Origin of the sequence: Kribbella sp. NBC_01484 (assembly GCF_036227145.1) — a bacterium.
In the GTDB taxonomy this organism is placed as follows: Bacteria; Actinomycetota; Actinomycetes; order Propionibacteriales; family Kribbellaceae; genus Kribbella.
The window spans coordinates 5,652,922-5,710,592 of record NZ_CP109437.1 but is presented as its reverse complement, the minus strand read 5'-3'; the positions used below and the strand labels follow the sequence as shown (position 1 = coordinate 5,710,592).

Below are 57,671 nucleotides of genomic sequence, written 5' to 3'. Positions count from 1 at the left end.
CCAGGTCGCCCGAGTGCCGCCAGTCCGAGGCCGATGCTTGCCATGCATCTGATCCTAGGTGTCTGCGGCAACTAGTGTGAGACGCGCCGCATCGGACGGCGCGGAACCGCCTGTGTCGTCTAGCGTTTTGTTGTGTGAGCGAATCCCGATTGCCACCGCCCGGCACCGTCGTACGGCGTACGACGGCGCGCGTGCTGCCCGTCCGGCCGGACGGCAAGGTGTTGCTGCTGCACGGCTGGGATCCGCTGAAGCCACAGACGCCGTACTGGTTCACCATCGGTGGTGGCGTGGAGGCCGGCGAGACGATCGCGCAGGCGGCCAGCCGGGAGCTGCTCGAAGAGGTCGGCATCCGGATGCCGGTCGACGCGCTCGGCGCGCCGGTGGCGACGAACACGATCGAGTTCGAGTGGGGCGGGTGCCCGATCATCCAGCACCAGACGTTCTTCGCGGTCGCGGTGGACGGCGTCGACGTGACGTTCGCCAACCAGGAGGAGCTCGAGCTGCAGACGATCAGCGCACACGGCTGGTGGTACGGCGACGACCTCGAGGCGACCGGCCAGGCCGCGCACGTCACCATCCCCGGTCTGCTCCGTCAGGCCGCCGACGCGATCACCCTGCGCCGCGCGTCCTGAGTCACCCCTCTCCCGATCAACGCTGCCGGGCTTGTTTGAGCACTTGTCCGTGCAGCACTTCTTCTTCGCGGTCATCGATGGCACGCAGCGACTGTAGGTGAGGCATACCTAACGGTCTAGCTGAGACGGCAGCGATCGTCACCGCAGCTGGGCGCTGAGCAGCGACCGCGCCTCGACCAGCGACGGTCCGTACCAGGTGAGATGGCGCCCGGACACACACTTCGCCGGCCGGGTGAATGCTTCTGGCCCATCGGTCGGTGAAAAGGCATAAGGCTCATCCGGCAACACCACGATGTCGTAGTCGGGTAACACGTCCGGGTCGATCCGCGGATAACGTTCACCGGCATCACTCAGCACGTTGTCGACGCCGATCCGGGACAACAGATCACCCGCGAACGTGTCCCGTCCCAACGCCATCCACGGCCGCCGCCAGATCGGTATCACGGCCCTTCGGCGCATTCCGGCGTACGGCGAACTCCACACCGTCCGCGCATCACGTAACCAGGCCGGCACGTCGCCGATGATCGCGGACAGCATGCGGTCGAGTGAGTCGAGTGATTCGGCGACCGTCGTCGGTGCGGTCACCCAGACCGCGATTCCACTCGCGCGCAACGCGTCGAGATCGACGGCGCGATTCTCTTCGGCGTTCGCGAGTACGACGTCGGGTGCGAGCTCGCGGATGCGTTCGAGATCGGGATTCTTGGTGCCGCGAACACGCGCTACGTCGAGGTCCGCGGGATGTGTGCAGTAGTCGGTCGCACCAACGATCAGCGACGCGTGTGTGACCGCGATCGACTCGGTCAACGACGGCACGATACTCACCACGCGCGTCACGTCGACGGGCAGTGTGACGGTGTCTTCGAGGTCGTCTCGAGCACTCCGCATCGGTCTGTACCACCTCACGTTCGCAGGACGTTGCCGACGACAACACTCGCCGATTGCACCGTTCGGCACGCAGTTTGTGCGCGTGTCGCCAAGAAATTCTTGAGCACCTCAGGCATGCTCGGACCGCGACGGAATCCCTTCTGCACAAGGATTTTCGGCATTTGCCCACCGCTTTGCGGCTCACACGCCTTAACCTGCGAACGTTTCGGGTGCTTTACGTAGGCACCAAGTGTTGTCATCATCATGACGACGAGGAATCCACCGTGGTTTTCCTCAGCCGCACCAAGGAGGCAGAGTGCCAGCCAAGAAGGCAGCCGCAGGGAAGGCGACAGCCAAAAAGGCTTCTCCCGCCAAGAAGACTGTCGCGAAGAAGACCACTGCAGCGAGGACGACGTCCACGCGCAAGGTCAGCGCAGCGAAGAAGACAGTGACGAAGAAGGTGAGTGCGGCAAAGACGACCGCCGCCAGGAAGACGGTGGCGAAGAAGGCCCCGGCCAAGAAGGCCACCGCGAAGAAGACTGTCGCGAAGAAGGCCCCGGCCAAGAAGGCTCCGGCCCGCAAGACCGTCGCGAAGAAGGCGCCGGCGAAGAAGACCACCGCCAAGAAGACGACCACGACGGCGAAGCGGACGGTGGCCAAGAAGGCGCCCGCGAAGAAGACGGTCGCGAAGAAGGCCCCGGTCAAGAAGGCTCCGGTCAAGAAGACCGCCGCCACGAAGGCGCCCGCGCGCAAGGTCGCGGCGAAGAAGGCCCCGGTCAGGAAGACCGCCGCCACGAAGGCGCCCGCGCGCAAGGTCGCGGCGAAGAAGGCGCCGGTGCGGAAGGCCGCCGCGAAGAAGGCGCCGGCCCGCAAGGCCCCGGCCCAGCGGGTCACCCGCTGAAGCGGACGTCCGCGCGACGTCGACTGACACCAAACACCAAGGGGCACCACCGGCCATCGGTGGTGCCCCTTGCTGCACAACCAACCACAACCATCGCGCGCAGCGGGGTGTGGTGTGTTGCTTTGTCAGTCGTCGTTCCACTTGGGGTCGTTGTCCCAGGCCTCGTTGCGTTCTTCGACCTTCTCCAGCGCCCGCGCGGCTTCTTCCGGGGAGCTGTACGGGCCGAGCCGGTCGCCCGACTTCGCCCCCGAGTACGGCTCGACCTTGCCGGTCTTGGTGTTGTAGTACCACTCGTTGCTGTGATCGTCGCTCATCTGGATGACCACCTCCTGGGAGTCTTGTCGCAGCTCACTAGAATGATCTCACCATGTCGACTCTCACTCCCGGCATCATCTCGCCGCGCCGCGAAGTACCCGCCTCCATCCCGCGCCCCGAATACGTCGGCAAGCCGGCCCCGACGCCGTACGACGGTTCGTACGTGACGGCGCCCGAAGTGGTGGACAGGATGCGGGTCGCGAGCAAGCTGGCCGCGCAGGCGCTGCAGGCGGTCGGTGCGGCGGCGAAGCCGGGAGTCACGACCGACGAGCTCGACAGGGTCGGCCACGAGTACCTGATCGAGCGCGGCGCGTACCCGTCGACCCTCGGCTACCGCGGCTACCCGAAATCGCTGTGCACCTCGGTGAACGAGGTGATCTGCCACGGCATCCCCGACGACCGCCAGCTCGAGGACGGCGACATCGTCAACGTCGACATCACGGCGTTCCTGGACGGCGTGCACGGCGACACCAACGCGACGTTCCTGGTCGGCGATGTGGACGAGGAGAGCCGGCTGCTGGTCGAGCGCACGCAGGAGGCGCTGAACCGCGGCATCAAGGCGGTCAAGCCCGGACGCCAGGTCAGCATCATCGGGCGCGTGATCGAGTCCTACGCCAAGCGCTTCGGGTACGGCGTGGTCCGCGACTTCACCGGCCACGGCATCGCGACCTCGTTCCACTCCGGCCTGATCATCCCGCATTACGACGACGAGCGCTTCGACGACGTGATCGAGCCCGGCATGACGTTCACCATCGAGCCGATGCTCACCCTGGGCACGTACGACTACGACCTGTGGGACGACGGCTGGACCGCCACCACCAAGGACAAGTCCCGCACGGCCCAGTTCGAACACACCCTGGTAGTCACCGACACCGGCGCCGAGGTCCTCACGCTGCCCTGAACATCACGCCGCCACTGAGCACGCTCATCTGGCGGGCATCGTGGCACCGTGCGAGGCCGAGAAGTGGCCGAGCGTCGGCGCCGACCGTGCCCACTGGTGAGGTGTACCCACCTCGAGCGGCATGGTCACCGGTTGGACGCCGAGTTGACGAAGGCGGCAAGGTCCTCGGACTGTTGCAGCCGGGATTCGTCGTGGACGTACATCATGTGGCCGGCCGCGTAGTACTTCGTTTCGATGTTCGCGACCAGTTCGGCGGGGAGCTGCAGGCGGGCCAGGGTGTTCTCGGTGGCGAAGTACGGCGTGGCGCCGTCGTAGTGACCCGATGCGACGTGGAGCTTCAGATGCGGGTTGGCGCGCATCGCTTCCGCGAGCTTCTCGGCGACGGTGATCTGCTGGCCCTCGAACTCCTTGAACGACCAGTTCTTCGCGGCCTCGAAGTTGAGGATCTCGTAGGGCAGGTCGTTCTGGTAGCCGAGCTCCATCCGCACGTAGTGGTTCAGCGCCGCCGTGTACGGCCCGATGATCGCCGCGAACGACGGGTCGTTGCCCTGCTTCTCACCACCGGAGTCCGCGTCCCAGCCGACGAAGCGGCCGTCCAGCCGGCCGACCACCTGCCGACGTGACCGCAACAGTTCGGCGAAGAAGCGCATGTGCTCGATCCGCAGGTTGACCCGGTCGATGTAGTCCTCGCTCAGCCCGGTCAGCGCGGCCAGCCTGGTGACCACCTCGGCCCGGTAGTCGGCCGGGATCCGGTTGCCCTGGGCAAGCGCATTCGGATACCGCCCGGCCGCGAACCGCTCGGCGTCCGCGAGCACTTCATCGAGAGAACGGTCCGGGACGAGACCGTGATAGTGCGCGATCGCGGCGTACGACGGCAGGAACAGCGTGTACGGCAGATCGTTGCCCGGCGTGAAGTCGAGGGTGCCGAACTCGAGCACCGCGGAGATCAGCATCACCCCGTTCAGGTACATGCCGTACCGCTGCTGCAGGTGCGACGCCAGCCCGGCGGCGCGCGTCGTCCCGTACGACTCGCCGGCCAGGAACTTCGGCGACATCCACCGCCCGTTGCGCGAGGTCCACAGGCGGATCACCTCGCCGACCGACTCCAGGTCGCGGGTGAACCCGTGGTACTCCCCCGGCTTCTCCCCTTCGACCGCCCGCGAGTATCCGGTCGACACCGGGTCGATGAAGACCAGGTCGCTGTGCCGCAGCAGCGTCTCGGCGTTGTCGACCAGCCCGTACGGCGGGGGCGCGAGCTGACCCGCATCACCCGACACGACGCGGCGCGGACCGAGCAACCCGAGGTGCAACCAGATGCTCGACGAGCCCGGCCCACCGTTGAACGCGAACGTCACCGGCCGGTCGGCAGCGTCCGCGTCGTCCAGCGTGTAGGCGGTCAGGAACACCTCGGCCTTCGGCTGATGCCCGTCGAACTTGCCGTCGGTGAGCACCTCCTGCCGCAGCACGATCCGGCCGGTACTCGCGGTGTACTTCAGTTCGCGGCCCTCGATCGTCAGTGAGTGCTGCGTCGTCACCAGGTCGTCCACCGGCTTCTTCGGTTCTGCCGTACTGGACGGGGACTCGGTGCTCTCATCCTTGGCCATGTCGAGCACCCTAATCCAAGCGTTCAACCATTAGCGTGGGGACTATGGCGACGATTCTGCATATCGCGTTCGTGGAGCAGTGGGAGGCGGCTCGGGAGGCCGGTTGTTATCGGTGGTCGACGCGCGGGACAAGCCTCGACGACGGCGCGACGTTCATCCATGCGTCCCGCCCGGAGCAGGTGGCCGTGGTGGCGAACTTCGTGTACGCCGACGTGACTGAGCCGCTGTGCTTGCTCGTGATCGACACCGAGCGCTTGGTGTCCGCCCTGTGTGAAGAGCCGGTGGGCGACCAGATGTTCCCGCACATCTACGGACCGCTCAACCTCGACGCGGTGGTCGACGTACGGCGCTATGAGCAGGGCGCCGACGGGCGCTGGCCGGCCGTGACCGCGCAGGCCGTATCCTGAGAGCAGGAACGGGTCGGTCGGGCGATCGCGTCGCCCGCGACAGCGGGCGCCGAGGAAAGTCCGGACTCCACAGGGCAGCGTGGTGGGTAACACCCACCCGGGGCAACCCGCGGGACAGTGCCACAGAGAACAGACCGCCAGCGGCTCCGATGAACCCCGTGGTTCATGGGAGTGCGGGTGAGGGTGAAACGGTGGTGTAAGAGACCACCAGCTCCGCAGGTGACTGCGGAGGCTCGGTAAACCCCACGTGGAGCAAGGCCAAGAAGGACGGTGGGCAACCACCGCCCGCGCGAGCGTTCGAGGGCTGCCCGCCCGAGCTCGCGGGTAGGCCGCTGGAGGTGCCCGGCAACGGCCACCGTAGATGGATGATCGCCACCACAGAATCCGGCTTACAGACCGACCCGTTCCTCCGTCCGAGGCGCTCCCCGGACAGCCGACTCTCGGGGGCTGGGACACCTCCTGGGGCGTTGAGACAAGGAATAACCTGTCTCAGCCCACCAGGACCTGTCCCAGCCCCTCAGAGAGCGGGACGACAAGCCTCCGCGGGCGCGCGCTAGAACCAGTCCGCCTAGTGGCAGTGGTCGTCGTGGGTTGGTTCGGGGATTCGGCCGGCTGGCTTCTCCCAGGGTTCTTGGCGGCCGAGGGCGGTGAGGTCGAGGGCGGTGGGGGTGAAGGTCATGGCGTCGGGGCCGCGGCCGTACGTGGAGTAGGTGTGGTGGATGGCTTCGCCGACGCGGAGGAAGCAGCTGAGGCCGTGGAGGTCGAAGGGCTGTTGCGTCTGGGTGTGACCGTTGTCGGGGTGGACGTCCCACTCGGCCTTGGTTCGGTAGTTGTACTCGAACGGCAGGACCGACTCGTCCAGCGTGACGTGGTAGTCGTAGTTGAAGTCGCTGCCGGACGACGAGTACCACGGGAAGTTCCAGCCGCGCTTGGCCCGGTAGGCGGCCAGTTTCTCGTACGGCGCCCGAGACACCAGGGCGAACGTGGTGGTGGTGCTGTGGAGGTACTCCAGCGACCCGATCTCGTCCACGAAGCCGGTGCAGTTCGGGCAGCCGGCGTCCCACTCGGGCTGGAACATGAAGTGGTAGACGACCAACTGCATCCGGCCTTCGAACAGGTCCGCCAGGCCCACCGAGCCGTCCGGTCCGGTGAAGACGTACGGCTTGTCCACCAGGACCATCGGCAGTTCGCGACGCCGCGTGTTCAACGCGTCCCGCCGCTTGGTGAACTCCTTCTCCTCGGCGAGCAGCGCCTTACGCGCGACCAGCCACTCGTCCCGGGACACGACATCCGGAAGGTTCATCCCAACTCCTCCATCGATCAGCACTGATACCGGGGACGTCGGAGCCCATCTCCCGCTTTCGACACAAGGTCGTGTCGGGACCACCAGACATGACCTCCGTGGTGGCACGCTTGGACTATGGCGCGCAGAGGACTCCGCCGGATGCGCACGGGGATCGTGATCCTGGTGCTCGTCGCGCTGCTCGCGGGCGCCGGGTACGCCGGCTGGATCATGGTGAAACGGTCTGAGCCGGTATCGCTCCCCGAGCCGACGGGGAACTTCCAGGTCGGGCGGCGTGGGTTCGAGTGGACCGACACACCGCGCCGCGATCCGTTCGCCGACGGTCCGCGGAAGCTCTCGGTCTGGCTCTGGTACCCGGTCGCCAAGGGCACGACCGGACGCAAGGTCGAGTACGCCCCGGACCTCTGGAGCGGGCTACACCTGAAAGCGCCGCTGTCGTTGTTCCAAGGACCGTTCGACACGCTGGAGGATCGCGCGCTGGATCGCGTCGCCATCGCGCCCGGGCGCTTCCCCGTCGTCGTGCTGATGCCCGGGATGGGACTGTCCGCGCCGATGTACGCGAGCCTCGCCGAGGATCTCGCCAGTCACGGCTACCTGGTCGCCGGCGTGACACCGACGTACAGCGCGAACCTCACCGTGCTCGGCGGGCAGCCGATCGGGAGCAAGGAGGCGGCCAACCCGCCGAACCTCGGCGACAGCAGCGAGCAGGCGCAGAACGTCGGCGATCATCTCGTCGGCACCTGGGCCGCCGACGCGCGTTTCGCGGCCGGCATGCTGGCCAAGCAGTTGCCGGCCAGCGTCGAGACCGGGCTCGGCACGTCGTACGTCGGCCACTCGTTCGGCGGCGCGGCGTCACTGGAGGCGTGCCGGCTCGACCCGCGCTGTGCGGCGGCGGTCGATCTGGACGGCAGCCAGTTCGGTGACGTGGTGACCAAGGGCGTGCGGGCGCCGATCATGCTGCTCGGCGCGGACGACTCGTGCATCACCAGCGTGTGCGGCCCGGACGCCAAGAACGACGCGGACCGCAACCGCGCCCTCTCGTTGCTCAAGGCAAGCACTGGTACGTCGTGGTGCGCGACCGTCCCCGGCAGCCGGCACTTCAACTTCACCGATTACGGCGCCTACTACCTGGCGTACCCGCTGCGGAAGTTCCTGCCGCTGGGCAGCGTCGGCCCCCGCCACGCCCTCACCGTGCAGAACGGCTACATCACCACCTTCCTGTCCCACGCCCTCTACAACACTCCGGCTCCCGGCGCCCCCGCCTGCGCGACCTAACTTTCCGGCCATCGCTGACCACGGACACGCTGCCGCTGAACGGCGAGTAGCTCACAGGTCGAGCTCGTACGTCTGCCCGACCAGGCTCTGGCCCCACATTTCGTGGGGTTCGGAGCCGGTCAGTCGGAACCCGCGGGACAGGTAGATATGCCGAGCCGCGACCAACGGCTCGTTGGTCCACAGGACCATCCGTTTGTAGCCGGCCGCGCGGGCGAACGCGAGACAGATGTCGACCAGCTCCGCTCCGAGGCCGAGACCGCGCGCGGCCGGCGTCACGAGGAGCAGCCGCAACTGGGCCGTCGTCTCATCCGGACCCCGCACGCAGAAGATGCTGCCGGCCCGCTCCCCGTCCACCTCGGCGATCCAGGCGGCCTCACGCTCGTCGTCATGCTCGGACGCGTACGCCGAGACGATCTGCGCGATCAGCACCTCGTACGACGGACCCCACCCGTACTCGGCTCCGTAGATCTCGGCATGCGACTGCACCACCCACCCGAGGTCTCCGGGCGTCCCCAGCTTCCTGATCAGTTTCGTCATCACCCTGCCCGTTCTACTGACACGACTGTTTCAGTGAGCGATACTAGCCCCGTGCCGACCACGAAGCCAGCTCCTTCCGCGCGCCAGCTGGAACTGCTGGAGCGCGCGTACGCCTACTCGCTCACGCACGGGCTGGCCGACCTGTCGCTGCGTCCGCTCGCCACCGCGATCGGCTCGAGCCCGCGGGTGCTGCTGTTCCTGTTCGACAGCAAGGACGGCCTGATCCGCGCCCTGCTCGCCCGCGCCCGCGTCGACGAGCTCGAACTGCTCCGCCAGCTCGACGAGCGGTACGACGAACCGCCCGGGCTGACCGTGGTCGCGCGGGAGCTGTGGACCTGGCTGGCCGCGCCGGAGCGCCGGCCGCTGATGACGTTCTGGGTCGAGGCGTACGGGCGGTCACTGGTCGCACCGGACGGCCCGTGGGTGGATTTCGGCCGCTCGACCGTCGACGACTGGCTGGAGCTACTCAAGGCCAGTCAGCCGGATCCAGGATCCGCCGCGGCCGAGGCACGGCGTACCGGCGTGCTCGCGATGCTGCGGGGTGCGCTGATCGACCTGCTCGCGACCGGCGACCTCAACCGCACAACCGCGGCCGTCGACGACTACCTGGCCAGAACCTAACGTCCGAAGATCTGAGGGCTATGACCCACAGATCTTCGGACGCAACGGGCTAGGCGAGTTCGAAGGCGATCGTGCGCTTGGCGATGTCGGCCTCGACGAGTTTGACGCGAACCGCCTGACCGAGCGGCAACGGCGCCGTACCGGTGATGCGGCCTTCGACGGCGAGCGTGGTCAGCGCGACGATGCCACGCGTGTTCTCGCGGTCGTCGACGTCGGTGATGACACCGTCGAACTCGGACCCGATCTTGTCGGCCACCAAGCCGGCCTCGACCATGCTGACGATCGAGCGGTCGTACGCGTGCGCCCGCCGGTCTGCCTCGTCCATCACCTTCGGGATCTCGTCCATCGACTCGCGCACCCAGGCCGGCACCTCAGCCCCGGCGGACAGCGCGAGGCAGATCTCACTGGTCCACCGATCCACCAGTCGCCGCAGCGGCGCGGTGACATGCGCGTACTCCGCCTTCATCGCGGCGTGCTCGGGTTTCGCCGGCACACTCCCCGAGAACGCCGTGTACCCGGCGCCGCGGAACAGCACCGTGCACGCCGCCAGCATCGCCGCGTGGGCCGGCACCTTCGGATCCAGTGCGTGGATGAATGCGGCGTACGACGTCTCGTCCGGCCAGGCGAGCCCGAGAGCCTTGGCGGTGTTCCCCAGCTTGCGCCGCAGGTCGTCGTGCGACTCGGGCAGCGTGCGCAGGATGCCGATCCTGCCCTTCATCATCAGCTCCGCGGCGGCCATCCCGGTGAGCAACGAGATCTGCGCGTTCCAGCCCTCGACCGGCAGCGGCGCGCGGAACTCCAGACCCCAGCCGTGGTTGGAGGTGACGACCTCCTGGTCCGGGATGGGCAGATTGACGCCGCCGCGGTCGAGCTCACGCTGCTCGCGGAGCTTGCCGACCTCGCGGAGCAACTGCAGGGACTCCGGCGCGTTGCCGGCGTCGAGGTCCTTCTGCACGCCCGCGTAGTTCAGCTTGGCCCGCGACTTCACCAGCGCTCGCTCGCACACCACGCCAGTGCCATCGCCGGACGCGTCGACCGTGATCGTCCACAGCACCGCGGGACGCACCTGGTCGGGCAACAGCGACGCCGCGCCCTCGGACAGCTCCGGCGGGTGCAGCGGGGTCCGCTTGTCCGGTGCGTAGAGCGTCTCGCCGCGGCGGCGCGCCTCGGCGTCGATCGGGTCACCGGGCTGGACGAAGGCGGCGACGTCGGCGATCGCGTAGTACACGGTGTAGCCATCGCCGGTCCGCTCGATGTGCAGCGCCTGGTCGAGGTCCATCGAGTCCGGAGGATCGATGGTCACGAACTCGATGTCGGTCCGGTCGAGCTCCGGCAGCCGCGGACTCTTCACCGCCTGCAGCGCCGCCGCGACCACCTCGGCCGGGAACTCCGCCGGCACCTCGAGCTCACGCCGGATGTCCTGCAACGACGCCCGGAACACCTCGGGAACGTCCTCGGCGAAATGCACCCTTTGCAGCGGCACGTGAGCTCTCCGTCCTTCTCAGCGTTGTGCTGAGGTCAGACTAGCGAGGGTTGCACGTTGAACGAACGCAATGACGCGAGGTCGTCGGCGTACCAGTGGATCTCGGTCAGCGTTGCCGGGCGCAACTCCATCCGGAACAGCGACGACATCGGGGCCTGCAGCACCGACCGGACCATCAGCTTGATCGGCGTGACATGGGTGACCACGACCACGGTCTTACCCGGATACCTGGCCAGGATCGCGTCCCGCGCGGACCGGGCCCGCCGCGCGCAGGTGTCGAACGACTCGCCGCCGGGCGGCGCGACCGCGGTCGACTCCAGCCACGCGTTCATCGCGTCCGGCCACTTCTGCTGGATCTCGGCGAACGTGTGCCCGTCCCAGTCGCCGAACGCGACCTCACGCCAGCCGTCGTCCACGACCGCGTCGAGCCCGAGCCGCTCGGCGACCACGGCCGCCGTCTCCCGCGTACGCCGCATCGGCGACACCACGAGCGCGTCGACGCCACCGATCCGGGACAGATACTCCGCGGCCGCCTGGGCCTGCAGCCGACCGGTCTCACTCAGCCCGGGGTCGTCACCGCCGGAACCCGAGAACCGCTTCTCCGCGGTGTGCGGGGTCTCGCCGTGCCGCAGGAAGATCAGTTGCGTCGGCGGTTCGGCCTGCGCACCCCAGCCCTGCAACGCCTTCTGCAGGTCCGACGGCTCCTGGGTCACCGCCGGTCCCGGTCCGGGAGCCTCCGGCTTCAGCGGGATCGGCACGCCGTCGAGCGCCATGTTCGCGAGTGCGTCGGCCGCGGCGTTCTGTGCCCGCGGCACCCAGGTCCACTCGGTCCCGAACGGCGCCAGGCCCTGCGCCTTGATCGCCAGCGGCTGCAGGTCCGGGTGCTTGATCTTCCATCGGCCGGCCATCTGCTCGATGACCAGCTTGGAGTCCATCCGCACCTCGATCGAGGCGTTCGGCGAATACTCCGCGGCCAGTTCGAGTCCCGCAATCAGACCGGAGTACTCGGCGACGTTGTTGGTCGCGATCCCGAGCGTCTTCCCGTCCTGCGCGATCACCTCACCGGTCGCGGGGTCGCGAACGAGAGCGCCGTACGCCGCCGGTCCCGGGTTCCCGCGCGAGCCACCGTCGGCCTCGACGATGACATGGCTTAGACCACTCATGCCGCGCTCTCCGACGTGCGCACGAGGATCCGTCCGCACTCCTCACAGCGCAGTACGGCGTCCGGCGCGGCCGCCTTGATCCGGTTCAGGTCGGACGGCGCGAGCTCCATCCGGCAGCCCATGCAGCGCTTGCCGACCAGCGGCGCGGCGCCGATGCCACCGTTGTGCTCACGCAGCCTCTGGTACTGCGTGACGAGGGCGTCCGGCAGCTCGGCGGCGATCGTGGCGCGCTTGTCGCCGAGCTCGGCCCGCTGCTCGTCCAGCTCCTTCAGCGCGGCGCTGCGGGTGGTCTCCAGCTCGGTCTGCCGGCCGGCGAACGCCTCGGCGCGGGTGCGCAGGTCAGCCTGGACCGCCTCGGCGGCCTCCAGCTTCTCCATCACCTCGAGCTCGGCGTCCTCCAGGTCGGAGATCCGCCGGTCCAGCGACCCGATCTCGTGCTGCAGGTTCTCCAGATCCTTCGGCGAGCTGATCTGACCGGAGTCGATCCGCTGCTGGTTGCGCACCTTCCGCTGCCGAACCTGCTCGACGTCGGTGTCGGCCTTCTTCTGCTCCCGCTGCAGGTCGCTGACCTCGGTGTCGGCGGTGACCAGGTCGTGATCGACGACGGTCTTCTCCGCGACCAGTTCGGTCAGGGCCTGGTGCTCGGGCAGCGATTTGCGCTTGTGCGCGACCTGATCCAGCTGCAGGTCGACATCCTGCAGGTCCAGCAACCGGCGTTGGACGGCGGGCTCGGCGTTCAGGATCGGCTCCTTAGCTCGTTCAGTTGTGTTCATGCCGCGGAATCAGAGCCGCAGGTTCCACGCATCCGTGCGGAGCGTCGAGATGTGAGTGTCCACGGTACTGCCTTGCGCTGCCAAGCTTTCGACCAGGAGGCGCTCCGCGTCCCGCAGCCACGGCCACTCGCTGGCCCAGTGTGCGACATCGATCAGCGCCGGACCCTCGTCGTACGCCCGGGCCTCGGTCGCGGGGTGATGCCGGAGATCGGCAGTGAGATAGGCGTCGACGCCGGCGGCACGGACTCGCTCGAACTCCGAGTCACCCGCTCCCCCGACCACGGCGACGGTCTCGATCGTCCGCTCCAGATCCCCGGACACCCGTACGCCGTGCTCCGTCTGCGGAAGGCTCTCCGCAACCAACCGGGCGAAGTCCGCGAGCGGCAGCGGCTCCGGGAGTACGCCGACGCGCCCGCCACCGCGCTCACTCGGCAACTGCGCCAGCTCGTAGAGGTCGAAGGCCGGCTCTTCGTAGGAATGCGCGGTGACCAGCGCCTCGACGACACCTCGGCGCTTGCGGCGCGGCAGGATCATCTCTAGGCGCTTCTCCGGTACGACCTCGATGTCCCCGACCTGACCGATCGCCGGGTTCGCACCCTCGAGCGGCCGGAAGGTTCCTTCGCCGACTCCGCTCCAGGCGGCCCGGTCGTAGTCACCGATCTGTCCGGCGCCGGCCTTCGCCAGCGCATCGATCATTGCCTGCGTCTCGTCGACCGGCACGAACACCACGAGCTTGTCCATCGGCTCGGACGGCAACGCCTTCAGCGGCCGGGTGTCCCGCAGGCCGAGGGCCGCTGCGAGCGCGTCGCTCACGCCGGGGTTCGCGTTGTCGGCGTTCGTATGGCAGACGTGCAGTGCGGTGTTGCTCCGGATCAGGTCGTGCACGATCCGGCCCTTCGGCGTGGTCGCGGCCACGCTGTTGACCCCGCGCAGCAGGAGCGGGTGGTGGGTGACGAGGAGATCGAAGTCGCCCTCGATCGCCTCGTCCACCACGGTCCGCATCGGGTCGACGGCGAACAGGATCCGTCGTACCTGCTGCTCCGGATCGCCGGTGACCAGCCCGACCGCGTCCCAGGACTCCGCCCAGGCAGGGTTGTAGAGCCGGTCGAGGACGGCGATCACATCAGCAAGCGTGGGGGTCACGACCCCCATCCTGCCGCATCAGATCAGCCAGGCAGTGGTGTCACTCGGGAGCTTGTCGCCCTCCAGCGGACCGCTCGACAGGACCACCGCGGCGTCGGGCAGCTCGACCGGCGCAGCACCGAAGTTCGTGACGGACTGCCAGCCGCCGGGCCGGGTGAAGTGCAGGACCCAGTCGGTGCCCTCGACCCAGCTCAGTGAGTTGCTGGCCTGAAGACCCCGGCGTACGGCGAGGGCCTTGCGGTACAGGCTGAGCGTCGAGTCCGGATCGCCCACCTGCGCCTCCACCGAGTACGCACCGAACCACTTCGGCTGCACCAGATGCGAGCCACCGGAGCCGAAGCCGAAGGACAGTCCGCCGACGGTCCACGGGATCGGCACCCGGCACCCGTCGCGACCCTTCTCGGCACCCTTGGACCGGAAGTACGCCGGGTCCTGCAGGTTCGCCGCCGGCAGTTCGCCGACCTCCTGCAGACCGAGCTCCTCACCCTGGTACAGGTACGCCGATCCCGGCAGCGCCAGCATCAGCAGGACCGCGGCCCGGGCGCGGCGCGATCCGAGTGCGACGTCGTTCGTCGGGTCGGTTCCGTCGCTCAGCAGCCAGTCCTTGCCGTCCTGCCAGCCGCCCTTCGGGTTCTTCGGCAGGCCGTACCGGGTCGCGTGCCGGACCACGTCGTGGTTCGAGAACACCCAGGTCGAGGACGATCCGTTCTGCTCGGCCAGCGCGAGGTTCTCCTCGATCACCCGACGGAACTTCTCGTACTCCCAGTCGGCCTGCAGCAGGTCGAAGTTGAAGGCCTGCCCAAGCCCGTCCGCACTGGCGTACCTGGCCCGCCGCGCCGCCGGTACGAACGCCTCGGCGACGGCCGACCGGGGCGGGTCGTACTCGTTCAGCAGGTTCCGCCAGTCCCGGTAGATCTCGTGGACGCCGTCCTGATCCCACAACGGGTGCTCGCCGTTCGACTCGGACTGCCGGGGCAGCGTCGTCTTCGACGGGAAGGGCTCGGACAGGTCCTTCACCAGCGCGCTCGCGACGTCGACACGGAAGCCGTCGACCCCTCGATCCGACCAGAACCGCAGTGTCTGCAGGAAGTCCGCGCGGACCTCCGGGTGCTCCCAGTTCAGGTCGGGCTGCTCGGCCGCGAACATGTGCAGGTACCACTGCCCGTCGTCGGTCCGCGCCCAGGCGGATCCACCGAACACCGACTCCCAGTCCGACGGCGGCTGGTCGCCCTCGCCGTCGCGGAAGATGTACCGGTCCCGGGCGGGCGTGCCCTTGGCGGCCGCGAGCGCCTCGGTGAACCACTCGTGCCGGTCGGAGGTGTGGTTCGGGACGATGTCTACGATCAGCTTGATGTTCGCGGCATGCAGCGCCTCGACCAAGTGGTCGAAGTCCGCCAGGGTGCCGAGCCGCGGATCCACGTTGCGGTAGTCGTCGACGTCGTACCCGCCGTCCGCCAGGGCGGACGGGTAGAAGGGGCTCAGCCAGACGGCGTCGATGCCGAGCTCGACCAGGTACGGCACGCGGCTGATGATGCCCGGCAGGTCACCGACGCCGTCGCCGTTGGAGTCGGCGAAGCTGCGCGGGTAGATCTGGTAGACGACGGCCTGCCGCCACCAGTCGGGGTCGGTCGTCTGCGGACTGGTCACGTTCGCCTCACTCGAGTGTCAGTCTTGCGCGGTTGTTTATATAGGCTCTAAATTTAGATTCTGCAGTATTCTGCGCGCGGATTCACGATCAGGTCAAGGGGCTTCTTTTTCATGGCGAAACCACCGGCTGCACCGCCCACGGCCACGCCGCCGATGCTGCGCCGGGTGAACGCGGGGAAGGTGCTCGGCGTGCTCACCCGCGCCCGGGTGATGACCGGGACCGGCCTGATCGAGGCGACCGGTCTGACCCGGGCGACCGTGCACGCGGTCTGCAACGACCTGATCTCGATGGGCTGGGTGGTCGAGCACGATCCGGGCCGCAACGACGCCTCCGTGGGCCGGCCGTCGCGGCGGTTCGAGTTCAACAGCCGCGCGGGCTACGTGCTCGGCATCGACATCGGCGCGGCCAGGACCACGGTCCTGGTCAGCGATCTGCGTGGCGAGACGATCGCCAAGGCCGGGCAGTCGGTCGCCGGAGCGCAGAGTCCCGGTGAGCGGACCGAGATCGTGCACGAGACGATCGTCGAGGCGCTGGCCGCCGCGGAGATCGCCAACGACCAGGTGCTCGCGGCCGGTGTCGGGGTCGCGGCGCCGGTCGACCGGGACGGGAACATCCTGGTCGACGACGAGTTCTGGCGGCGCTTCGACGCAGGATTGGCCACGCGGCTGACCGACCTGCACGGCTGGCCGGTCCTGCTGGAGAACGACGCGAACCTGGCGGCGCTCGGCGAGCACTGGCTCGGCGTCGGGCGGAATGTCGCCGATCTCGCCGTACTGCTGGCCGGTGAGCGGTTCGGTTCCGGGCTGATGGACTCCGGCCGCCTGCTTCACGGCAGCCGCGGCGGTGCCGGCGAGATGGTCTACCTCAAGCTGGTCGAAGGTGTCGGCGACACCCACGGCATCGCCCGGATGGCCCGCGAACAGGGCGCCGCGGCGGTCGCCGACCCGGCCGTCGGGACCGCTCTGCGCGAGCTCGCCGGTGACCGGCCGGTCACCGCGGAGCTGGTGTTCGCCGCCGCCGAGGCCGGCGATGCGGTTGCCCTAAGCATCCTTCAGCACGTGGCCGGGCGGACTGCCCGGGTGGTGGCGACGCTCGGCATCCTGTTCAATCCCGAGCTGGTCGTCCTCGGCGGTGCGGTCGCCGAGGCGGCCCAGGCGCTCCTCCCGGACATCGAGAAGCACCTGGCCGGTTTCACCAGTACGCCGCCGCGCGTCGCCGTCTCGTCTCTCGGCGAGGCGATCGTCTCGGTCGGCGCGGTCCGCCACGCCCTCAACTACGTCGAGCACCAGGCGCTGGACCTGCAGCTCAGCTGCCGTCCCGAGTGAGCGCCCGCCGACCCGGCCATGAGCCGGGCGGGGGTTGCCGGGTCGCCTTGTGCATGGGTCAGCCATGCCGGTGGGGACACGTGCTCGTGGGTGGAGACAGGAAATAGCGGGTCTCCTGCTCATTGTGTGGGTGGTGGCCGGCCTGCCGCGTCCTGGTCAGAGGCCGGACCCGGATCCGGTGAGACAGCTGGCGGTGGGCCGAGACACGCAATACCAGGGCCCCGGCCACCACGTCCTGTCCCAGACCCCGGCCACCACGTCCTGTCCCAGACCCCGGCCACCACGTCCTGTCCCAGGCCCTCCCACCATGCCTGTCCCAGGCCCTCCCACCATGCCTGTCCCAGGCCCTCCCACCATGTCCTGTCCCAGGCCTCCCACCATGCCTGTCCCAGGCCCTCCCACCATGTCCTGTCCCAGGCCCTCCCACCATGTCCTGTCCCAGGCCCTCCCACCATGTCCTGTCTCGGGCCTCGGCCACCACGTCCTGTCTCGGGGCCCCGGCCGACCGCGGGATCCGCCGCGACCTCGCGCAGGTACCGGGGACCGCGGACAAGGCACAACCTGTCCGAGGACCCCAGAGGGTGTCCCAGGTCCCGCAGTTCGGCACTGATCCCACCGCCACCCGCACGAACCCCGCCCCGTTGCAGCAACCGCCGGTGTGGCCCACCACGGTGGCGGCCGATGCGCGCGGGATCGGCTGGACGGAGGCTGATCGGATGCCGTTGGAGGCTGGGACGTGCAGCTCGACAGGAAGTGTCGGCCCCGACCCCGGCCCCTGCCCCGGCCGGGCGGCCGGTTTCAGGCGTGAATGCCTGACCCGGCCAACCCCCCGGCACCGACACGTCCTGTCGAGCTGCACATCCCAACCGACCCCCACTCACACCACCCCACACATCCAGCAAGACAGCCGAAATGGCCTGCACCAACCCACCACGACCCGTCCCAGGTCCCGTGATGCTGTCTAGCGGGCTCCGGTCAGCGCCCTCGCTACCGCCTCGAGCACGATCACGTTGCGACCCGACGTCGTGGCAGTTGGAACACCGGCCGGAACCAGTGCCCGGTCCTCGGGAATCCCAGTGCAGAGCACGAAGGTGTCGCCATCGTGGCCCTGCAACAAATGCGTGAGTGCCTCGCGCATCCACGGCGTACGCACGGCGTCCTGCACCGCGATCACCAACGGCCGGCCGGCGGCTGCCTTCGCCGCCTCCGCGATCGCGTTGCCGGCCGGTGAGTGGGTATCCGTCAGGCGGTGCTCGCCACGCAGGACCACACCGTCCGAGCCGGGCGTGACCCGGGCGAAAATCTCCGGAAGCCCACTGAAATAAGGGTTCCAGGCCGGGTGCAGACCCTGGGTCAGATCGATGACGTACGTCGACGCGCCAAGGGCGGGGAACGTCTGGCCGGCCACGACGCGGGCGGCGACCTCGCGGATCGGTGCACCGTCGAGACCGGGTTGACGGGTGCGCCGGGCGAGCGTGGCGGCGAGTGCGCGGACCCGCGTGGCGGCGTCGGCGACCCGCTCGGCGGCGAGCGTACCGTTGCCGACGGCATTGACCACGCGGGCGATCAGCGCCTGCGGATCAGCGGATCCGACCGCGATCATGGCGAGGTCGGCCCCGGCCCCGATCGAGGCGACCGCGGCGTCCTCGATCGAACGGGTCCTGGTGATCGCCTGCATCTCCAGGGCGTCCGTGGTGATCACGCCGGTGAAGCCGAGTTCTTCGCGCAGCAGCCCGGTCAGCAGGCGATGCGAGAGGGTGGCCGGCTGGTCGTCGTACGCCGAGAACACGATGTGAGCGCTCATCACCACGTCGGCACCGGCGGCGATCGTCGCCCGGAACGGTGCGAGCTCGACCGCCGAGACCTCCTCGATCGAGCGGTCGACCCGGGGCAGGCCGACGTGCGAGTCGACGGCGACGTCGCCGTGGCCGGGGAAGTGCTTCGGGCAGGCGGCGATGCCGGCCTCGTGCACGCCCTCGACGAATGCGACGCCGTGGCGAGAGACGAGTTCGGCGGTAGCGCCGAACGAGCGGGTCGAGATCACCGGGTTCGCCGGGTTGCTGTTCACGTCGACCGACGGCGCGAGCATCAGGTCGATGCCGAGACTCGCGAGCGTCGCGGCGGCGTCCCGGGCGGACGCCCGGGTCAGGTCGACGTCGTCCAGATCGCCGAGCAGCCGCGGCGAGGCCAGCGGCCACCGGTTCGCCGGGGCGAGGTGGCTGAACTCGCCACCCTCGTGGTCGATCGCGATGATCAGATCGGGTCGCTCGGCCCGCAGCGACGCGGTCAGCGCGGTGACCTGGTCGGCGTCGACGACGTTGCGGGTGAACAGGATGACCCCGCCAAGTCCGCCGGCGACGGCGCGGCGCAGCTCGTCGGTCGCGGTCGTCCCGGGCAGACCGACGATCAGGGCGCCGGCGGCATCACGATCCAGCGACTGGGGCGACGGGGCGGGGAAGGTCTTGGGCTGTTCACTCATCCCCCTACCCTCTCCCGGCGCGCGGTCCGGGCGCCACCCCATCACCCAGAGCTAATGACCAGCAGCTGACAACGGGAGTCAGGGCGATCGTTGTCAGGCGTTGTCAAGGCGTTCCCCGAGCGTATTCCTGCGGGTTTGCGGGGATTCCTGAGATTGACCCCTCGCTGTCCGGGCCGACTACGGATAACGTTGTCTCTCGACCTTGACCGCTCTCGACGGAGCCCGACACCGTGACCGTACTGATCACCCACGTCTCCTCGCCCGAGTTGTTCGCCGGCAGCGACGACGATCCGCGCCAGTTGCTGCGGGTCGAGCTGACGCGTGCCCGCGGCGACGGCGCCCTGTCGGTGCGGGTGAGCGGCGACGGCCTGTCCGGTACGGCGGACCTGCCGCCGGGCGACGGGCCGGCCCGGGTCGAGGTGCCGCTCGACATCGCGGGGCCGCTGCGCTCGTCGTACGGCGCGAGTGTCCCGGCGACCGTGATCGTGTCGGCCGAGGGCCGTGACGTCGCCTCGGACAGCGGCACGGTGGTGATCGCCGAGCCGGGCTGGACCATGGTGATGGTCTCGCACTTCCACTACGACCCGGTCTGGTGGAACACGCAGGCGGCCTACACGACCAGCTGGGACCTGCAGGGCCCCGACGGCACCACGCGACCGGTCTACACGCACAACGCGTTCAGCCTGGTCGACGCGCATCTCAAGCTGGCGCTGCGCGATCCGGCGTACTGCTTCGTGCTGGCCGAGCTCGACTACCTCAAGCCGTACTTCGACACCTTCCCGGAGAACCGCGCGGTCCTGCGCCGGCTGATCGCGGAGGGCCGGGTCGAGATCATCGGCGGCACCTACAACGAGCCGAACACGAACCTGACCGGCGCCGAGACCACCATTCGCAACATCGTGTACGGCGTCGGCTACCAGCGCGACATCCTCGGCGGCGACCCGCAGAACGCCTGGCAGCTGGACGTGTTCGGGCACGACCCGCAGTTCCCCGGCTACCTCGCCAAGGCTGGGCTGACCGGCTCGGCGTGGGCTCGCGGACCGTTCCATCAGTGGGGACCGCTGCGGCAGGCCTGGAGTGAGCCGAAGGCGGGCACGGCCGCGGTGATGCAGTTCCACAGTGAGTTCGAGTGGATCAGCCCGAGTGGGGACGGCGTACTGACGCACTACATGCCGGACCACTACGGCCCGGGCTGGGAGCTGCAGAACGCGCCGAATGTCGAGGCCGCGGGCGACACGGCGTACCAGCTCTTCGCGACGCTCAAGACGGTCGCGGCGACGCGCAACACGCTGCTGCCGGTCGGCGGTGACTACACCCCGCCGAACAACTGGATCACCGCGCTGCACCACGACTGGAACGCGCGCTACGCGTGGCCGAAGTTCGTCTGCGGTACGACGAAGCACTTCATGGACCGGGTCCGCGCCGAACTGGCCGCCGAGGGCCGCCGGCCGTCACCGCAGTCGCGGGACATGAACCCGATCTACACCGGCAAGGACGTGTCGTACATCGACACCAAGCAGGCCCAGCGCGCGGCCGAGGTCGCGGCGGTCGACGCGGAGAAGCTCGGCACGTATGCCGACCTGCTCGGGCTCGGCCGGTTCGCGGAAGCCTCGCTGGACAAGGTGTGGCGGCAGCTCGCGTACGGCGCTCACCACGACGCGATCACCGGGTCGGAGTCGGACCAGGTCTACATCGACCTGGTCACCGGGTGGCGTGAGGCGCATGACTTGTCGGATGCCGCGCGTACCGCGTCGTTGTCGGCTTTCGCGGCGCGGATCGACACGTCGGCCTTCGGGTCGTCTGGCTTCGGGTCGTCGGCCGTGGTCGTCACGAACACGCTGTCGTTCACGCGGACCGATCTGGCTCGCGTTGCGGTGCCGGGTGAGGGGCCGTGGCGGATCGTCGACGCCGACGGTGCCGAGGTGCCGTCGGTGGTCGAGGGCGACAAGCTGACCTTCCTCGCGCGGGACGTGCCGTCGCTGGGGTGGCGGAGCTACGGCCTGGTGGCTGGTACGGCGGCCGCGGTTTGGGGACCGGGCTCGGGCGAGACGGTGGAGAACTCCTACTTCAGCGTGACTGTGGATCCGTCGCGGGGCGGCGGGGTCAGCTCGATCGTGGAGAAGGCTTCGGGTCGCGAGGTACTCAAGGGGCTCGGCAACGAACTGCGGGTGTACGAGGAGTACCCGGATCACCCGCGCTTCGGCGAGGGTCCGTGGCATCTGATCCCGTCGGGTCCGGTCGTCGGGTCGGGTGCGGCGCCGGCGAAGGTGTTCACGCAGGCGGGGCCGCTCGGCAGTCGGGTGATCAGCCGCGGCGAGGTCGACGGGATCTCCTACGAGGCGGTCGTCACGCTGTACGACGGTCTCGACCGGATCGAGTTCACCACGCGGATCCTGGACCACGCGCAGTCGGACCGCCTGGTCCGCGTGAAGTTCCCCGCCGACGTACCAGGCGCGCTGCCGCTGAGCGAGGTAGCCGGCGCGGTCGTCGGCCGCGGCTTCGGACTGATCGACGTCGACAGCGCCGCCGCGCCCTGGACCCTCGACAACCCTGCCAACACCTGGTTCGGCCTCGGCACCACCGCGCGGGTAGACCTGCTGGATGCCGACGGCAACCAGGTGGGCACCCGCCCGCTCGCCATCGCCGAGATCGTGGTCCCCGACGACTCCGAGCCCGCCGACGTTCGCGACCTGGTCGTAGCCCTGGCGCGAGTCGGCGTAACCGCCACCACGTCATTGGCCGGTGGCTCTCGCTACGGCCACCTCAAGGTCGACTCCAACCTCCCCGACCTCCGCATCCTGATCGGCGCAGCAGCCGCGCTGCTGCAGGAAGCTGAGGAGGAGCAGCCGACCACCACCGCTGCCAGCACTTCGGCGCCCGCCGGACTCCTCCCCACCTCCGCCGCCGCAGGCGGCGCTGTGTTTGTTCCGCCGCGGACTGCGTTGGCGGACGTGTGGCAGCCGAATGCGGATGTGCGGGATGTGCGGGCTATCCCGGCCGTGGTGCTGCCTACGGCGGAGGCTGTTGCGGCTGCTGTGGTGGAGTTGGGACAGGCGCGGATCAGCGCGACCGTGGTCGGTGACGGCGTCGTCGAAGACTTCGAGGATCGGACCGTCGCACTGCTCACCTACGGTCTGCCGGGATTCGCGGTCGACGCGACCGGCGCTCTGCACGCATCACTGCTGCGGTCGTGCACCGGCTGGCCGTCGGGGATCTGGATCGACCCGCCACGGCGTACGGCGCCGGACGGGTCGGCGTTCCAGTTGCAGCACTGGACGCACGAGTTCCGGTACGCGTTGACCAGCGGTGACGGCGACTGGCGCAGGCAGCAACTGCCGAGCCGCGGCCAGGAGTTCTCCTCGCCGTTGCTAGCGGCAACCACCACCGCGCACGACGGGACCCTGCCACGCACGCACAGCCTGCTGCAGGTCACGCCCGAGCGAGACGTGCTGGTTTCCACCGTGAAGCCGGCCGGCAATCCCATCGCCCGCGGGTCGGGCGTCCCGGCCGACCCGCGGGACGGTGTCACCGTACGGTTGATCGAAGCAACAGGTCTGGGTTCGGCCGCAACGATCACCTCGGCACTACCGATCACCACCGCCCACCACGCCGACCTGCTGGAGAACCGCGGCGCCCCGATCGACGTTGCCGACGGCAACTTCACGATCGACCTGCCCGGCTCCGCCGTCGACACCTTCGTCCTCGGCCTCGACCACACCGAGCCCGCCAACCCTGCCGTACTCGGTCAACCGGCCGAGCTGGCCCAGCCGTCGTACGCGCGCTACTGGCTGCACAACCGTGGACCCGCTCAGCTGGGCTTCCTCCCGGTCAGCCTGTCCGTCTCCCCCACGGTCGCTCGGACCGCCGGCAAGCCGATCGAGCTCTCGATGGTGATCGCCAACCAGTACGCCGACAGCCCGGCCGCAGGATTGTTGACAATCCAACTCCCGGACGGTTGGACAACAGAACAATCCGATCGTCAACTCCACCTCGAGCCCGGCGGCTACGTCCGCCATCTCACGACCGTCACCCCACCGAAGAACTGCGCACCAGGCCAGTACTTCGTCGCCGCCCAGGTACTCACCCACACCGACGACCTCGCCGGCGGCGCAGGTGTGACAGCAGTCGAGGACGTGGTCACGGTCTTCGTCGGCGAGAGCCCGGAGCTCACTGCCACCCTCGGCTTCGGCATGCCGCCGTCCGAGGCGCCGGATCACGGCTCTGGTGCACCCGACAACGAGCCCGGCCGCCCCACCGGCCTCGCCGTGGCCCCATCCACGCAGCACATCCGGCTCACACGCGGTACGTCGGAGACGCTGGACTTGGTCTTCACCAACAACACGTCGGCCGAGATCCGCGCCGAGCTGCAGCTGGCATCGCCGTACGGGACCTGGTCCTGGTTGCCTGACCCCGTCCGCCCGGTCGTCGTACCTCCGAAGTCGTCCGTCACCGTCGCCGTGCCGATCCACGCACCCGCCGACGCGACGCCGGCGCACGCGTGGGTGCTGCCGAAGGTGATGTGGTTCGGCCGCGCGCAGTACGCACCCACCGTCCGCCTGGAGATCCGATGACGGCGGCTCTGACGGTGGGCCATGGTCATGGGCACAGTCACGCGCCGGTGGCGCCGCCGGAGGTGATGGCGTACCTCAACGGGGAACCAGTGCTCCGCGAGCTGCTCGACGATCGGCTCGCGGTTCTGCGTGCGGGTGACGCCGCCTGCGTGCTCCCCCGGCCCGACAGTCGTGAAGGCCGTCAGCTCATCCGGTGGGTCGCGCAGGTCGTGCTCACCGAGCAACTCTGCCTCGACGAGCTCCGCCGCCGCGCGGACGCCGTACCTGCGACTCGTTTCGGGCCGGCAGGCGAAGCCGAGGCGGTCGACGGGGTCGAGCCGGTCGACGGGGTCGGCGAGCCGGATCCGATCGACGTGTCGACCGCGATCGCCGTCGGGTCCATCACGGCGGCGGCGCTGGCTGGTTCTGAGGCGGTACGTCGGGTCGCCGCGCTGGTGACCGCGGACGTCCGGATCCCGGCGGAGCAGTTGGCCTACGCGGCCGACGTCCTCGGGCAGGAGCCGCCGGCCGATCCCGCCGTACCGGTGGCGGACTGGCATCGCGAGCTTCTGCAGAGCGCCCGGCTGGAAGCGTTCGCCCGCTGGCTGAACGCTGCCATGCACGACCGAGTCCAGCTGGTCCATGGACTCGAGCACCCGGGCGACAGCAGCCAACCTGACAACCTGCACCGGCACTGACTGGGGGACCATGAGCGACGAGGCAGAGATGAATCAGGGCACGGTCCTCGGGATCGACATCGGCGGCACGAAAATGGCCGCCGCTCTGGTGTCCGCGGACGGCACGATCGGCACCGGCGACCGGATCCTCACGCCGCCCGGCGGTGCGGACGAGGTGTTCGCCGCGCTCGCCGAGCTGATCGAACGCGTCCGGGGCGACGCCACTCCGCTGGCGGTCGGGATCGGTTCGGCCGGACCGCTGGACCAGGAGCACGGGCTGGTCTCGCCGGTGAACATCACCGGCTGGCGGAACTTCCCTCTGGTCGAGCGGGTACGGGCGATGGCCGGCGACGTACCGGTGACGCTGGGAGTAGACGGGCACTGCTTCGCGCTCGGCGAGTTCTGGACCGGAGCCGGGCGGGACGTCGACACGCTGCTCGGCATCGTGGTGTCGACCGGGGTCGGCGGTGGGCTGGTCGTCGACGGCAGGCCGATGATCGGTCAGTCGGGCAATGCCGCACACATCGGTCACATGGTGGTCGACCAGGACGGCGAGGCGTGCGCCTGCGGGTCGTACGGGTGCGTCGAGGCGTACGCGAGCGGGCCGCGGATGGTTGCCCGGGCCAAGCGCCGCGGCTGGCGGGCGGACGAGGACGTGGACGCCGCCGTACTCGCCGCTGACGCGGCCTCCGGCGATGAACTAGCGCTCGCGATCTTCGACGACGGCGCCCAGGCATTGGCTGCCGGCATCGTCGCCACCGCGGTCACGGTCGACCTCACCACAGTCGTCATCGGCGGCGGCGTGGCAAAGGCCGGCCCAGTCCTCTTCGACCCGGTCCAAGCCTGGGTGAAGCGCCTGGCCCAGCTCCCCTTCGTCGCCGACCTGACCGTAGAACCCGCCCAACTAGCCAACGCCGGCCTCCTGGGCGCCGCCCACCAAGCCTGGTCCACCCTGCCCTAACCCCGCCCTGCTCCGACGTCGGCCTGGTCGACGAGCTGCGGTTGATCCACCGCCCCCGCCTGCTCCACCGCCCTCTCCCCGGCACCACCAGCCGCCCCGGCAAACCCGGCCGACCCTCACCCCCCACGCCGCCCCCGCCGCCCCCGCCGCCCTCCGCCTATCCCCCTCACCTCGGCCGACCTCACCCGCGAGCCGGGGTTCTCAGACTTGGCACACAGTGATTGCGCTCGGAAAAGGTTGTCTCGCGCACCTTTGCGCAATTTTTACCCAATCACCCGAAACCGTGTAACGACGACCCCGTTCCACGCGATGCAACGGATGGATGGGGTGGGGGCACGTCATCCACGGTCGGTCAAGGGGGCCTTGGATCGGCCGGAAGCGGTTGGTGAGGGGGGTCTGACCAACCGAACGCGTGAGCGGCGGGCGAGGAAACTCGCCCACCGCCCTCGCAGCACCACCGAGTACAGCAGAAGAGGCACCACCGTCCGCCAGCGTTGTCCGGGGCAACGCTCGACCAGAGAGACTCGGTCCCGATGGACGTCGCGGTACTCCCCCTCTTCGCCCTCTTTTTCACCGCTCTGGTCGTCACGACAACGTCGAAGTACGACGTCCTGCGCGTCTCGATCCGGCGACCCCGGGTGTTCCAGCTCGCCGCCATCGGCGCCGCCGCAGTCACTGTCCCGGTCGACCTGTACGCGCTCGGGTACGACGCGACCGGCCCAGCTGGTGCGTCACTCCAGGACGTGGCCGGCCGCCTGCTGCTGCTGAACGTTGCCGCCGCCTGCGGTCTCGCCTCCCTGCACGGCGCCCTGCGGATACCGAGTGACGACTGGCACGGGATGGGTGTGCTCGGGTGGAGCGGCCCGCTGATCGCGCTGGTCGTGGTCACAGCCGTGGTAGCACTCGGATCCGATGGGAACGGATCCGGTCCGGACAGCGTCGGATCCACGGCCGGCAGTGCCGGGGCGGCGCTTGCGATCTACTCCTTGCTCGTCTGCGTGATCAGTGCCTCATCACTGTTCCGCCGACGAGTGCGGAGTGCGATCGATCCTCAGGAGGGATGAGGATCGTCGCGGGTTCTGCACCGTGGACGGTGGGCGGTGGTTGCGGGAGGGCCTCCACCGCCACAACCCCGTCCACGGTGCAGAACAGGTCTGCCCGCCGTACTGCGAGGGCTCGAGCCACGCGGTGCTGCTACGGCTTGAGCCACTCCGGCTCGGGGAGGAGACCGCGGTCCAGCCGGCCGTTGTCGTCGAGCGGGAGCTCCTCGATCGGGATCAGATCCGCCGGGACCAGGTAGATCGGGAGTTCCTTGCCCAGGTCAAGCATCAACCGGGCCAGCACCGCCGGGTCGCTGTCCTCCAGGACGACGTACCCGATCAAGCAGGTGTCTCCCCCGGGGTCCGCATACGCGACCACCACCGCGTCGACCACACCAGGCTGGTCGGCCAGCACGTGTTCGGTCTCGCCCGGCTCGACCCGGTGACCGCGGATCTTCACCTGGTCGTCCGCGCGGCCGAGGTACTCCAGCGTCCCGTCCACGCGCCAACGACCCAGATCACGGCTGCGGTAGAGCCGCCCGCCCGGATGGCCCGGGTCCGGCACGAACACGTGTTCGGTCTCCTCCGGCCGCCCGATGTAGCCCTGGGCAACGGCCGAACCACCGAGGTGGATCTCGCCGACCGCACCGACCGGCACCGGCCGCAGCGCCTCGTCCAGCAGGCGTACGACGACGCCCTCGACCGGACGCCCGATCGACGGCCGGTCCTCGGCCGGGTCGACCGCGTGGATCGTGGTCACGATCGACGCCTCGGCCGGCCCGTACTCGTTGAACAGCCCGCACTCCGGATGCGCCTCGAGGAAGTCCCGCACCTTGTGCGTGAGCACCATCGCCTCACCACCGGCGACGATCTCGCGCAAGGCAGGCAGTTCGGGAAGCCGGCGCATCGTCGCGAGCAGCGCGGTCAACGGGCTGAACGCCATGAACAACCGCTCGACCCGGTGATCCCGCAGCGCCGCGATCACCGCGTCCGGGTCGTACCGGTCGTCCTCGCCGATCAGCACCAGCGCGGCGCCTGACGCGAGAGTGGTGAACATCTCCTGCACATGCACGTCGAACCCGAACGACGTCCACTGCAACGTCCGCAGCGATCGCCGGGTCCGAAGGTAGTGCCGGACCAGGTTGACCGGCCCGCGGTGCGGAACCACGACGCCCTTCGGATTCCCCGTCGAGCCGGACGTGTAGATGCAGTAGGCAACGTCATCGGCCGCGGCCCGCACCGGCGGCGCCAGACGCGCCCGCGGGTCGCCGTCCGTCGCGGCGACCGGGACGAGCCGCAACCCGAGCCGATCGGCCAGCGCCGCGTCGTCACCGACCAACGCGACCGCGGACGCGTCCTGGATCATGAAGGCCCAGCGCGACTCCGGTACGCCGGGGTCCAGCGGCAGGTACGCCGCACCGGACTTCAGTACGGCGAGCACCGCGACAACCAACTCGGTGCCTCGGGCAACGCGTACGGCGACCAGCTGCCCGGGCTTCACGCCGAGGTCGGTCAGCTGCCACGCGACCGCGTTCGACCGGCGGTCCAGTTCGGCGTACGTGAGTTCGCGCTCGCCCTGGATCAGCGCGATCGCGTCGGGGGTGCGGGCGACCTGCTGCTCGACGAGGGTGTGCAGTCCGCTGAGTTCGCCGGCGACCACGGCGTCACGTCGTGCCCGACCGACTGGGCCGGTGGGCTCGAGGTCGCCTTCCAGCTCGCGGAGTGTTTCGAGGTCGGACTCGATCGGGAGCATCAGCTCGGGCAGGCGCAGGTGTGGCTGGGTCGTTGCCCGGCGCAACACTGCTTCCAGGTAGGCGAGCAGGCGGTCGATGGTGGTCTGGTCGAACAGCCCGGACCGGTAGTCCGCCGAACAGGTGATGCCGGCGCCGTGGTGGGTCAGCCGCAGGCGCAGGTCGATGGAGTCCGGGAGTTCGTCATCGCCGTCCTCGAACTCGACCAGGATCTGGAAGAGCGGGTCGCGTTGCAGTAGGGCGAGATCGGTACCGGAGTGGTCGAACGCGCCGGTGGTGACGTCGCGCACCCGTTGCGCGAGCTCGCCGAGGTCGGGTTCCCCGGACAGATCGATCCGCAGCGGTAGCGGCCGCCGGATCATCGTCGAGGTGTCCCCCTGCGGCCGGATCAACGCCGACCCGATCGTGACGTCGTCCTGCGCCGCGAACCGCCCGAGCACAGTCCCGACCGCCGCCAGCATCGTCATCAGCGGGCTGACCCTCCGCTCCCGGCTGAACACGAACACCGCGTCCCCGAGCTCCTCCGCCAACTCCTTCTTGACCGAGGCAACCGCTCCCTCACCCGCCGGCCGCCCCCGATCCGACGGCAGAACCAAGGGCTCACTCCCCGCCAACGCCAAACTCCAATACCCAAAATCCCGTCGCCACACCTCCCCCTCAGCCGCACCCTCGTCGACAGCCCGACCCACCCGACCGCCAGCCCGGTCCCCACTCGCCACGGCGGGCTCGTCGGTGGTCGGCCCACCCTCGGGCGCCACGCCACGCTCGTCGGCGCCGGAGTCACCTTCGCCCGCCTCCTCGACGGCCGCGTCACCCGCCGACGCGAGAGCCTCGTCACCACTCGCCTCAAACTCCCGCCGTACGCCGGACTCTGCGGCCGACGAAGCTTCACCGGACCCGGCGGCGGACGTACCTTCGCCGGACTGCTCGACGGCCTGCTCGGTCGCAGCGACGACGGCCTCATCGCCGCTCAGCTCAGTGGCCGGCACGGCGGACTCACCGGCCGCCGGCTCGGACTTCGGCGATACGCCGACCTCGTCTGCGGACGCGCCTTCGCCGGTCCGGCCGGTGTCGGACGTGTCTTCGCCGGGCTTACCTGCGGTGGAACCGGCATCGCCGGGCTCATCTGCGGTGAAAGTGGCATCGCCTGGGTTGTTTGCGGCGGATGCGGCGTCGCCGGCATCGACCAGTGGTGCGACGGGCTCAGCTGAGGTCACATCCGTGTCGATGTCCTCGGCGACCTCTGGTGTGAGGAGTGCGAGTTGTTCGCGCATCAGCTTGGTGACGCCGTCGACCAGTTGGCCTGCGACCCGAAGCTGCTGCGACATGAGCGCGGCCATCCCGCTCCCCGGCAACTCGGCTTCACTCGTCGCGGCCGCAGCCTCGTCAACCTTCGCCGCCAGCTCAGCCAGCCCGGACCCCAGCACCGCCAACGCAGCCCGCGGATCCCGCGCTCCCGCCTCACCCCGAGCCCCATCACCGACTGCCGCATCGGCAACTACCCCCGACGCCCCAGCCCCCACCACCGAACCGGCCGCCACCTCCGCGTCAGCTTCCATCGCTGCCACAGTCTCCGCCACCGAACCAGTGCCCGCCTCCGCGTCAGCTTCCGCCGCTGCTTCAGCCTCGGCCACCGGACCATTGGTGGTCCGCCCGGCAACTTCCGCCGTCGACAGAGCCTGCTCCGCCGACTCCGCGGGCGTCTGCAAACCAGCTGCTGCGGCCGACCCGGCGTCTACCTCGCCGACTGCCTCGTCGGCCGCAGCACCGTCCTCTGCCTTCAAGCCAGCGCGATCCTCTGCACCGTCCACTGCCTGCGAGGCAGCACGATCTTCGGCGCCGTCCTCGATCCGCGAGGCGGCCGCTTCCGCGCCACCATCCTCGACCCGCGCGGCACGCTCTCCCGCGACACCGCCCTCGGCCCGTACGACGGTCCCCGCCGCAGCACCACCCTCGACTCGCACGCCAGCCGCTTCCGCAACACCATCGTCGGACTGCGCGGCAGCCCCCGACGTCGCACCGTCCTCGGCCTCCGCAGCGACGGCCGTGGGCTCGGCAGAACCACTGACCGACTCGGTGCCCTCGGCCTCCGTGGACTCGGTGCCTTCGGCAACGTTTGCGGTGTGGATGGCTACGGCGGTGGCTAGTTTGTGCGGGGTGGTGTAGGTGGCGAAGAGTTCGTCGGGGGTTAGTTCTACGGTGAAGCGGGTGTTGATCTGGTTGATGACGGGCGCCATGGAGGCGGGGGTTGCGCCCAGTTCGGCGAAGGTGTGGTCGACGGTCAGGTCGTAGGGGTCGAGCCTGAGTTCGGCGCAGGTCAGGTCGAGGACTGCGTTGAGCGCATCGCGGTAGCGTTCGGCGGATACCTCGTCGCCGGACAGCGAGCCGGCCTGGGCCAGGTAGTCCGCGTCGATCTGATGTGTCTCGGCCGGCAGCGCGAACGGCGAACGCTCGGCGACCTCATCCACCGGCTCGACCTCGGCGGGAGCCGATTCGTCCGGCGGGTCCAGCGGGATCCGCTTCACCGCGGCACTCGACGGCGGGGCGAACACCATCTGCGCGCGAGCCGCACGCTCGAAAGCGTTCGGCTGCACCCGCGCCTCACCAGTGCTCGCGTCCCCGGCAGACGTCGTACCCGCGACGACCGTCACGGAGGCGTCGACCGGGTGGTGCACGCGGCGGAAGGGGTACGTCGGCAGCGGCACGCGGCCGCCGTCCGGGTACACCTTCGACCAGGCGATCTCCGTGCCCTGCTCGTACAGCTCGGCGAGGCCGTTCATCGTCGCGAGGACGGGGTCCTGGCCCAGCCGCTGCGCCGGGATCCACGTGCTGTTCGGCGCGATCCGGCGTCCGGCAGGACTGAGCACCGCATCCGGCCCGAGCTCCAGGAAGCGCCGGCAACCGGCCGCCGTCACCGCCTCGACCGCGTCGCCGAACAGCACCGGCTGCCGCAACTGCCCGACCAGATAGTCGCCGTCCAGCACGGTCCCGGATTCGAGCAGATCACCGGACCAGCTCGACACCATCGGCGTACGCAAGGGCTTGAGCGTGATCTCCCGGACGATCTCCGCGAAGTCGGCCAGTATTGGATCCACCAACGAACTGTGGAACGCCCGATCGACATCCAGCCGCTGCCAGGCGACCTCCAGCCGATCCAGCTGCGCCGCGAGCTGCCCGACGATCACCTCGGACCCGGTCAGTACGAACGACTGCGGACCGTTGCCCGCGGCAACTTCCACGCCGGTCGTCTGCGCGAGTTCACGGACCCGGTCGGCATCCGCGCGTACGGCGACCATCGCGCCCGGAACCGTGCCACGCTGCATGAGTTGGCCGCGCTTCGCGGTCAGGCGTACGCCGTCCGCCAACGACAACGCGCCCGCCACGCACAGCGCGGCGTACTCCCCCACGCTGTGACCGACGACCAACGCCGGCTGCACGCCGAACGACTGCCACAACCGCGCCAAAGCCAGCTCGAACGCGAACAGCGCCGGCTGCGCGGTCTCGGTCGGCCAAACGCCTTCCGACGTACCAGCAGGCGTCAGCAGCAGCTCTAGCAGGCTTCCGCCGGTCTCCTCGTGGTAGACGCGGTCACACTCGTCCAGCACCGACCGGAACGCCGGGAAGCGCGCAGCGAGCCCGGCCGCCATCCCACGACGCGCAGCGCCCTGTCCGGTGAACGCATAGCCCAGTGGGCCGGGTCCACCCCGCGGCACCTCGGCTGCCTGGGCTGAGCCGAGTGCGTCGACCAGTTCGGCCTCGGACGAGCCCGCGACCGCGATCCGGTGCCGATGCGCGGGACGGCCGAGTGCCGCCGTACCAGCGAGGTCGATGAGGCGGTGACCGGTGCCATGACCGAGGTCCGTGCGGTACAGCTCGACCAGGTCGGCCAGTGCGTCCGGGTCGGGGGCGGAGAGCGGCAGTACGACGGGGCCGTCGTCGCCACGGCGGATCTGCCGCGGGGCCTCCTCCAGGATCACGTGCGCGTGGGTGCCGCCGGCGTCGAGGGCGCTGACGCCCGCGCGCAACGTCGTACCGGCCTCCCAGTCGCGTACGTCGGTGCCGATCACGAGCGGGCTGCCGTCGAGGGCGAGCTCCGGGTTCGGCGCGGTGTAGTTGATCGTCGGGACCAGCATCCGGTGCTGCAGCATCAGGATGGTCTTGATCAGGCCGGCCATGCCCGCGGCGGTGTCGAGGTGGCCGATGTTCGGCTTCACGGAGCCGATTGTGCAGAAGCCGACCTTGTCGGTGTGCCGGCGCAGCGCGGTCGTGAGGGCCTTGACTTCGGCGGAGTCGCCGGTGGTGCTGCCGATCGCGTTGGCCTCGATGTAGCTGAGCGAGTCCGCCGGAAAGCCGGCCCGCTCCAGGGCGCGCTCGATCAGCTCGACCTGGTTGCCCGCCGGAGCGTCCTCATTGCTGACCGCGGTGCCGCGGATCACGGCGTACACGGTGTCTCCGTCGGCGATCGCCTGGTCGAGGCGCTTCAGCAGTACGGCGGCGACACCGTTGCCGCCGACCGTGCCGTCGGCGTCCGCGGCGAACGCGCGGACCCTCCCGCTCGGCGACAGGATCGACTCCGGACCCGGGTGGTAACTCGTTGCCTGCGGCATCTGTACGGCGGCGGCACCGGCGAGCGCGAGGTCCGCGTCGCCGGAGCGGAGGGCCTGGCAGGCGAGGTGTACGGCGACCAGCGACGAGGACCACGCGGATTGGACGCCGATCGCGGGCCCGGTCAGGCCGAGGCGGTAGGCGACGCGGGTGGCGAGCGAGTCGCGGGACTGGTGCTGGCGGTTGTAGAGGTTCATGCCGGAGCCGGCGAAGACGCCGACGCGGCTCGACGTGCCGGCGTACCCGCCGTGCTCGAGCGCCTGGTGGCAGACCTCGAGGAACAACCGCTGGGCCGGCTCCATCAGCTCGGCCTCACGATCGCTGAGCCCGAAGAACTTCGCGTCGAACGACTCGACATGGTCGAGCACCCCGCTCACCGCGACCATCCCGTCGCCGACCTGCCCGCCCGCCTGACTCACCTCCTCAGGCGAGAACCGGCGAACACTCTCCACCCCACCGACAAGGTTGTCCCAGAACTGCTCCAGCGTCTCCGCCCCCGGGAACCGCCCAGCCACCCCCACCACAGCCACCGGCTCGACCACCACAGCAGCCTTCACCCCAGCCTGCCGCACCGCCACAGGCTCCGGCTGGGCTCCGTGCGAGGAGGCCGCAACACTCTCGCGAGCCGACGCAGACTCACGCACCGGCTCGGGCTCGGCGGCTTGCGCAGACGCCGCAACGCTCTCCGAAACCGAGGCAGACTCACGCACCGGCTCGGGCTCGGTGACTTGCGTGGACGCCGCGACGGACTCGGCGCCTGCTTCTGGTTCAGCCTGGTCCGCGGTCTCTTCGGTGGACTCGGCAACTGCCGCGGCCTCAGCTGGTACGTCGCCCTCCAGCCGCTCCATCTCCGCTACAACATGCTCAGGGGCGGCGTCGGCCTCAGCCTCCGCATCGACCTCCGCAATCGGCTCAGCGTCGGCGATCGACTCGTCGTCGGCGATCGACTCGTCGTCGGCTTCCGCACCTTCGCGAGGCTCGGCGTGCTCGCCGGACTCTGCGGTGGGCCCGGTCGGCTCAGGCTCCGCTGACGCAGCCTCGCCCGGAATGTCGGCCGCCGACTCACCAGCCAGCCCGCCCACCGGCTCCGGTACGTCGGCAGACTCCGGCGCCTCCGCAGGCTCCGGCACCTCGGCAGACTCAGCAACCGACTGCGGCTCCGCCTTGGCAACGTGCTCCGGCTCGTCCTCCACAACCGGCTCCGACTCCACACCGGCGATCGACTCCTGGCCGTCCTCCGCGACCGGGTCCGACTCCACGCCGGCGATCGGCTCCGGGTCGACCTCTGCGACCGGCTCCGACTCCACGTCGACGATCGGCTCCGGGTCGACCTCCGCAACGGGTTCTGACTCCCCGTCGGCGATCGGCTCCGGCTGCACCTGCGCGACCTGCTCGGGACGCACCTGCGCGACCTGCTCGGGACGCACCTCCGTGCCCGCCTCCGGCATCGCCGCGATCGGCTTCGCGTCCGCGCTCGGGTCCGGCTCGGTCAGCTCCGCCGCTTGCGCATCGGGCTGACTCTCGGCAGCCGCGCGTACCTCAGCAGTCTCGGCCTCGGCGAGCTCGGTCTGGGTGGCCTCAGGTCCGGGCTCCGATACGTCGGCGGGCTCCGGCGCCTCGGCGGGCTCCGCAACCGGCTTCGGATCCACCTCCGAAGCCGGCTCCAGCTCCACGTCTGCGATCGGATCCGGCTCGGTGAGCTCTGCTGCTTGCTCGGTCGCCTGACTCTCGGCAGCCGCTTGCACCTCGACGGGCTCGGCCTCAGCCGCCTCGGCCTCAGCGTCCTCCCGCTCGGTAGTCCCCGCCTCAGCCGCGTCGGGCTCGTGCTCGGCAGTCCCGGCCCCAGCGGACTCGGGCTCGTGCTCTGTGGTCTCGGCCTCAGCGGCGTGGCGCTCGGCCTCAGCGGCGTGGGGCTCGGCCTCAGCGGCGTGGGGCTCGTGCTCGGTGGTCTCGGCCTCAGCGGACTCGCGCTCGTGCTCCGGCTCTTGCGCGGCGGCTTGCACCGCTGGCTGCGGGTCGGCAGGGGTTGGGTCCTCGGCGGGCTCGCTGGGGCCTTGGTGCTCGTCCGAGACCCCTTCGTCCTCGGGTGCCTCGCCTTCGACGAGTTCGGGCTCGGTGGGCTCGGGCCCAGTCAGCCATGCAGGCTCCGGCTCGGTGGCCTCGGGCTCGTGCTCGGTCGCCTCGGACTCGTCGAGGTCAGCAGCAAGCTCGGCCGGCTGGGCATCCGCAGGCGCCAACTCCTTGGCCCGCGCTGCATTTTCGGCGAGTCCTGCCTCTTCGGCGGGTGCCGGCTCTTCGGCGGGTGCTGGCTTGTCGGCGGGCTCGGGCCCGGTGGCCGTAGGCCCGATCAGCTCGGCGGCTGGCTCGGCTGGCTGGTCGTCTGCAGGTGCCGGTTCGTCCGCGCGGGCTGGCTCGTCGGCGGGCGTTGGCTCGTCGGTCGGCTCGGGGTTGTGCTCGGGGGCGACCTCAGTGTCGGGCGCAACGTGGTCGGCCGGCTCAGGCTTCGCGTCCGGCGCGGTGAGTCCGTCAGGCTCGGTGGCCGGCTCGGGGTTCGCGTGCGGCGCGTCGGGCTCGGGGGCTGGCTCGGGCTCGGGTGGGGGCGCCTCAGTGGGGTGGGCGCCGAGGGTGGGGCGTTGGGGTGGGGTGGGGATGGATTGCTGGAGGGTGCGTTTCCAGGCCAGGCGGACGACGGGGAGTTCGGTGGTGCGTTCGGAGGGGTCCTCGTCGGTGGTGAGCGTGGCAGGATCGGTGAGGGGGCCTTCGCCGGCGGGGCCGGAGTAGGAGCTGGCTCCGGCAGGGTCGACGTACGCGCCGGGTGGGGATTCGAGGGTGCCGTCGATCCAGCGTTGTTTCAGGAGGGGGCGGAGGATCTTGCCGCCGGGGGTGGTCGGGAAGTCGCGCCGCGGGACGCCGACGACCTCGGCGGACAAGCCGAGCCGGCCCTGGATCAGGCTGCGGATCGCCTGGTCCATGCCGGGGATCGACTCCGGCGTGAGTGCGTAGAAGACGACCAGCCGGTCGGTCCCGCTCTCCGCGTCCGCGACCCCGCAGGCCGCGACCAGGCCGTGCTGGGCGCCGACGGCCGTCGCGGCGACGGACTCGATGTCGTGCGCGTAGTACAGCTTCCCGGACATGATGATGCGTTCGCTGTCCCGGCCGGTGATGACGACCTGCCCGCCGGTGATGAAGCCCTGGTCACCGGTCGCGAGCCACTTGCGGGCCGGCCAGTTGCCGATCGGGAACGCGGCCCGGTCGGCCTCCAGGTTGCCCAGATACCCGGGCGTCACCCGCGCTGATGCGACCTGCAGCTGACCGATCCGGCCCTCCGGCAGGACGGCGCCGTTCGGCGCGACGATCCGCACGGTCGTCCCCGGCGCGGGCGCACCCACCGACACCAGGCTCAGCACGCCCGGCGCCTCGGCCCGCGGCTTGCCTGGGCGCGCGACCGCGACCTTCCCGGTCGCGGGCCGCTGGTCGACCCACTCGACCACGCCGGTCGGTGGGATCCGGACGCGGTGCACGTTGGGCGTCAGGCCGGGTCGGGCGAACGTGATCCCAGTGACCGTCTCGGTCATCCCCCAGGCCGCGACGAAGGTCTCCGGTACGACGCCGAACCGATTCGTCAGCCGGAGGAAGTCCGACACCACCGGGACCGTGATCTGCTCGCCACCACTGACCAGACTGCGCAATGCGGACAGATCCCAGTGTCGGTCGGGTTCACCCGCGATCGCCGCTGTGGCGAGGCGGTAGCCGAAGTTCGGCGACCACGAGTGGTTGACGCGATGCTGGTCCATCAGGTCGAGCCAGCGCAGCGGGTTGGCGAGCACCCAGCCCGTGTTCACGTGGATGTTCGTGCAGCCGGTGAACACGGGCAGCAGGTGGTACAGCAGGAAGGCGCCGCTCTGGTCCAGCGGCAGCCAGTTGAGCGTGGTCTGACCGGGCCGGACCGGCAGCATCGCCGGCGTACCGGCGGCGAACTCGACGAGCCCGCGATGCGTCAGCTGCACGATCTTCGGCGCACCGGTGGAGCCGGACGACAGCATGAGTACGGCGACGTCGTCGGCGGCCGGGCGGTGGAAGTCCGAGGTCGGTTCGTGGCCGGCCATCGCGTCCGGGTCGAGGACGGGCAGGCCGAGGTCGTTCGGGAGGTCGGACGGCCGGCCGATCAGGACGGTCCAGCCGAGCAGGTCGGTGACCTTGCGGAGCCGCTCGCGGCCGGCCTCGGTCCGGTCGCCGTCCGGGCTCGGGGCCATCAGCAGCGGCCGGATACCGCCGAGCGTGCAGGCCCAGAACGCGGCGAAGAATCCGACCGGCTCGGTGCAATGCACGACCGCGGGGTCCCCGGCGCGTACGCCGTTCGCCCGCAGGCCGGCCAGGATCCGGGCGGCCAGCTCGAGCAGGGTCGGGAAGTCGAGCTTGGTCTCGCGGCCGTCCGGGCCGATCTCGACCACGCCGGCGCCGCCGAAGTCGCGGGCGGCCCGCAGCAGCGCGCTCGGCAGGTCGCGCGGGTACCCAGCGGGAATCATCAGGGCCGGCCCGGTGGAGATCGCCGGCCGGTCCACACTGCTCCTCACCACTCCGGTCCCACCACCACGACACGGTGAGCAACAACGGTGGCGCCAGCCAGTTGGCGACCCACGGACACGCGCCTCCCGAACTGGACGGAGCCGGGCTCAGGGCACACCCGTCTCGCTCTCACCGACGACAAGCCCCGTTTCCGCCTGCCGGAACGATGCCGTCTCCGGGCGGACCCGGTGCGTCATCGCGCCGACCGACAGCCGTGAACCCTACCAGCCGCGACCGGCCCAGGTGGAGTCCGTTCTCACCAGCCGATGGTTAAGAATTCCATCGATCACCGACACCGATCACAACGAGTGTCGGCCGGTTCCGATACGGCCCGCGGCTCAAAACCTCCGCGACGGATCCTGCGGCCACGCGAGAGCATGGTGCCCATGATCGACAGGGGCCCGGATGTGGTCCGCACGACCACCGGACTGGTGCGGGGAAGCATCGAGAACGGCCTCGCGGTCTTCCGTGGCATCCCGTTCGCCAAACCCCCGGTGGGCGAGCTGCGGTTCGCAGCCCCGCAGGCGGCCGAGGTCTGGGACGGAGTCCGCGCGGCGGCCTCGTTCGGGCCGCCTCCGCCGGAGTCGATGATCTTCGGGCCGTCGTCGAACCCGGTCAGCGGCGACGACTGGCTGACGGTGAACGTCTGGTGTCCGCAGCCCGGGACGGGGGCCGCGCTCCCGGTGATGGTGTGGATCCATGGCGGTGGCTACCAGTTCGGGCAGTCCGGCGATCCGACGTACGACGGAGCACGGCTGGCCGGCGAGGGTGGGGTCGTCCTGGTGACGTTCAACCACCGGGTCGGTGTCGACGGCTTCGGGCTGCTGCAAGGCGCTCCGGCGAACCGTGGTCTGCTCGACCAGGTCGCCGCGTTGGAGTGGATGCGCGCGAATATCGCCGCGTTCGGCGGCGACCCGGCTCAGGTGACCGTGTTCGGACAGTCGGCCGGCGCCGGCTCGATCGCCGCACTCCTCGCGATGCCCCGCGCGGTCGGTCTGTTCCGCCGGGCCATCGCGCAGAGTGCCCCCGGGACGTACTTCTCTGCATCGCTGGCCGCCGACCTGATGACGGCGATCGCCGCTCGGCTGGGCCGCAGGCCGACCGCCGACGACCTGCGTGGGGTCCCGACGGCCGACATCGTCGCCGCCGGGGACGCCATGAACACCGCGATGGTCGCGCAGGTCGAACGCTGGGGCACAGCCGCCTACATGAAGATCCCGTTCGCGCCGGTCGTCGACGGCGAGGTCTTGTCCCGGACGCCGTTCGAGGCCCTGGCCGCCGGTGCAGGCCGCGACGTCGACCTGATCGCGGGCCACACCCGGGACGAGTACCGCCTGCTCCTCGCGGCCGACGGCCGCCTCGGCAACCTCACCGACGAGGACGCCGCGACGGCTGCGCGGATGCTCGCGCCGGATGGCTACCGCGAGGCCTACCCGAACGCGAGCGCGGAGCGGCTCTACGAGCTGGTCCACTCCGACTGGCTTTTCCGGATGCCGAGCCATCGGCTGGCCGAAGCACAGGTCGCCGGCGGAGGCCGCGCGTACGCCTATGAGCTGGCCTGGCCGGACGCCGGGCTCGGCGCGTGCCATGGCCTCGACTCTCCGCTGGTGTTCGGCGCCACGCAGGGAGCCTTGCTCGGCTTCCTGCTCGACGCCGAACCACTCGCTGCCGCGGAGCAGGTCTCGCGGCACTTCCGTACGGCGTGGACCGCCTTCGCCCACTCCGGCGATCCAGGCTGGGCGGCGTACGACGTGACCCAACGGCTGGTCGCGGTCTTCGGCTCCGAACTCACCGTCACGCCGTACCCCGAGGACCTGTCCCGCCGCCTGTGGGCCGGGCACGCTTTCGCACCCCTACCGCTGCTGAAGGTGGGCGAAGAGGGATTCGAACCCCCGACATCTTCCTTGTAAGGGAAGCGCTCTACCGCTGAGCTATCCGCCCGGATCAAACGACCGGAGGAGTCTACCCGAGATCGCCGGCCAGACTTGCCAGTACCGCCGCGTAGTCGTCCAGGTCGCGGGCCTCGGGGATCGGGTTGACGACGGACCAGCGGATGACGCCGGTCCGGTCCACCACGAAGGTGCCGCGGACGGCGCAGCCGCGGTCCGCGTCGAAGACGCCGTACGCCGAGGCGATCGCCCCGTGCGGCCAGAAGTCGCTGAGCAGACCGAACTCGAGCTTCTGCGCGTCGGCGTACGCCCGCAGGGTGTACATCGGGTCGCACGAGATCGCCAGGAACTCGGCCGCCGCGAGCAGTTCCGGCCGGTCTCGCAGCGCGGCCAGCTCACTCGTGCAGACCTGACTGAAGGCGTACGGATAGAAGACCAGTACGACGTCCCGCCGGCCGGCGTAGTCGCTCAGCCGCACCTGCTCGCCGTGCTGGTTGCGGGCAGTGAAGTCCGGTGCCGGGCTGCCGACGGCAGCGGCCACCTCAGCCTCGGCGGCCCGACTTCGGCACCACCAGTTTGGTCGCCGACCAGTCGTCCGTCACGCTCAGCGTGCTCGTCGTGGACAGCCCCGCGACGGGAGCGGCCTCGGCGATGTCGCTCGTCTCGACGTAGCCGTCCCGCCCGACCTTGGGCGTCAGCAGCCAGACGACCCCGCCGGCCTTCAGGTCGGTGAGGATGTCGAAGAAGGCGTCGACCAGGTCTCCGTCGTCCTCGCGGAACCAGAGCAGTACGACGTCCACGACCTCGTCGGTCTCGTCGTCGACGAACGCCTCCCCGGTGATCGCCCGGATCGCATCGCGGAAGTCGTCGTCGCTGTCGTCGTCGTACCCGATCTCCTGAACGACCCAGCCGGCCTCCAGGCCGAGCCGGGACGCCATGTTCGGCACCCCGCTCTTGCCGTCCGCGTGGTCCGCGGTCGCGCTCACGTGTCCTCCTCCGTGGTCCCCGTCTGCCCGGGGGTAGGTTTCAGTAGCGATAGTCCATCGTGACGTACCGCGTCGCGCAAGTATGCACCAGGGATCCGTGACGTGTCCGGTATCCGCGTGGTGGGTACGGACCGTGTCCGCTCACATCACGCGCGGGAGACCGGATTCAGGCCCCTGTGGAAGGCGAAGTAGAACGCATTCCGAACAGGTGACAGGATTGCGGTGAAGACAACCAGAGAGAACGGCAGGACACCGTGGCTTCCGGACACGAACCACCAGCCATCATCACCGAGGGGATGCCCACCCAGCTCCCCGACATCGACCCCGACGAGACGCGCGAGTGGGTCGAATCGCTCGACGCCGTCCTGGACGAACGGGGCAAGGCGCGAGCGCGCTACCTGATGCTCAAGCTGATCGAGCGGGCCCGGGAGCGACAGGTCGGGGTGCCCGCGCTGCGGAGCACCGACTACATCAACTCGATCCCGCCCGAGCGGGAGCCGTGGTTCCCCGGCGACGAGCACATCGAGCGCCGGATCCGGGCCTTCATCCGGTGGAACGCCGCGGTGATGGTGAGCAAGGCCAACCGCAAGGGCCTCGAGGTCGGCGGCCACATCGCCACCTACCAGTCCGCGGCCAGCCTGTACGAGGTCGGTTTCAACCACTTCTTCCGCGGCAAGGACCACCCCGGCGGCGGCGACCAGATCTTCATCCAGGGTCACGCCTCCCCCGGGATGTACGCGCGGGCGTTCCTCGAGGGCCGGCTGTCCGCCGACCAGCTGGACGGTTTCCGCCAGGAGGTGTCCCGCGGTCCGCACAACGGCCTGTCGTCGTACCCGCACCCGCGGTTGATGCCGGACTTCTGGGAGTTCCCGACCGTCTCGATGGGTCTGGCCGCGCTGAACTCGATCTACCAGGCGCGCTTCAACCGGTACCTGCACCACCGCGGCATCAAGGACACCAGCCAGCAGCACGTCTGGGCCTTCCTCGGTGACGGCGAGATGGGTGAGCCGGAGTCGCTCGGCGCGATCGGCCTGGCCGCCCGCGAGGAGCTGGACAACCTCACCTTCGTGATCAACTGCAACCTGCAGCAGCTGGACGGTCCCGTCCGCGGCAACGGCAAGGTGATCCAGGAGCTGGAGGCGTACTTCCGCGGCGCCGGCTGGAACGTCATCAAGGTGATCTGGGGCCGGGAGTGGGACGCGCTGCTCGCGCAGGACCACGACGGCGCCCTGGTGAACAAGATGAACACCACGCCGGACGGTCAGTTCCAGACCTACTCGGTCGAGTCCGGCGAGTACATCCGGAACAACTTCTTCGGCGGCGACCAGCGGCTCCAGCAGATGGTCAGCAACCTGTCCGACGAGGACCTGCGCAAGCTGCCCCGCGGCGGTCACGACTACCGCAAGGTGTACGCCGCCTTCAAGAGCGCGACCGAGCACGTCGGGCAGCCGACGGTGATCCTGGCCCAGACCATCAAGGGCTGGACGATCGAGGCGCTGGAGGGCCGCAACGCGACCCACCAGATGAAGAAGCTGACCTCGGACGACCTGAAGGCGTTCCGCGACCGGCTCTACCTGCCGATCGAGGACTCCGCCCTCGAGGACGCGTACAACCCGCCGTACTTCCACCCCGGCACCGACTCGCCGGAGTACCAGTACATGATGGATCGGCGCCAGCAGCTCGGCGGTTCGCTGCCGCAGCGGCGGGTGGCGCCGAAGACCTCGCTGAAGCTGCCGGGCGACGACGTCTACAAGCCGCTGGCCAAGGGCAGCAACTCGCCGGTGGCGACCACGATGGCGCTGGTCCGGCTGTTCCGCGACCTGATGAAGGACCCGGAGATCGGCCAGCGGATCGTCCCGATCGCCCCGGACGAGTACCGCACGTTCGGCATGGACTCGATGTTCCCGACGGCCAAGATCTACTCGCCGCACGGGCAGCAGTACGAGGCCGTCGACCGCAACCTGCTGCTGTCCTACAAGGAGTCCGAGCAGGGCCAGTTGCTGCACGAGGGCATCAGCGAGGCCGGCGCGATGGGTTCGATGATCGCGGCCGGTACGGCGTACGCGACGCACGGCGAGCCGATGATCCCGTTCTACATCTTCTACTCGATGTTCGGGTTCCAGCGGACCGGTGACTCGCTCTGGGCGCTGGGCGACCAGCTCGGCCGCGGCTTCCTGGTGGGTGCCACCGCCGGCCGTACGACGCTGACCGGTGAGGGACTGCAGCACGCGGACGGCCACTCGCCGCTGCTCGCCTCGACCAACCCGGCGGCGGTGCACTACGACCCGGGCTTCGCCTACGAGGTCGCGCACATCGTGAAGGACGGCCTGCGCCGGATGTACGGCTACGGTCTGGACAAGGACAAGCCGTTCGGCGAGGACGTCTTCTACTACCTCACCGTGTACAACGAGCCGGTCCCGCAGCCGGCCGAGCCGGAGAACCTCGATGTCGCGGCACTGCTCAAGGGCATGTACCGCTTCAACCAGTACGAGACCGCCGAGGGTGACGACGTACCGCGGGTGCAGCTGCTCGGGTCCGGGGTCGCGCTGCCGTGGGTCCGCAAGGCCCAGCAGATCCTCGCCGAGGAGTACTCGGTGGCCGCCGACATCTGGTCGGTCACTTCGTGGAACGAGCTGCGCCGGGACGCCGTGGCGGCCGAGCAGCACAACCTGCTGCACCCGGAGGAGCCGGAGCAGGTGCCGTTCATCACCGAGCAGTTGAAGGACACCCAGGGTCCGGTGGTCGCGGTCAGCGACTTCATGCGCGCGGTGCAGGACCAGATCTCGCGCTGGGTGCCGAACGACTACACCTCGCTCGGGACCGACGGCTGGGGCCTGGCCGACACCCGGGCCGCGGCGCGGCGCCACTTCCAGGTGGACGCCGAGTCGATCGTCGTCGCCACGCTGGAGATCCTGGCCAAGCGCGGGGACGTCAAGCCGGAGGTCGCCGCCGAGGCGGCCCGCAAGTACCGCATCGACGACCCGACCGCGGTCGCCGGCGTCAAGCAGGAGGGCGCCGGCGCCTGACCCGGCCGGCTTCCTGAGGGCCGCTCACCCCACCGGGGTGAGCGGCCCTCGTCTTCGCGGGGAAACTCGGTGGGATCGCCGCCTGGACCGGCCCTACCCTCGGACCATGCCTGATCTCATCGAGCCGACCGTCGAACTGCGGGACTCCTGGTTGGAGTCGTCACGCGAGTGGGGCGACGCGTCCCAGGACGGCGCCGGAGTATGGGAGGCGGACGACCTGACCACGGTCGAAGGGTTCGCCGTGTGGGTCGAGCGGTTGCGCCGGCAGAGCGACGACTCTCGTGCGCTCGCCCCCGATCGGGTGCACGCGACGTACTGGTGGATCGTTGAGGACGGCAACTACCTTGGCGCGATCACGCTCCGGCACGGGTTGACCGACAGGTTGCGCGAGGGCGGCGGTCACATCGGGTACGGCGTCCGTCCGTCGGCACGGGGTCGCGGGCTGGCGGCGTGGGCACTCGGCGAGGTGCTGGACCGAGCCCGCAAGCGCGGCATGGATCGGGTCCTGGTCACCTGCGACGACGACAACACCGCGTCGGCGAAGACGATCGAGCGCAACAGCGGCGTCCTGGAGGACATCCGCGAGACCTGGCTGGGTACCACCCGCCGCTACTGGATCGAGCTCTGACACCCCGTCGATCCGGCGTACGACAAACCTCGTAGGAACGGGCGGGGTAGGTTGCGTAGTCCGTCCGACGCGGCGGGCGGGCCCGGATCCCTAGCGTCGGTGGCATGACTGGCGCAAGCGTTGCTCTGCTCGCGGGGACGGTGTCCACCATCCTCTTCGCGTCGAGCGCGCTGCCGATGGTGATCAAGGCGCTCCGGACCCGCGACCTCAGGTCGTACAGCCCGGCGAACCTCGTCCTGGCCAACGTCGGCAACGCCGTCCACTGCATCTACGTGGTGCACCTGCCGGCGGGGCCGATCTGGGCCCTGCACGGCTTCTACGTCGTGACGTCCGCGCTGATGCTGCTGTGGTGGCTGCGCTACCGCACTGGCCCGCGCGGCGTCGTACCAGACGAGCGGAGGCTCGCATGAACACCATCGTCATCGGCGCCGGACAGGCCGGACTGTCCACCGGCTACCACCTGCGCAAGCTTGGTCAATCCTTCGTCATCCTGGACGGCAACGCCCGGGTCGGCGACCAGTGGCGGGCCCAGTGGGACACCCTCAGGCTCTTCACTCCAGCCAAGTACGACGGCCTGCCCGGACTACCGTTCCCCGGCGAGCGGTGGAACTACCCCGGCAAGGACGAGGTCGCCGACTATCTCGAGTCGTACGCCGCCCACTTCGACCTGCCGATCCGGTCCAGCACCCGGGTGGACACGCTCGAACGCGTGGACGGCCGGTGGGCCGTGGACGTGGGCAGCGAGCGGATCCTGGCCGACAACGTCGTCGTCGCGACCGGAACCTTCGGCCGGACGCCGAGCCTGCCGGACTTCGCGGTCGACCTCGATCCGGCGATCCGGCAACTGCACTCCAGCGAGTACCGCCGGCCGGGGCAGCTGAAGCGCGGACCGGTGCTGGTGGTCGGCGCGTCCCATTCCGGCTGCGACATCGCCTACGAGGTCGCGGAGACGCACAAGACCGTGCTCTGCGGTCGCGACCCCGGACAGCTCCCGATCCGGCCCGGCCAGCGAGGTCAGGGCCTCTTCTGGCCGGTCTTCCTGTTCGTCGGCCGGCACCTGGTCACGCGGAGGTCGCCGATCGCCCGCGCGGCGATGGAGGAACTGCGCTTCCACGGTGGCCCGATGATCAGGGTCAAGCGGGCGGACCTGCTCGCGCGAGGGGTCGAGCGGGTCCACGACCGGGTGACCGGCGTTCAGGACGGCCTGCCGGTGCTGGGCGACGGCCGGGTGCTGGAGGTGGCGAACGTGATCTGGGCCACCGGCTTCCGCCAGGTGTTCGACTGGATCAAGGCCCCGGTCACCGGCGAGGATGGCTGGCCGCGCGAGCTGCGCGGGGTGGCCGCGGACGTCCCCGGCCTGTACTTCTGTGGTCTGTCCTTCCAGTACGCCTTCGCTTCGATGACCCTGCCCGGGGTCGGCCGGGACGCGGCGTACGTCGCCAACCGCATCGCGGCCCGATCCCGCGCCGACCGAAGTCTTGCCGCCGCCTGAGCGCGGCGTGCATGCTCGCGGAGAGGGGCATCTGATGGGGATCGTCGACGATCTGGAGCGGGCCAGGGCGGCGTTCGAACGGCGCGACTGGGCGACCGCCTACGACCGGCTGTCGTCGAACGCCAGCCTGAGCGCCGGCGATCTGGAAACCCTCGCCACCGCGGCGTACCTGGTCGGTGACGTCGACGCCTGCATCCGCGCGCTCCAGCGCGGCTACCGCCTCCAGATCGACGACGGCGACACCTTGGGCGCGGTTCGGTTCGCCTTCTGGCTCGCACTGGTCCTCAACACCAGGGGTGAGGTGGCCATCGGCACCGGCTGGGCGGCCCGCGCAGAGCGGTTGCTGGCGGACCAGCCCGAGGACGTGGTGGAGCGGGGCTACCTGCGGATCCACGACTTCTTCCGGCGCCTGGACCAGGGCGACTTCCCCGGGGCGTTGCGGGCGGGCGAGCAGATCGTCGAGGTGGCGCGCCGGTTCGGCGATCCCGACCTGCTCGCGCAGGGGCTGGTCTGTCAGGGGCGGCTGCTGATGTACTCCGGCCGGGTGCCGGAAGGGCTGGCCCTGCTGGACGAGGCGATGGTCGGGGTCGCCGCGGGTGAACTCTCGCCGATCTTCGCGGGCAACGTGTACTGCGCGATGATCGAAGGCTGCCAGGAGGTGCAGGACTTCGCTCGCGCGTCGGCGTGGACGGCTGCGCTGACCCGCTGGTGCGACACCCAGCCGGACCTGGTCCCGTTCACCGGGCAGTGCGCCGTACATCGAGGTCAGATCCTGCGACTGCACGGCGCCTACGGGGAGGCGTTGGCGGAGTTCGACGACGCGTGCCGTCGCTATGCGGCGTCAGGTGCGCAGACGGCCGCCGGGCTCGCCTTGAGCGAGTGCGGCGACGTACTGCGGATCCGTGGCGAATTCCAGTCGGCCGAGACGGCCTATGACCAGGCGGCGGGGTTCGGCTACGAGCCGCAGCCGGGTCGAGCCCTGCTGTTGCTGGCCCGGGGTCGCGTACCCGGTGCCGTTGCCGCCGTACGGCGGTTGCTGGGTGAGACCGGTGGCGACGTGCACCGGTCGCGGCTGCTCGCGGGAGCGGTGGAGGTGCTGCTCGCTGGTGGGTACCCCGACGAGGCCTCCGCGGCCGCGGCCGAGTTGGCTGCGATCGCCACCGGCTTCGGGTGTGGAGGATTGCGTGCGTCGGCGGCGTACTGCCTGGCCTCGGTGGCGTTGGCGGGTGGCGATCCGGACGACGCGCTGCCCCAGGCCCGGGCGGCGACCCAACAGTGGAGTGGGCTTCAGGCGCCGTACGAGGTCGCGCGGGCGAAGGTGCTGGTCGGACGGTCGTTCCGGCTGCTCGGTGACGAGGACTCCGCGACCGCCGAGCTGACCTCGGCCGCCCGGACCTTCGGCGAGCTCGGCGCGATCCCGGCCCGGCAGGAGGTGGAGCGACTGCTGCACCGCGAGACGGCCGGCGGTCTCACCGGGCGCGAGCTCGAGGTCCTCCGCTTGGTTGCTGCAGGCAACAGCAACACCGAGATCGCCCATCAGCTCGTGCTCAGCGACAAGACCGTCGCCCGTCATCTCACCAACATCTTCGGCAAGCTCGACGTCCCCTCCCGCACCGCCGCGGCCGCCTACGCCCACGACCACGACCTCCTCTGAGATGCAACCACGTCCTTCAAGACAACCTCCAGCGCGCTCACCCGGTTGGTCAGGTCGCGAAGGACTGCTGTTCTCCATCCCGCTCGTCGTGCTGACTTCGATCTGACCGAGACCCGCGGGGGCGGGACTGACTGGGGCAGGCCGAGCGCGACGCCGGTGCCGGCGGGTTGATCATGAGCGAGAAGACGAGCTCGCACAGTTGTGGCAGGACAACCTGCGGGTGCACGAGGATGTCGGGATCCCCAAGCGGGCAACGGCATCCACACCCGTCCAGGCGACGAGGGAGCGTGCAGCTCGACAGGACGTATACGTCCACTGAAGTGGCAACGGCCGGTCACCTGAGCGTGCGTTGCACCATCAGACCCGGACACGTCCTGTCGACCTGTCGCCTGCGGACAAGCCAACTCACGAGTCGACCGACTTCGGGCACGATCCTTGGATGGCGGCCTTGGGCCCCCTGTGAACGTTCATTGAGGCGGACGACCCGACTGCGCCCCGGACGCGCACACCCTGAGCACCTGCACTAAGACGCGAGGCGATGAGCGAGCCAGGCGATCGCGAGAGGCTGGCGATACTCGACCGCGCGATGCCCACCGTCGAAGAGTTCGAAATGCACGTTCTCATCGCGGACCCCGACCTCGGTGAGGGTACGACGGAACGCCTCGGCGCCCAGGTCGAGGAACCACTCGTCGCTCGTGCCGGCGTCGATCCAGATCGCCCGCTGGGACCGGAGTGCCTCGGCGTGGCCGGACGCCATCCGGACCGGATCCCAGCGCAGCCAGCGCGCCCACTCCTCCGGTCGCAGCGCACCCGTCCGGGGATCGAACGGCAGTCGGGGCGTGCCATCCGGGGCAGGCGAGAAGCAGGCCGATACGCCGAGCAGCTCGAGCAACCGCTCGTCTTCGGGCTTGGTGAAGGCGACCCGCTCGGAGAAGTCGCTCCACCACCGCAGGATGTCGCCGTCATACGCGCGCAGGTGGCGGACCGCCCAGAGAAAGTGCGGGATGTACTGCGCCTCGGACAGCGCATCGCCCGAGTGGGTCGCGAAGGCAGCGAACAGGTCCGGCCGCAGCATCGACGTGATCATCGCGCCCAGTCCGCCGCTCGACTTGCCGGCGATCGCCCGATGGTTGCGGTCGGCAACGGTTCGGTACCGGGCGTCGACCCAGGGCACCACCTCGTCACACAGGTACGAGTGATACCGGCCGGTGCCGGGCGAGTCGACGTACTGGCTCCCGCCGTACTTCGTGAACGCGTCGACGTAGACCACGATCATCGGCGGGGCGTCGCCGTGGGCGAACAGGAGGTCGATCAGCTCCGGGACAGGTCGGCGGTACGGCATCCGGTTGCGCCACAGCGGCAGCGTGCCGCCGTACCCGAGGAGCAGGTAGACGACCGGGTAGCGGTCGGTGCCGCCGTCGTACCCGGGTGGTGTGTAGACCCAGATGGGTCGCTGGTGCGGATCGCCCAGCCGGTTGCCACGCAACAGGTGGCTGTCGAGGACTCCTTCGTCGATCCGGCCGGTCAGCTCGAGAACGTCCGGCACAAGCATGGCCTCCTCAAGTGGTTATTTTGAAATCATAGTATATGAATTCGTAGTAGGCTGGCGGGCGTGGCTGAGGACTCGATCGATCGGCATATCGCGTACTGGCGGGACGAGGTGCCGGACCTCGACGACGAGATCGAGGGGATCGTCACGCGGATGCAGATGCTGGTCCGCCATCTGCGGCAACGCCGGGCCGAGGCGCTCGAGGAGCATGGGCTGCGCGCGTGGGAGTACGAAATTCTGTGGCAGTTGCGGGCGGCCGGCCCGCCGTACCGGGTGACGCCGACCGCGTTGGCGGTCGCGCTCGACACGCACCCGGCGACGCTGACCAACCGCCTCGACCGGCTGACCCGCGCGGGGCTGGTGGACCGCAGCCGCGACGAGACCGACCGGCGCAGCGTAGTCGTCGTCCTGACGCAGCAGGGTCAGCGTGCATGGGAGTCGGCGATCGGTTCGCAGGCCGACGCGGAGCACACCCTTCTGTCGCCGCTGTCGGAGCGGGAGCGGCAGACCATGACGAAGCTGCTCCGCAAGGTGGTGCTGGCCGCCGAAGCGGACGGCTCTGAGCTCATGAGGGTGCCGCAGGCCCGGGGCTGAACGCTCTCCAGAGGGACCCGATTCACTCTGGCGAGTGAGGTGTGGACGGAGGGCCACACCGGATGCTCGGAGGGTGAATACGACTGAGCGTCCCGTCCCCCGCTGGGCTTACCGCCTGGCACACGCGATCCCGTTCCTGACGTTGCCGTCCGGGCTGTGGCGGCTCGGGCTGGTCTTCGGATCGTCGATGGGCATGCTCGGCACCGACGGCCAGCCGGCCTACCTCGTCGGTTTCGGCGGGAAGGTGTACGTCGTCTGCCTGACGATCTTCTCCGAACTCGTCGCGCTGACCGCGCTCGGCCTGGTCCAGCGCTGGGGTGAGATCGCGCCCGGGTGGCTCCCGCTCATCGGCGGCCGCCGCGTCCACCCGTACGCCGCCATCGTCCCGGCCGTCCTGGGATCGCTGTCCCTGATCGCCATCTGGACGTTCGCCTTCCGCGACGTGTTCACCGACCACTTCATCCCGTTCTCCAGCCCGGGATGGAAGGCGCTGATGATCACGTGCTACGCCCCGCTGTACTTGTGGGGTCCAGCCCTCCTCGTGGTCACCTGGGCCTACTACCGGCGCCGGGTCAGCGCGCCCGCGGCCGTGGTTTCAGCGCGATAGCCGGCAACGCCGGGGCCGGCAGCGGATCGCCGTCGTACCCGGGCACCAGCGGGAAGCGGTCGTTGCCGTGCGCGGCGATGGCGGACTGCCAGGCGTCGCGGGCGGCGACGATCTCCTCGTGCGAACGGCCGATGAAGTTCCACCACATCACCAACTCCTCCTCGAACGGCTCGCCGCCGAGCAGGAGGAAGCGGACACCGTTGTCGGAGGCAACCAGTTCGACCGACTCCCGGCGATCGCCGAGGTAGGCCATCTCACCGAAGCCCGGTGCCAGGTCCCCGACCGAGAGCGAGCCGTCGACGATCAGTACGGCGTACTCGTTGGACGGCGTCAGCGGCAACGACAACGTGCGGCCGGGGTCGATCGTGATGTCGGCACCGACGAGTGGGGTGTAAGTCGGTGCGGGTGAGGTGACGCCGGCAACCGTGCCGATCATCACGGTGGCATGAGCGCCGTCGAAATCGAGGGCCGGCAGATCGGCGTACGCGTTGAAGGCGGGGGCGACCGTCGTCCGTGCGGAGTCCGGCAGCGCAACCCACAACTGGGCGCCGTGCAGCATCGGCGGCGCGTCCGGCGTCGACACCTCCGAGTGTGCGATGCCGTTGCCGGCGGTCATGATGTTGAGCTCGGCCGGCCGCACGAACGCATGCGACCCGACGCTGTCGCGATGCTCGATCTCACCCTCGAACAACCAGCTGACGGTCTGCAGACTCGTGTGCGGATGCGGCGGGACCAGCATTCCCCGCTCCCCCGGTACGTCGTACGAGTCGACCCGGTGTCTGAGATCGTCCGGTCCGTAGTGGTCGACGAAGCACCACGCCCCGACCATCCGGCGGTCCTTGTTCGGCAACAGGCGCCGTACTTTCGTCGTCCGCCCGAGCACCACCTCGCGCGGCTCCAGCAACTCCAGCGTCGGCCCGTCCCCGTCCCCACACGTGCTGACGACCTCAGCCGGATCCTTCTCCAGATCGCTCATGACGCTGTCCATTCCACGAGTTGCCGCTGATCCCAGGTGTTGATGACGCGGTCGGGAGTGACGCCACAGTCCTCGGCGCGTTCGCAGCCGTAGACCTGCCAGTCGAGCTGGCCGGGAGCGTGGGCGTCGGTGTCGATCGAGAACATGCATCCGGTCTCGACCGCGAGAGACAGCAGACGCTTGGGTGGGTCGAGACGCTCCGGCCGGGAGTTGATCTCGACCGCCGTACCGAACTGGCGGCACGCCTCGAACACCACCTCGGCGTCGAACTCGGACTCCGGCCGGGTGCCGCGGCCGCCGGTGATCAGTCGGCCGGTGCAGTGGCCGAGGATGTCGACGTGCGGATTCGCGATCGCGCGGACCATCCGCTCGGTCATCGGCTCGGCGGCCATCCGCAGCTTGGAGTGCACGCTGGCGACCACGACGTCGAGCCGGGCGAGGATCTCGGTGTCGCTGTCCAGGGAGCCGTCCTCGAGGATGTCCACCTCGATCCCGTTCAGGATGGTGAACCCGTCCAGCTCGTCCTGCAGCCTTTTGTTGAGCTCGGCAACGACCTCGAGTTGCTGCAGGCGGCGCTCGCGGGACAGTCCGTTCGCGACGGTGAGCCGCGGCGAGTGGTCGGTCAGGGCCAGATACTGGTGGCCCAGGCGATGCGCCGTCCGCGCCATCTCCTCGATCGGGCTGCCGCCGTCGGACCACTCCGAGTGCAAGTGCAGATCGGCCTTCAACTCCGCGCGCATCGCCGTACCGGCGGTGGTCAGCGCGCCCGCGGCCTCCTCCAGCTTGACCAGGTACGACGGGGTCGCGCCGTCCATCGCCTCGAGGATGACGGCCTCGGTCTTCGGCCCGATCCCCGGCAACTCGGTCAGCGTCCCGGCTCGGCGGCGGGCGCGCACCTCGGCCGCCGGCAGTGCCGCGATGGTGTCGGCCGCGCGCCGGTACGCCTTGACCCGATGCGTCGGCTGCTGGTCGCGCTCGAGGTAGTACCCGATCGCCCGCAACGCCGCCACCGCGTCAGCAACCCCAGCCTTGTCACTCATGCCGTCCATCATGGCAGTGCGGACGCCCAGGCCATCACAAATGCGTCCGTCGAGACCGCCCACGCCGGGGCCGCGCGCCAGGTCCGCGATTGTGATGGCGTGGCGGTCCGGAGAGCTAAGGTCGGGGCGTGGCACAGCGGACGGCCGAAGCGCATCTCGCGCGAGCGGAGCGGTTGCAGAACGCGACCGGGGCGCTCGCCACTGCGGCCATGGCGGCGATGGAAGCGAACCTGCCGTGGTTCGGGAAGCTGTCCGCCCAGGACCGGTCCTGGATCGGCTTGGTCGCACAGTCCGGCATCACGGCGTTCGTCGAATGGTTCCGCGACCCCGACGCGCACTCGTCGATGCCGACCCGGATCTTCGGCTCGGCGCCGCGGGAGTTCACCCGGGTGATCTCGCTGCACCAGACCGTCGACCTGGTGCGTACCACGATCGAGACGATCGAGGACACCGTCGGCGACCTGCTCCCGGCCGAGGACATCCCGATGGTCCACGGCGCGATCCAGCGCTACGCCCGCGAGGTCGCCTTCGCCGCCGCCACCGTCTACGCACAGGCCGCCGAGATGCGCGGCGCCTGGGACGCGCGACTCGAGGCGCTCGTCGTCGACTCGGTGATCCGCGGCGAGGCGGACGAGTCGGTCCGCTCCCGCGCCTCCGCCCTCGGCTGGTCCGGAGCCGCCGGTACGGCGGGATCCGCGGAGGTCGCCGTCGTGGTCGGGCGGGCCCCGGAAGGGACCACCAACGTGGCCGACGCGGTCCGGCACGCGGCTCGCGAGGCGGGCGCCGACGCGCTGTGTGCGATGCAGGGCGACCGCCTCGTGGTGGTGCTCGGCGGGACGAGCAAACCTGTGGAGATCGTACAAAAACTGGCGCACTTCTTCGGACCCGGACCGATTGTCGTCGGGCCGATCGTGAAAGACCTGATGGCGGCCGTGACGTCGGCTCGGGCGGCCGTCGCCGGGCTCCGCGCGGCACCTGCCTGGCCAGGTGCGCCGCGACCGGTCCAGGCCGACGAACTGCTGCCCGAACGGTCACTCTCCGGAGACGGTCACGCCCGCCGCCAGCTCGCCACCGAGGTGTATGGCCCACTTACCGTAGGCGAAGGAGTACTGCTCGACACGGTTTCGGCGTACCTGGACTCCGGCGGCTCGATCGAGGCGACCGCCCGGGCGATGTTCATCCACGCCAACACCGTCCGGTACCGATTGAAGCGTGTGGGCGATATCACGGGTTACAACCCGCTGGACCCGCGAGACGCTTTCACACTTCGTGTCGCACTGGCCTTGGGCCGCTTGCTCAATCCTGAGCCGGGAAGCTACGTTTTGTAGGATCCCTACAAGTGTTGCCCGGTAGAATTCGTGCTGCTTCCCGGGTCGGAACAGGCCCGCCTGAGGGAGAGTTGTCACGTGCTCGTCATCGTCGCGCCCGGTCAGGGTGCCCAGACCCCAGGATTCCTCGAGCCGTGGCTGGAAGACCCCACCTTCGAGAGCCGGCTCAACTGGCTCTCCGCGGTGGCCGGCCTCGACCTCGCCCACTACGGCACCCAGGCCGACGCCGACACGATCCGGGACACCGCGATCGCGCAGCCGCTGCTGGTCGCGTCCAGCCTGCTGGCCGCGCTGGCGGTGATCCCGCACCCGGCGGACGCCTTCTCCAAGGTCGGCGCCGTCGCGGGGCACAGCGTCGGCGAGATCGCGGCCGCGGCGGGCACCGGCGTACTCACGGCCGAGCAGGCGATGGTGCTGGTCCGCGAGCGCGGGAAGGCGATGGCCGCCGCGGCGACCCAGACCGCGACGTCGATGACCGCCGTTCTCGGCGGCGACCGGGACGAGGTCCTGGCCAAGCTGGCCGAGCACGGCCTGACCCCGGCGAACGACAACGGCCCCGGCCAGATCGTCGCCGCCGGCACGGTCGAGGAACTGGCCGCACTGGCCGCGGACCCGCCGGCCAAGACCCGGCTGATCCCGCTGTCGGTCGCCGGCGCGTTCCACACCCGGCACATGGAGCCCGCGGTCCAGACGCTGGCGAAGTACGCGACCGCGATCAGCACCCACGACCCGCGGACCCGCCTGATCTCGAACCGCGACGGCCAGGTCGTGCACGATGGCCAGGACGTGCTGCGGCGGCTCGTCACGCAGGTCAACGCACCGGTCCGCTGGGATCTGTGCATGCAGACGATGGCCGATCTCCAGGTGACCGGCATCCTCGAGTTGCCGCCGGCCGGCACGCTGACCGGCATCGCGCGCCGGGCGCTGAAGGGCGCCGAGACGTTCGCGCTCAAGACGCCGGACCAGCTCGACGACGCCCGCGCGTTCGTGGACAAGCACGGCAGCCCGTCCGAGATCGACGCCTCGCCGACGTGGCGGCTGCTGGTCGCACCGATGAAGGGCACCTTCACCCGCACCGACCAGGTCCGCCGCGAGTCCGGTGACACCGTCGAGACCGGCGAGGTGGTCGCAAAGGTGAAGAGCCTGCGCGACGAGCTCGACGTGAAGGCCCCGCACGGCGGCATCGTCGTCGAGTGGCTCGTCGAAGAAGGCGACCCGGTCGCCCCCGGTCAGCCGCTGGTCCGCCTGCACCCCAACGGAGGCAGTGCATGATTTCCGCGCCTCCGGCGCGGGGGTCATGGGGCCTTGGCTCCCGGCCTTCCCTCGTCGCTCCAGTCGCTTCGCTCCCTCCGCTCCTCAGTCCAGGCCGGGAGGCCCCATGACCACGATTACTCCTTCGACGGGTACGGCGTACGCGGGGATCCTAGGTATCGGGTCGTATCGGCCGCGGCGCGTCGTACCGAACTCGGAGATCCTCGAGCAGATCGACTCCAGCGACGAGTGGATCCAGACCCGGTCCGGGATCAAGGAACGGCGCTGGGCCAGCGACGACGAGACCGTCCTGATGATGTCGGTGAACGCGGCCAAGGACGCGCTGGCCGAGTCCGGGATCGACCCGGCCCAGATCGGCTGCGTCATCGTCGCCACCGTCACGCACCTGTACCAGACTCCCGCGATCGCGACCCAGGTCGCCGTCGGTGTGGGCGCGCCGACCGCGGCCGCGTTCGACATCTCCGCGGCCTGCGCCGGCTTCTGCTACGGCATCGCGATGGCCAACGACATGGTCCGCGGTGGCAGTGCGAAGTACGTGCTGGCGATCGGGGTCGAGCGACTCAGCGACATCACCGACCGGACCGACCGCGGGACGGCGTTCATTTTCGCCGACGGCGCGGGTGCGGCAGTGGTAGGCCCGACCGACGAGCCGGGCATCGGCCCGGTCGTGTGGGGTTCCGACGGCACGCAGCACAAGGTGATCAGCCAGAAGGAGTCGTGGCAGGAGGCGGCCGGGAGCTACCAGTGGCCGCACCTCACGATGGACGGCAACCCGGTGTTCCGGTGGGCGTCGTTCGAGATGGCGAAGACCGCACAGCAGGCGCTCGACGTGGCCGGCGTGAAGGCCGACGACCTCGACCTGTTCGTGCCGCACCAGGCGAACATGCGGATCACCGACGCGATGCGCCGGGCGCTCAAGCTGCCCGAGCACATCAAGGTGGCCCGCGACATCGAGCGGCAGGGCAACACCTCGGCCGCGTCGATCCCGCTCGCGATCACCGCGATGCGCGAGTCCGGCGAGGCGAAGAGCGGCGACGTCGCGCTGATCATCGGCTTCGGCGCCGGCCTGGTGTACGCCGCGCAAGTGATCCGCCTCCCGTAGCCCATAGTTGTCCGGGGCGGCTCAGGTGGCCGGCCCGGCTGTAGTCAGCCAAGAGAATCCGAAAGGGAAACCGAGAAGATGGCCAGCACCGAAGAGATCCGTTCCAACCTCGCCGAGATCGTGAACGAGATCGCCGGCATCCCGGTCGAGGACGTCCAGCTGGACAAGTCCTTCACCGACGACCTCGACGTCGACTCGCTCTCCATGGTGGAGGTCGTCGTGGCCGCCGAGGAGAAGTTCGACGTGAAGATCCCCGACGACGAGGTGAAGAACCTGAAGACCGTCGGCGACGCGGTCGCGTTCATCGAGCGCGCCCAGAACGGCTGACACCGCCGTACCCGTGCTGGCCGGTGTTCATCGGGCCCAGGTCCGATGAACACCAGCACCGGCGCACCCACCCCTCGCTCCTGTCCCCGATCTCTCGCAAAGGATGAGGTAAAGATGTCGAAGACCCGAGTCGTGATCACCGGGCTCGGAGCCACCACCCCGCTCGGGGGTGACGTGTCCAGCACCTGGGAAGGCCTGCTGGCCGGTCGCTCCGGCGCCCGGCGGCTGACCGAGGATTGGGTGCAGAACCTCGCGGTCCAGATCGCAGCCCCGGCCGCGGTCGATCCGACCGACGTGCTCGAGCGGGTGAAGGCCCGTCGCCTGGACCGGAACGCCCAGCTGGCCGTGGTCGCCGCCCGTGAGGCGTGGGCCGACGCCGGCCTGGCGGACTCCGGACTGGACAAGGAGCGGCTCGGCGTCGCGGTCGCTGCCGGCATCGGCGGCCTGGGCACCACCCTGACGAACTACGACGCGCTGAAGACCAACCCCCGCCGGGTGTCGCCGCTGGCGATCCCGATGCTGATGCCGAACTCGGCCGCGGCGTACGTGAGCCTGGAGTTCGGCGCGAAGGCCGGTGTGCACGCCCCCGTGTCCGCCTGTGCCTCCGGCAACGAGGCGATCGCGCTCGGCCTGGACCAGATCCGGCTCGGCCGCGCAGACGTCGTACTGGCCGGTGGCACCGAGGGCGTGATCATGGCCCTGCCGCTGGCGGCGTTCGGCCAGATGATGGCGCTGAGCAAGCGCAACGACGAGCCGGAGCGCGCCTCCCGTCCGTGGGACGTGGACCGCGACGGCTTCCTACTCGGTGAGGGCGCCGGGGTCCTGGTGCTGGAGTCGTACGAGCACGCGAAGGCGCGGGGCGCGAAGATCTACGCCGAACTGGCCGGAGCGGGGATCTCCGCCGACGGTCACGACATCGCGCAGCCGGACCCGACCGGTTCCGGTGCACGCCGGGCGATGGAGCGGGCGCTGGTCGAGGGCGACCTCACCCCGGCCGACATCTTCCACATCAACGCGCACGCCACCTCGACCCCGCAGGGCGACATCGCGGAGTCGCTGGCGATCCGGCTGGCGCTCGGCAAGGACGCCGACCATGCGGTCGCCACCGCGCCGAAGTCGATGATCGGCCACCTGCTCGGCGCGGCCGGTGCGGTCGAGTCGATCGCGACCGTGCTCGCCCTGCACCACCGGGTGGTGCCGCCGACGATCAACGTGGACAAGCTCGACGACCAGATCGACCTGGACGTCGCGACGGAGCAGCGCAAACTGGCCGACGGGGACCTCGCGGCGCTGAACAACTCGTTCGGCTTCGGTGGCCACAACGCCGCCATCGCCTTCAAGACAGTATGAGCAGCAAGACGGTATGAGCAGCAAGACGGTCTAGCAGCACTCCCAGCAGTTCCCTTCTCCCCCGGAGGACGCCATGACCACCGCCCCCGCAGCACCCGCACCGCCGAAACCCACCAAGCTGCCCCGCGAGCAGGACCCGCGCAACCCGGTCACCCGGCTGACGAACCTGCTCGACCCGGACAGCCTGGAGCTGATCACGCCGGACAACCTGTCCGGGATGATCGCGGCGCGCGGGACGGTCGCGGGGGCACCGGTCATCGCGTTCTGCTCCGACGCCACGGTGATGGGTGGTGCGATGGGCGACGAGGGCTGCGACGTGGTGGTCAA

General features: G+C 69.8%; 43 protein-coding genes, 1 tRNA gene and 1 other RNA gene (2 of these 45 only partly in view). 26 read left to right on the top strand and 19 right to left on the bottom strand.

Annotated elements, in window-relative coordinates:
- Window positions 1-44: the beginning of an aldo/keto reductase gene (locus OG555_RS28040; RefSeq protein WP_329475535.1), read on the bottom strand. Its footprint begins 856 nt before the window's first position; only the first 44 of its 900 coding nucleotides appear in the window; it begins with the start codon at window positions 42-44; its stop codon lies off the left edge, out of view.
- Window positions 45-134: 90 nt separating this feature from the next.
- On the opposite strand from OG555_RS28040, the gene OG555_RS28035 reads away from it, so the two are divergent.
- Window positions 135-632 carry an NUDIX hydrolase gene (locus OG555_RS28035; protein ID WP_329475534.1) on the top strand — a complete coding sequence of 166 codons (498 nt, stop codon included), beginning with the start codon at window positions 135-137 and terminating at the stop codon, window positions 630-632.
- Window positions 633-770: 138 nt separating this feature from the next.
- Here OG555_RS28035 and OG555_RS28030 read toward each other — a convergent pair whose 3' ends face one another.
- Entirely contained in the window at window positions 771-1,517 is a 747-nt protein-coding gene (locus tag OG555_RS28030; protein WP_329475533.1) for a helical backbone metal receptor, read from the bottom strand.
- Window positions 1,518-1,812: 295 nt separating this feature from the next.
- Here OG555_RS28030 and OG555_RS28025 point away from each other — a divergent pair, with 295 nt between their 5' ends.
- Window positions 1,813-2,397 (top strand): histone H1-like repetitive region-containing protein, encoded by a 585-nt coding sequence (locus OG555_RS28025; RefSeq protein WP_329475532.1) that lies wholly within the window; start codon window positions 1,813-1,815, stop codon window positions 2,395-2,397.
- A 125-nt stretch (window positions 2,398-2,522) separates the two neighbouring features.
- On the opposite strand, the gene OG555_RS28020 is transcribed toward OG555_RS28025, so the two are convergent.
- Window positions 2,523-2,711 (bottom strand): hypothetical protein, encoded by a 189-nt coding sequence (locus tag OG555_RS28020; protein WP_328522093.1) that lies wholly within the window; start codon window positions 2,709-2,711, stop codon window positions 2,523-2,525.
- Between the two features lie 53 nt (window positions 2,712-2,764).
- On the opposite strand from OG555_RS28020, the gene map reads away from it, so the two are divergent.
- Complete coding sequence (gene map / locus OG555_RS28015; RefSeq protein WP_328522094.1) at window positions 2,765-3,613, top strand: type I methionyl aminopeptidase; 849 nt, start codon at window positions 2,765-2,767, stop codon at window positions 3,611-3,613.
- 125 nt (window positions 3,614-3,738) lie between these two features.
- On the opposite strand, the gene OG555_RS28010 is transcribed toward map, so the two are convergent.
- Window positions 3,739-5,217: a S10 family peptidase gene (locus OG555_RS28010; protein WP_329475531.1), complete on the bottom strand. Its 1,479-nt coding sequence runs from the start codon at window positions 5,215-5,217 to the stop codon at window positions 3,739-3,741.
- A 44-nt stretch (window positions 5,218-5,261) separates the two neighbouring features.
- Here OG555_RS28010 and OG555_RS28005 point away from each other — a divergent pair, with 44 nt between their 5' ends.
- Both OG555_RS28005 and rnpB read left to right on the top strand, forming a co-directional pair.
- A complete protein-coding gene (locus OG555_RS28005; RefSeq protein ID WP_329475530.1) occupies window positions 5,262-5,624 on the top strand; it encodes a DUF952 domain-containing protein in 363 nt (120 codons plus the stop codon).
- A gap of 9 nt (window positions 5,625-5,633) precedes the next feature.
- Window positions 5,634-6,032: RNase P RNA component class A (rnpB, locus tag OG555_RS28000), an RNA gene on the top strand.
- 160 nt (window positions 6,033-6,192) lie between these two features.
- Here the strand turns inward: rnpB and OG555_RS27995 are convergent.
- The gene (locus OG555_RS27995; RefSeq protein WP_329475529.1) at window positions 6,193-6,927 is read right to left on the bottom strand and encodes a DUF899 domain-containing protein; all 735 of its coding nucleotides are present in this window, start codon (window positions 6,925-6,927) and stop codon (window positions 6,193-6,195) included.
- Between the two features lie 117 nt (window positions 6,928-7,044).
- On the opposite strand from OG555_RS27995, the gene OG555_RS27990 reads away from it, so the two are divergent.
- Window positions 7,045-8,202: an alpha/beta hydrolase family protein gene (locus OG555_RS27990; protein ID WP_329475528.1), complete on the top strand. Its 1,158-nt coding sequence runs from the start codon at window positions 7,045-7,047 to the stop codon at window positions 8,200-8,202.
- Window positions 8,203-8,253: 51 nt separating this feature from the next.
- On the opposite strand, the gene OG555_RS27985 is transcribed toward OG555_RS27990, so the two are convergent.
- The gene (locus tag OG555_RS27985) at window positions 8,254-8,739 is read right to left on the bottom strand and encodes a GNAT family N-acetyltransferase (RefSeq protein WP_329475527.1); all 486 of its coding nucleotides are present in this window, start codon (window positions 8,737-8,739) and stop codon (window positions 8,254-8,256) included.
- A 51-nt stretch (window positions 8,740-8,790) separates the two neighbouring features.
- On the opposite strand from OG555_RS27985, the gene OG555_RS27980 reads away from it, so the two are divergent.
- Complete coding sequence (locus OG555_RS27980) at window positions 8,791-9,360, top strand: TetR/AcrR family transcriptional regulator (protein ID WP_329475526.1); 570 nt, start codon at window positions 8,791-8,793, stop codon at window positions 9,358-9,360.
- A gap of 49 nt (window positions 9,361-9,409) precedes the next feature.
- Here OG555_RS27980 and OG555_RS27975 read toward each other — a convergent pair whose 3' ends face one another.
- Genes OG555_RS27975 through OG555_RS27955 form a run of 5 tightly spaced genes read right to left on the bottom strand, consistent with a single transcriptional unit; the run spans window position 9,410 to window position 15,569 of the window.
- Window positions 9,410-10,843 (bottom strand): RNB domain-containing ribonuclease, encoded by a 1,434-nt coding sequence (locus OG555_RS27975; RefSeq protein ID WP_329475525.1) that lies wholly within the window; start codon window positions 10,841-10,843, stop codon window positions 9,410-9,412.
- Window positions 10,844-10,878: 35 nt separating this feature from the next.
- Window positions 10,879-12,006: a bifunctional RNase H/acid phosphatase gene (locus OG555_RS27970; protein ID WP_329475524.1), complete on the bottom strand. Its 1,128-nt coding sequence runs from the start codon at window positions 12,004-12,006 to the stop codon at window positions 10,879-10,881.
- The gene (locus OG555_RS27965; RefSeq protein ID WP_329475523.1) at window positions 12,003-12,779 is read right to left on the bottom strand and encodes a zinc ribbon domain-containing protein; all 777 of its coding nucleotides are present in this window, start codon (window positions 12,777-12,779) and stop codon (window positions 12,003-12,005) included. The genes OG555_RS27970 and OG555_RS27965 overlap by 4 nt, the downstream gene beginning before the upstream one ends.
- 9 nt (window positions 12,780-12,788) lie before the next feature.
- Entirely contained in the window at window positions 12,789-13,922 is a 1,134-nt protein-coding gene (locus OG555_RS27960) for a Nif3-like dinuclear metal center hexameric protein (protein WP_442914451.1), read from the bottom strand.
- An 18-nt stretch (window positions 13,923-13,940) separates the two neighbouring features.
- The gene (locus tag OG555_RS27955; protein WP_329475521.1) at window positions 13,941-15,569 is read right to left on the bottom strand and encodes a glycoside hydrolase family 13 protein; all 1,629 of its coding nucleotides are present in this window, start codon (window positions 15,567-15,569) and stop codon (window positions 13,941-13,943) included.
- 111 nt (window positions 15,570-15,680) lie between these two features.
- Between OG555_RS27955 and OG555_RS27950 the strand changes: the two genes are divergently transcribed.
- Window positions 15,681-16,895 (top strand): ROK family transcriptional regulator, encoded by a 1,215-nt coding sequence (locus tag OG555_RS27950; RefSeq protein WP_329475520.1) that lies wholly within the window; start codon window positions 15,681-15,683, stop codon window positions 16,893-16,895.
- Between the two features lie 961 nt (window positions 16,896-17,856).
- On the opposite strand, the gene nagZ is transcribed toward OG555_RS27950, so the two are convergent.
- Window positions 17,857-19,374 carry a beta-N-acetylhexosaminidase gene (nagZ, locus tag OG555_RS27945; protein WP_329475519.1) on the bottom strand — a complete coding sequence of 506 codons (1,518 nt, stop codon included), beginning with the start codon at window positions 19,372-19,374 and terminating at the stop codon, window positions 17,857-17,859.
- 230 nt (window positions 19,375-19,604) lie between these two features.
- Between nagZ and OG555_RS27940 the strand changes: the two genes are divergently transcribed.
- The 4 genes from OG555_RS27940 (at window position 19,605) to OG555_RS27925 (ending at window position 26,626) form a co-directional block, all read left to right on the top strand.
- Complete coding sequence (locus tag OG555_RS27940) at window positions 19,605-23,945, top strand: NEW3 domain-containing protein (RefSeq protein WP_329475518.1); 4,341 nt, start codon at window positions 19,605-19,607, stop codon at window positions 23,943-23,945.
- Window positions 23,942-24,622 carry a DUF7158 domain-containing protein gene (locus OG555_RS27935; RefSeq protein ID WP_329475517.1) on the top strand — a complete coding sequence of 227 codons (681 nt, stop codon included), beginning with the start codon at window positions 23,942-23,944 and terminating at the stop codon, window positions 24,620-24,622. Before OG555_RS27940 ends, OG555_RS27935 begins: the two co-directional genes overlap by 4 nt.
- 10 nt (window positions 24,623-24,632) lie before the next feature.
- Window positions 24,633-25,562 carry an ROK family protein gene (locus tag OG555_RS27930; protein WP_329475516.1) on the top strand — a complete coding sequence of 310 codons (930 nt, stop codon included), beginning with the start codon at window positions 24,633-24,635 and terminating at the stop codon, window positions 25,560-25,562.
- Window positions 25,563-26,095: 533 nt separating this feature from the next.
- Window positions 26,096-26,626 carry a hypothetical protein gene (locus OG555_RS27925; RefSeq protein ID WP_329475515.1) on the top strand — a complete coding sequence of 177 codons (531 nt, stop codon included), beginning with the start codon at window positions 26,096-26,098 and terminating at the stop codon, window positions 26,624-26,626.
- Between the two features lie 130 nt (window positions 26,627-26,756).
- On the opposite strand, the gene OG555_RS27920 is transcribed toward OG555_RS27925, so the two are convergent.
- Window positions 26,757-37,532 carry a non-ribosomal peptide synthetase/type I polyketide synthase gene (locus tag OG555_RS27920; protein ID WP_329475514.1) on the bottom strand — a complete coding sequence of 3,592 codons (10,776 nt, stop codon included), beginning with the start codon at window positions 37,530-37,532 and terminating at the stop codon, window positions 26,757-26,759.
- A 258-nt stretch (window positions 37,533-37,790) separates the two neighbouring features.
- Here OG555_RS27920 and OG555_RS27915 point away from each other — a divergent pair, with 258 nt between their 5' ends.
- Window positions 37,791-39,434 (top strand): carboxylesterase/lipase family protein, encoded by a 1,644-nt coding sequence (locus OG555_RS27915; RefSeq protein WP_329484884.1) that lies wholly within the window; start codon window positions 37,791-37,793, stop codon window positions 39,432-39,434.
- Here the strand turns inward: OG555_RS27915 and OG555_RS27910 are convergent.
- From OG555_RS27910 to OG555_RS27900, 3 genes are all read right to left on the bottom strand, one after another.
- Window positions 39,394-39,465: transfer RNA gene (locus tag OG555_RS27910), tRNA-Val, on the bottom strand. The genes OG555_RS27915 and OG555_RS27910 overlap by 41 nt on opposite strands.
- Window positions 39,466-39,486: 21 nt before the next feature.
- Window positions 39,487-39,954, bottom strand: coding sequence for a peroxiredoxin (locus OG555_RS27905; RefSeq protein ID WP_329475513.1), 468 nt, complete (start codon window positions 39,952-39,954; stop codon window positions 39,487-39,489).
- Between the two features lies 1 nt (window position 39,955).
- The gene (locus OG555_RS27900) at window positions 39,956-40,399 is read right to left on the bottom strand and encodes a DUF3052 domain-containing protein (protein ID WP_329475512.1); all 444 of its coding nucleotides are present in this window, start codon (window positions 40,397-40,399) and stop codon (window positions 39,956-39,958) included.
- 254 nt (window positions 40,400-40,653) lie between these two features.
- Here OG555_RS27900 and aceE point away from each other — a divergent pair, with 254 nt between their 5' ends.
- The 5 genes from aceE (at window position 40,654) to OG555_RS27875 (ending at window position 47,199) form a co-directional block, all read left to right on the top strand.
- The gene (gene aceE / locus OG555_RS27895) at window positions 40,654-43,425 is read left to right on the top strand and encodes a pyruvate dehydrogenase (acetyl-transferring), homodimeric type (RefSeq protein WP_442914450.1); all 2,772 of its coding nucleotides are present in this window, start codon (window positions 40,654-40,656) and stop codon (window positions 43,423-43,425) included.
- A gap of 106 nt (window positions 43,426-43,531) precedes the next feature.
- On the top strand, window positions 43,532-44,053 hold the full coding sequence (locus tag OG555_RS27890) for a GNAT family N-acetyltransferase (RefSeq protein ID WP_329475511.1): 522 nt from the start codon (window positions 43,532-43,534) through the stop codon (window positions 44,051-44,053).
- Window positions 44,054-44,157: 104 nt separating this feature from the next.
- The gene (locus tag OG555_RS27885) at window positions 44,158-44,463 is read left to right on the top strand and encodes a hypothetical protein (protein WP_329475510.1); all 306 of its coding nucleotides are present in this window, start codon (window positions 44,158-44,160) and stop codon (window positions 44,461-44,463) included.
- Entirely contained in the window at window positions 44,460-45,545 is a 1,086-nt protein-coding gene (locus tag OG555_RS27880; RefSeq protein WP_329475509.1) for a flavin-containing monooxygenase, read from the top strand. The genes OG555_RS27885 and OG555_RS27880 overlap by 4 nt, the downstream gene beginning before the upstream one ends.
- Window positions 45,546-45,579: 34 nt before the next feature.
- Window positions 45,580-47,199, top strand: coding sequence for a helix-turn-helix transcriptional regulator (locus OG555_RS27875; RefSeq protein WP_329475508.1), 1,620 nt, complete (start codon window positions 45,580-45,582; stop codon window positions 47,197-47,199).
- A 523-nt stretch (window positions 47,200-47,722) separates the two neighbouring features.
- Here OG555_RS27875 and OG555_RS27870 read toward each other — a convergent pair.
- Window positions 47,723-48,751, bottom strand: coding sequence for an alpha/beta hydrolase (locus OG555_RS27870; protein ID WP_329475507.1), 1,029 nt, complete (start codon window positions 48,749-48,751; stop codon window positions 47,723-47,725).
- Window positions 48,752-48,811: 60 nt separating this feature from the next.
- Between OG555_RS27870 and OG555_RS27865 the strand changes: the two genes are divergently transcribed.
- Entirely contained in the window at window positions 48,812-49,342 is a 531-nt protein-coding gene (locus OG555_RS27865; protein WP_329475506.1) for a MarR family winged helix-turn-helix transcriptional regulator, read from the top strand.
- 73 nt (window positions 49,343-49,415) lie between these two features.
- Window positions 49,416-49,949: a hypothetical protein gene (locus OG555_RS27860; protein WP_329475505.1), complete on the top strand. Its 534-nt coding sequence runs from the start codon at window positions 49,416-49,418 to the stop codon at window positions 49,947-49,949.
- On the opposite strand, the gene OG555_RS27855 is transcribed toward OG555_RS27860, so the two are convergent.
- Complete coding sequence (locus tag OG555_RS27855) at window positions 49,915-50,925, bottom strand: pirin family protein (protein ID WP_329475504.1); 1,011 nt, start codon at window positions 50,923-50,925, stop codon at window positions 49,915-49,917. The genes OG555_RS27860 and OG555_RS27855 overlap by 35 nt on opposite strands.
- On the bottom strand, window positions 50,922-51,965 hold the full coding sequence (locus tag OG555_RS27850) for a PHP domain-containing protein (protein WP_329475503.1): 1,044 nt from the start codon (window positions 51,963-51,965) through the stop codon (window positions 50,922-50,924). The genes OG555_RS27855 and OG555_RS27850 overlap by 4 nt, the downstream gene beginning before the upstream one ends.
- A 128-nt stretch (window positions 51,966-52,093) precedes the next feature.
- Here OG555_RS27850 and OG555_RS27845 point away from each other — a divergent pair, with 128 nt between their 5' ends.
- The 6 genes from OG555_RS27845 to OG555_RS27820 form a co-directional block, all read left to right on the top strand.
- The gene (locus OG555_RS27845; RefSeq protein WP_329475502.1) at window positions 52,094-53,293 is read left to right on the top strand and encodes a PucR family transcriptional regulator; all 1,200 of its coding nucleotides are present in this window, start codon (window positions 52,094-52,096) and stop codon (window positions 53,291-53,293) included.
- Window positions 53,294-53,371: 78 nt separating this feature from the next.
- The gene (locus OG555_RS27840) at window positions 53,372-54,565 is read left to right on the top strand and encodes an acyltransferase domain-containing protein (protein ID WP_329475501.1); all 1,194 of its coding nucleotides are present in this window, start codon (window positions 53,372-53,374) and stop codon (window positions 54,563-54,565) included.
- Window positions 54,566-54,671: 106 nt separating this feature from the next.
- Window positions 54,672-55,667: a beta-ketoacyl-ACP synthase III gene (locus OG555_RS27835; RefSeq protein WP_329475500.1), complete on the top strand. Its 996-nt coding sequence runs from the start codon at window positions 54,672-54,674 to the stop codon at window positions 55,665-55,667.
- A gap of 78 nt (window positions 55,668-55,745) precedes the next feature.
- Window positions 55,746-55,994, top strand: coding sequence for an acyl carrier protein (locus OG555_RS27830; RefSeq protein ID WP_130446978.1), 249 nt, complete (start codon window positions 55,746-55,748; stop codon window positions 55,992-55,994).
- Between the two features lie 114 nt (window positions 55,995-56,108).
- Window positions 56,109-57,344, top strand: coding sequence for a beta-ketoacyl-ACP synthase II (gene fabF, locus OG555_RS27825; RefSeq protein WP_329475499.1), 1,236 nt, complete (start codon window positions 56,109-56,111; stop codon window positions 57,342-57,344).
- A gap of 73 nt (window positions 57,345-57,417) precedes the next feature.
- Window positions 57,418-57,671: the start of a carboxyl transferase domain-containing protein gene (locus OG555_RS27820; RefSeq protein WP_329475498.1), read on the top strand. Its footprint extends 1,186 nt past the window's final position; only the first 254 of its 1,440 coding nucleotides appear in the window; it begins with the start codon at window positions 57,418-57,420; its stop codon lies beyond the right edge, outside the window.

Coding starts and splice junctions, on each gene's coding strand:
- OG555_RS27995 (WP_329475529.1), bottom strand. CDS start 6,927: ATGAACCTTCCGGATGTCGTGTCCCGGGACGAGTGGCTGGTCGCGCGT.
- OG555_RS27885 (WP_329475510.1), top strand. CDS start 44,158: ATGACTGGCGCAAGCGTTGCTCTGCTCGCGGGGACGGTGTCCACCATC.
- OG555_RS27915 (WP_329484884.1), top strand. CDS start 37,791: ATGGTTAAGAATTCCATCGATCACCGACACCGATCACAACGAGTGTCG.
- OG555_RS27875 (WP_329475508.1), top strand. CDS start 45,580: ATGGGGATCGTCGACGATCTGGAGCGGGCCAGGGCGGCGTTCGAACGG.
- OG555_RS27925 (WP_329475515.1), top strand. CDS start 26,096: ATGGACGTCGCGGTACTCCCCCTCTTCGCCCTCTTTTTCACCGCTCTG.
- nagZ (WP_329475519.1), bottom strand. CDS start 19,374: ATGAGTGAACAGCCCAAGACCTTCCCCGCCCCGTCGCCCCAGTCGCTG.
- OG555_RS28005 (WP_329475530.1), top strand. CDS start 5,262: ATGGCGACGATTCTGCATATCGCGTTCGTGGAGCAGTGGGAGGCGGCT.
- OG555_RS27970 (WP_329475524.1), bottom strand. CDS start 12,006: ATGAGTGGTCTAAGCCATGTCATCGTCGAGGCCGACGGTGGCTCGCGC.
- OG555_RS27855 (WP_329475504.1), bottom strand. CDS start 50,925: ATGAGCGATCTGGAGAAGGATCCGGCTGAGGTCGTCAGCACGTGTGGG.
- OG555_RS27935 (WP_329475517.1), top strand. CDS start 23,942: ATGACGGCGGCTCTGACGGTGGGCCATGGTCATGGGCACAGTCACGCG.
- OG555_RS27890 (WP_329475511.1), top strand. CDS start 43,532: ATGCCTGATCTCATCGAGCCGACCGTCGAACTGCGGGACTCCTGGTTG.
- OG555_RS28030 (WP_329475533.1), bottom strand. CDS start 1,517: ATGCGGAGTGCTCGAGACGACCTCGAAGACACCGTCACACTGCCCGTC.
- OG555_RS27850 (WP_329475503.1), bottom strand. CDS start 51,965: ATGAGTGACAAGGCTGGGGTTGCTGACGCGGTGGCGGCGTTGCGGGCG.
- OG555_RS27985 (WP_329475527.1), bottom strand. CDS start 8,739: ATGACGAAACTGATCAGGAAGCTGGGGACGCCCGGAGACCTCGGGTGG.
- OG555_RS27990 (WP_329475528.1), top strand. CDS start 7,045: ATGGCGCGCAGAGGACTCCGCCGGATGCGCACGGGGATCGTGATCCTG.
- OG555_RS27835 (WP_329475500.1), top strand. CDS start 54,672: ATGACCACGATTACTCCTTCGACGGGTACGGCGTACGCGGGGATCCTA.
- OG555_RS27950 (WP_329475520.1), top strand. CDS start 15,681: ATGGCGAAACCACCGGCTGCACCGCCCACGGCCACGCCGCCGATGCTG.
- OG555_RS28020 (WP_328522093.1), bottom strand. CDS start 2,711: ATGAGCGACGATCACAGCAACGAGTGGTACTACAACACCAAGACCGGC.
- OG555_RS27930 (WP_329475516.1), top strand. CDS start 24,633: ATGAGCGACGAGGCAGAGATGAATCAGGGCACGGTCCTCGGGATCGAC.
- OG555_RS28010 (WP_329475531.1), bottom strand. CDS start 5,217: ATGGCCAAGGATGAGAGCACCGAGTCCCCGTCCAGTACGGCAGAACCG.
- fabF (WP_329475499.1), top strand. CDS start 56,109: ATGTCGAAGACCCGAGTCGTGATCACCGGGCTCGGAGCCACCACCCCG.
- OG555_RS27965 (WP_329475523.1), bottom strand. CDS start 12,779: ATGAACACAACTGAACGAGCTAAGGAGCCGATCCTGAACGCCGAGCCC.
- OG555_RS27870 (WP_329475507.1), bottom strand. CDS start 48,751: ATGCTTGTGCCGGACGTTCTCGAGCTGACCGGCCGGATCGACGAAGGA.
- OG555_RS27830 (WP_130446978.1), top strand. CDS start 55,746: ATGGCCAGCACCGAAGAGATCCGTTCCAACCTCGCCGAGATCGTGAAC.
- map (WP_328522094.1), top strand. CDS start 2,765: ATGTCGACTCTCACTCCCGGCATCATCTCGCCGCGCCGCGAAGTACCC.
- OG555_RS27880 (WP_329475509.1), top strand. CDS start 44,460: ATGAACACCATCGTCATCGGCGCCGGACAGGCCGGACTGTCCACCGGC.